The following is a 57,671-nucleotide window of genomic DNA, read 5'->3' on the forward strand; positions in this document are numbered from 1 at the left end:
AACAGGTATGATCAGAGTATTAGAAAAAGGTGTTTTGTCTTTTGGCGAGCCTAACTTCTGCGTATTCAACAACTGCGTTTTCAAAGTAAGATAAGGGAATGCGGCATAGAGGCGCTAAAAGAAATAGCTGTTGGCATTTTGTAGGAAGTGCCAACAGCTAAATTTCAATTAAGCTTTTTGCTAGATTATTAACTAAGGAGAGGAAAGATATGGTAGTATCAAAGTATAATAAAATATTTAATGTTGATGGCAGGAGCTTTGTTTATAACATGTCATCCAAAGCACTGATGGAAATAGATCAGGAAATGGAATCTTTTCTGAAAGGAGAAACAAAAGAAATTAAAGAAGATTTCTTAGAAGTGTTATATAATAACGGTATAGTTACTGAATCGCATAACTTTGAGCTAGGCAGAATGATTAATAACATGAACAATGTTAGATACGATTCCAAAAGGCTCAGTATTTTTCTTTCATTAACACCATCCTGTAACTTAAATTGTGTATACTGTTATCAGGATGCAAGAAAGGAGTTAAATGAATGTAATCAGTTCCTGATGCCAGATAAGTGGTCAGAGATTTTCCGTTATCTACAAAAAGTTGTAAAAGATAAGCAGCTTGATTCTTTAACAATATTTTTGTTTGGCGGAGAACCTATGTTAAAGAGTTCTGTATTAGAGAAATATATAAAAGAGTTAAGGACTTTAGACACAAGGGTTATTTTGGTGCTAATTACCAACGGAACCTTATTTAATAAGGAGAATGTTGATTTCTATTGCAAAAATATAGATTCCATTCAGGTAACAATGGACGGAATGAGAGAAACACACGACAAAATGAAACCGTATAAAAATGGGCGGGGTAGTTTTGATGTTATTTTGGAAAATATCAAATTACTTAGTCAGCATAATGTACAGGAACTGACATTGAGGATCAACTTGGATCAGAAAACCTTAGAGTCCGTGTATCAATTTGTGGACTTTTTATGTGATAATGGAATAAATAAATACATTGCAGCAACAAAATTTGCACCAATTTTCTCCACACAGAATGAAGTCTTAGGTTGTAGCCATTCAAACGAAGAAAGCCTGTCATTGGAAGCATTAGGAGAACTATATGTGTACGCTGCAAGAAAAGGGTTAAAGACTTATAAGGATTTTGATAGTGGGTTATGCGTTGGAAAGATTCAGAACGGCTTTACAATAGATGAAAAGCTGAATGTTTATGCATGTCCAGGTGTTCTATACCAGGAATCTTCTGCAATCTTGGCAAATGATGATATTGTTATCAGGGATGAAAAATGGTATCAGTTTTTAAATGATGACCCAGCTTGCATTAAATCTTGTGAATATGCTCCGATTTGCTTTGGTGGATGTAAGTGGTCTAAGGAGTGCAATAGAAAACTTTTCGAGACTGCTTTTGAAAAGATATTGCAGGCGTATGTAATTTCTTTTTACATGTAATAATTTGTAAAAATATAGGGAGTTTATATGATGGAAAAGGCAAAAGAAATCGTAATCAACACAAAAAAATTGTGTAAAAGCTATTCAAATGGGGAACTGCAGCAACATATTATCAAAAATATGGATATTCAAATTTACAGCATGGATTTTACTGTTTTTATGGGACCATCTGGATCGGGCAAATCTACACTTCTTCATCTTCTTTCAGGTATGGATAAGGTTAGTATGGGAGAGATATATTTTAAAGGCACAAATTTCACAAAATATTCTGAAAAGCAGCTGGCGCATTTTCGGAAAATTAATTGTGGTTATATTTTTCAACAGATCCATCTTATTGATAGCATGAATCTAATGGATAATGTATTGATAAGTGGTTTGCTTGCAGAAAAAAACAAGAAAAAAATAATTGAAAGAGGGAAAAAATTATTTGAAGAAGTTGGTCTAACTGATAAGGAATGGAAAAAATATCCCTCTCAAATATCAGGCGGGCAGATGGGGCGAGCCGGAATTGTAAGAGCGTTGATTAATAATCCTGAAGTAGTGTTTGCTGATGAACCTACAGGGGCACTTGATTCAACATCCGGAAAAGCAGTCTTAGATCTTTTGACAAAATTTAATAGCAAGGGACAGACAATCATCATGGTAACTCATGATTTAAAGTCGGCACTTAGAGGAAATCGTATTCTTTATCTTAAAGATGGAAGAATTAGCGGAGAATGCATGTTAGGAACTTATATGGGCGAATCAGAAGAAAGAAAGGATAGACTTATTCATTTTCTTGAAGAAATGGGATGGTAAGAATATGGTGAAAAATATAGTACTGTTAATGAAATCAAATATTAAAAAGAGTATGAAAACATCTTTTGCGTTTTTCCTGTTAAGTACGATTACAATATTATTGACACATACGGGATGCCAAATGACAGAAGGGTTCAAGCGGCTGTATCAGGAAAAGATAATAGAAACGAACAGTGCTGATTTTGCAGCAGTTCTCCCGTTTGACTTTTGCGAAAAATACCAGTCTGAAATAAACGCATTCCAGCAGGAATACGAAGATATTTCAAGTATAGAGATATCAGATGCAATACTGTTAAGAAATACCGATATCAGGAATGGCGATAAACAGGCAATTAATGGTAGTTGGGCTTTCCGTAATGCAGATAGAGAAGAAACGCTTTCTTCATTGAGAATAATCAGCCAGATGAATCAAATGCCGGAAAACGGTATCTATGTTCCTTATGTTTGTAAGACTTTTTTTGACTTTCAACTTGGGGATACTCTTTTAGTATCATCAGGAGAATTTAAGGAGTTCTTTATTATTGCAGGATTTACAGAAGATGTGCTTTTTGGTAGTAGGTCTAACATTGTTTTTGATTTGCCTCAAGAGCAGTTTTATGACATGGCAGCTAAAGCAGGTCCAACTTCTGAGGCTGCAATTGTTTTGATGCAAACAAATGGTAGCGTGGGAGAATTAACAAACAGGTTTGCTGAGTTTGTCGCATCAAAAGCAAATGAAGTGGCATTTTATAGTAGTTCAGATATTGAATATGCTGCGAGTAGTCGGAGCAATAATATAAATATTTATGTTATTATCATAAACATAGCTTCATTATTAGGAGTTGCGGTGTGTTTCGTGGTGATTGGCTTCCATATGCGTAGTACATTAGATCACGATATAAAGGAACTTGGAACATTAAAGGCAATTGGTTATGGTGGAAAGATGATAGTAATGACATACGCATTACAATTCTTGCTGCTGGGATTGCTCGGATCCATTACTGGCGTAGTAATTTCACAATTTATAATGCCAGCACTCATAAGTAATATAGTAACGGATATTGGATTTATATGGAGTAACGTATATTTAGGACTGACTTCAGCAAAAAATATTTTGATTATTCTACTGTTGATAAGTATTGTAACACTATTTCTGTCAAAGGGAATCTTATGTCTGAGACCAGTAGAAGCGTTTCAGGAAAGAACTCATATGTCAGGTTATAAAAAAAGTCGGACTACAATAGAAAAAATGCCTTTTCCGATTAATTTATCAATTACCCTAAAGATGATGGATCATGAAAGAGTAAAAAGCATCATGATAAGTGTTATTGTAGCTGTCATTATGAGTGTTGCAGGATTTGCTATCATTTTATTTGCAAGGCTGGTAAATGACAAAAATGGGCTATTGCAAATTACGGGAGCTGAAGTCTATTCTGTAAATATACAGGTAAGCCAACCAGAAGAAATAGAAGAAATAGCAGAAGAATTGAGAAAAGCAGATGCTGATAACATTATGCTTGCGATTGAACCGGGAAGTTCAAAGCTTTTATGCGGAGAAGATATGTATGCATCATTATGTGTATATAGTGATTATGAGCTTTTGGAAAACCCTTCTTTGTATGAGGGGCGTTATCCTATACATGAGAATGAAGTTGCAATCTCTGCAAATCTAGCAAGGGCACTGGAAAAAGAAATCGGTGATACCATAGAAGTATCTCAGGTATTTCAGGAGAATTCAAAAGAAGGTGTTTTTTTGATTGTTGGTTTGACGCAAGGAACCTATACTGGTGGTATGGATATATACCTTACAATGCAGGGTTTGCTTCAAATAGATCCTGTGGCAGAGTGGCAGTCAATACATGTTTATCTAAATGAAGGTGTTAATGCAGAAAATTACTGTGCTGAGATAATGAATACTTATTCGGAACGTTTGTCTTATGTGGGAGAATTTGATAATATTTTTTATTCGCAGCTTTCGCCCATTATAAGCAGTGTGGTCAGTGTAGTGTTTTTCATTATTATCATTATAATTCTTTTGATAATAATAATGGGATTTTTCGTGACAAACTCTATTTTATTGACACAAAAGACGGATTTTGGGATAATGAAAGCACTTGGATATTCCACGAAACAAATCATATCGCAAGCTGTAATGACGTTTATGCTTTATATTGCAGGCGGAAGTGTATTGGGAAGTATTTTCCTGTATTTTTGCTCAAATGCAGTAATAGGAGGGTTATTCCGTGGAATGGGAGTTTATAAAGTTGAATTTTCTTTCCCAATAGTTTGGATTATTTTGCTTTTCATATGTATAGAAGTAATTGGGAGTCTGACAGCATTTCTTTCAGCATGGAAAGTTAGAAAAATAGTTCCTTGTAATCTAATCAAAGTGGGATAATGTGATTCATCTGCTTACAGAAAGGAGCTGATATCTTGGTATATGATTGTTTAATCATTGAGGACGAAGTGCCACTGGCGGAAAATACCTGTAAATATTTCAACCTTTCAGGTATCAATACAGCAGTGGTATTCAGTATAAAGGAGTATTATGAATTTTTGAATGAGAATACGGCGCATTTGATCTTGTTAGATGTTAATTTGGGAGATGGGTGCGGGTATAATCTATGTAAGCAGATGCGCGAAGAATCACAGGTACCGATTATATTTATTAGTTGTCAAACAGAAGAAGAAAGTATCTTACTTGGACTAAATGTGGGCGGCGATGATTTTATATGCAAGCCATATTCTCTTCCGATACTTTTGGCGAAAGTAAAAGCGGTATTGAGGAGATATTCATCTGAAGATGATACAAAAAACATCTTCTTCGGAGAATGTCAGGTAAACACAGAAGAAGAAACGATTATGAAAAAAGGGCAGCCGGTTTTGTTGAAAAGAATGGAAAAGAAGTTATTATTTTATCTAATAAATAATAAAAATCGTCTGGTTGAAAAGGAAGAACTTTTTAAAGAGGTATGGCAGGAAGCATTTGTAGGCGAGGGAACTCTGAATGTTCATATCCGGAAAATCAGGGAAAAAATAGAAGAGAATCCTTCAAATCCTGTTTATATTATTACAGAGTATGGAAAGGGCTATATGTTTAAGCTGAAGAATACTTCTGATACAAATTAGTATAAAGAAGCGATAAGCTATTTGGTTTATTAGAGGAGAGATAAGTGAAGCGTTTTATAATTATTACTGTCAGTTTATATCTGATTGCTTGTGTATCACTGATATCTATTTTTTCTACTGATACATCAAATAAAATAAAAAATACGGAAGCCAATGATGTTATATTTACAATAAAGAATTATTGGCCGGACATAAATAATGCAATAAGTAATTTGCAGGAATATGAAATTGAATATATTGTACTTGACGCTGAGGGAAAGGAAATAGGGGCTTTTGGGCAAAATTTAAAAACAGATTATACATATAATTATATTCATAAAGATTATAGCGTGGATATTATAAAAGAAGGTGAAATTTGCGGAAAAATAATATTTATCAACCATGAGGATAATGAGTTAAGAAATAGAATTGGAGTATGGGCCTTATTATTCCTGGCTATATTTTTGTTGAAAGACTTGTTGGTAGTTTTCTATTTAAAGAAGCATGTATTTTTGCCGGTTCAAAAAATGAATACGTTTGCTCAACAGATTGCAAATGGAAATTTAGATATTCCTGTTAATAGAATAGCTAGCAGCTATTTTGGGGCTTTTTCGGAAAGTTTTGATATTATGAGGGAAGAATTGATTTATGCAAAAAAAAGGGAACAAGAAGCTGATAAATTGAGAAGAGAAATGATAGCTTCGATTAGTCATGATATCAAAAATCCGGTGGCTTCGATTCAGGCTGTAGCTGAGTATCAATGCCTGACAACTGACTCGGATGAACTACGGCAGGAGTTCCAGATAATCGTGGAGAAAACAAATCAGATTAGCGGAATGATTGCAAATCTGCATACCAGTATGCTAAATGATTTAGACAGATTGGAGGTTAATTCTGTAGCAACGGAAAGTTATGTAATAGAAAAAGCTCTCCATCACGCAGATTTCAAAAGAAAGATAAAAGATTTTACCATTTTAGAATGTCTTGTCATGATTGACAAAGTACGGATTCATCAAATTATGGATAACATTATTTCCAACAGTTATAAGTATGCTGATACAGAAATTGAAGTCATGTCACACTTTGAGGGTGAATATTTGTGCATCAGCATCAAGGATTTTGGATCAGGAGTGAAAAAGGAAGAAGAAGTCTTTTTAGCACAAAAATATTTTAGAGGGCAAAATGCAAAGGAAAAGGAAGGATCAGGATTAGGTATATATATATCTGAATATCTGATTAAAAGTATGGATGGAAAGCTTCGTTGTTATTCAGAGGAAGGAAAATGGTTTGAAATTAAATTATGGCTTTTATTGGCGTCTTGATCTTTTGGTTTTTACATAATAAGGAGGAAATATGCTAACATATTTTAAAAAGAAATGGTTATTTAGTAGCTATATTATTTTACTTGGGATAATTGTGGCATTATTATCAATTTTTCAAGGGATAATGCTTCAATTAATAGTTGATACTGCGGTTGGAAATCTTGATGTAGGTTTTACTAGAATTATTTTAATTGTAATCTTTTATGTAGTGCTTAACTATTTATTCGGTTTTTTGTATAAGAAAAACCTTTTCAGAATTTCTACGGATGCAATTGCTCATATTAAAAATTGCTTGATAGAATCTTTTTTGAATGAAAGGAATGTAAGCAATCATGAATTGACAGAGAAGTTAGCTGTAATGGAAAAGGATGTATCTCAGGTTTTTGAAAATTATTACACTAATTTTTTTGTACTTATAAATCAAATCATTCTTTTTTTTGTAGCTGCATTATACTTATTCTATACGAATGCTCTTTTAACTTTTGTGGTATTATTTAGCGGTATAATTAGTATTCTGATACCACAGGTTTTTGTGATGCGTGCGCAGACAGTAAATGCACAATATCTTAACGCAAATAAAGAATATGTGCATAATGTCAAGGAACTGATAAGCGGCTTAACTACTATTAAAATGTTTGAACTGGAAAAGAGTATTAAAAAAAAGGTTCAGGATTCAAACATGAACCTTGAAAAAAAACATCGCAGCCAACTAAGCTACCAATCATTTATAGAATGTCTGAGCAGTTCTATGAGTTTCTTGGTTCTTGCATGCAATGTGGTTTTTGCTGGATATTTATCGTATAAGGGTTATTTTACTATTGGCACTGTATTAGCGGTTATGCAGATTATGAATTTTGTCATGTATCCTCTGATGCAGATTCCTAGTATCATAATAGGAATGAAATCTGTTAAGCCGGCCATCAATAATATTGAAACATATATGAATGGAACAGAAGAAATGGGCGAAAGAAGGTTAGCATTAGATTCATTTAGAAGCATAAAATTTGATCATGTCTGCTTCGAATTAGGTGATACAAAAGAGTCTATTCTTGAAGACATAAATATAGATTTTCAAAATAATAGAAAATATGTGGTTGTTGGGAGCAGTGGAAGTGGCAAGACAACATTAATAAAATTAATTTTGGGATTATATAAAGACATTCAGGGAAGTATAATGATAAACCAGGATAAAAATCTAAAAGATCTCTCTTTTTTTGAATGGCGCAAAATGATAACCGTTGTAGAACAGGATATATTTTTATTCAACGATACAATTAAGTACAATGTATGTTTTGAAAAAAACAATCCAGAAATAGATATATGGAAATTGTTTAACATTGTAGGGTTACAGGATTTTATAGCTGCAAAGGAAAACAATCTTGAATATATGATTGATGAAAATGGAGATAATATATCAGGAGGAGAAAAGAAGCGTTTGGCAATGGCACGTGCTCTATACAAGCAGTCTAAGATAATATTGGCAGATGAGCCTACATCCGGATTGGATGCAGCTAACGCAAAACAAATAGAAGATGTACTTATAAATAGTAACCAAATGGTTATTCATGTTACGCATAATCTTGATAAGGAAATTTTGCAGCGGTATGATGAAATAATTTGTATGCAAAACGGCAAGGTTGTTGGTGTTGGTAATTATGATACGCTGTATTCCCAAAATTCATGCTTCCAAAAATTGTGTGAAGACTATAGATACAAAAAAGAAGTGTAATTTATTTATAATTCTAAAGAGTGTTTACCAGTGTTGTATTCGAGACATTAGAACTTGCTGAAAAAAGTCAAAAGCAATGGTGGGATTTTAGAATTGCCAGAGGAGTATCACGCAAGATTATTTCCTGAATGGGCGCTCACAACACCTACAAGTTGTTACTGTTCATTTCGTGACAGCTTTTTAGTTGCTCCATCTGTTATTTGAATGAGGCGTTCTAATAGGTACCCCAACTATGAAATAAATGTGTATTTGTTTCATAGTTGGGGTGCTAATACTCCTTGCTGTATATTTTAAAAATAAAAGTGAAATAATATATTTAAATCACCTGTAAACAAGCACGAGGATTCCTGGTGCGCATAAATTAAGATATATATGCAAGGAGCTATAAATATGCCAAAAAATAATAATGCTATAAATCTAAAGGACTTGATAATATCGCGCATTGAAGAAGTAAAACAAGTAAAGAAAAATAATCAGCAAAAGGATGAAACCTTTCAAGCGCATGCAAAAGAAACCCGTGATCGAATCAGAAATTTCGCAGATCAGTTTAATGATATATAGCAATTGGTGAGATCATATACACTCTATCTGCAACATCGAATCCTATATCCTTAAGCATTTTTATCGTAAATTCCTGAATTTTGTTTAGTATTTCAATTATAGTGGGCATTGTGTCACTCGCCTGTATACATTTACTAACTTTTCCGACTACAGTGATCTCTCCGCCCAAAACATATCCTAAGTGTTCTTTTGGAATTTTAAGCCAATCTTTATCAATTAAGACGATATATTTATTATTGCATAACAGCGCATCATATGGAATAAGTTCTTTTAAAAGGGCTATTTTGCTTCTTATCTCGCTAAATTTTTCGCTCGAAAATCTATCCGATTCGCTATCGTATTGGGAATAAATGTTTCGATAGGTTTCATCGCATAATTTTTGTATCCTTTCAAAATCTATATAATAAAACATATCGCTCAGAGAAATATATTTTTTTAACGCTGGGTCTGAAGTATCTGTTAATAGTCCCTTTTGCTCTATATATTCATGAAACTTACTATACATATTATCCCTTTGTACTTTTACTATTACATTTTGAGCCGTTTCGGTATTATTTTGGTTGTTTTGACTCCCCTCTATCACATCCGTAACAGTTCCCTCCACACCAAGTAATCCGCCACCAACTTTTCCATTCAAATTAACTTCACTGTTTGCCTTTTCACCAATATTTTCATTTGAATTTTCAAGTATATGCGTTGCCTGCAACTCTTTTGGAAAGCCCTTATATTTTTGAGCTGTAAACGATTCAAGAAAATTTGTATTTAAGTATATAAAATCCATAAACTGAAAATTATTTGCGTTATTCCCCATAACTTAACCTCCTCGTAAGGTATCTCAACTAAAATGCGCGTTCATGCCGTTTGGAATAATATTGTAAAGAACTTAATATATCTTCTAAAATAATGGTCGATGTCCCTATGGAATATAATCATCACTTTTATAGTCAATGGCATTTTCTCTATAAATTCCCATACTTTTAGAAAACTCCATTTTACATATGGGACACATAAAATTTTTTTCAATTCTTAATGGCGGCTCTTTCAAAAGCAAAACCAACGATGATTCTCCCTGATGATTTGCATAATAATTATCTAATGTATTCTGTTCTTCTTCTGATAACATTATATCATAATAGGCATGTTCTTCACCGCAATTTGGGCAAGATGGATTGACTCGATAGATTTTGCATTTTGTACTCGTTATTTCTTTCATAAATTTCACATGACCACGCTTTCTTTGCCTGCCTAAAATATTTAATTGACTTTCATGCCAGGCAAAATTTTCAGGCTAAAACAAGTTATCTTTGCTCTTGCGTCCAATCTTCTATTGTTAAACCAGCCACACGGTTAAATTCTCTCGTATTGTTTGTCACAATAATAAGCCCTCTTGACTTGGCGTGGCTCGCTATCAATGTGTCCATCGGACCAATCGGTGTTCCTTTCTTTTCAAGTTCTGCCTTGATTCTCCCATACTCTTCGGCAGCCCGTTCGTCAAATTGCAAAATTGTGATCGGGGAAAGGAACAGAGACATTGCAATACGGTTTCTCTCTACTGCCATGCTCTTCTCAACACCATGCATCAATTCTGCATAAGTAATTGCTGAAATGCACAGTTCTTCCGGATCATGCGAAAGAAATTTTTTAATCACAGTATCTGGTTTATGCTTAATAGCATAAATGCAGATGTTTGTATCTAACATATACTTCATAGAGCCTCACGCTCCTGCTCCACAGACTTATCGCGCCCATCATTCATGAAATCCTCTGAAAAAAGATTCAAGCTGCTTAAAAATCCAGACCATCTGTTTTCTTTTGGCATTAATATGACAATATCTCCGATTTTGTTTATAGCCACTTCCTCATCATTAAAACGATATTCTTTCGGCAGTCTAACTGCCTGGCTTCTGCCATTTTCAAATACTTTTGCTGTCATCATCTTTAAGCACCTCCTTATATTATAGTATATACCACGATATATATCATGTCAATGCCATCAGAGTCTGTATTTATTTTTTTACAGTAATAATGTATCACAATAACACTCAGATTGTCTTTATTCCACAAGAGTGCCGCTTTTGTTCCAAGACATTTCCAGCAAATAACAGATTCCTGATTAACAGTGGGAACATTTTATAGGATACCCACTTTCATTGCGGACTTATATTCGATATTCTATATCATGAACATTCATATAAATTATATACTTTCTGCTTGCTGCAGAACAGATATTTTCAGGATTCCCATATAAATAAAGGCTATCTGCGTGTGTGTAATATACGATCCATGTCGCGGTCTTTTTCCTTTTTTATGTGCTTATCTGGCTTTATGATCCATTCGCTGCGCTTTTTCATTCTCTTTTTCATGAGCTCCCCCTGTGCGTAAAATTTGTTTTCTCTATTCTTACGCAACAGGAAGGAAACTCTTGTTAATGTATATTTATCAACCTTACAAATATCACAGCTTTTTTACAGCACGCCGCCAGCCTCTTGATGTACATCTCCTGGCAAAACGTTTAGACCTGATACCCGCCAGTCAGTTTTTATGATACATTCCCATTTTTATCCCTAAAACTGAAATACTTTATCTTGTTCCGCTCTTATAAGACGAATGATAACAGGTCTGTTCAAATCAATTTTATTATTCACTTCCTCTTTTTTACCTGGCATTTTCCCGTTGGGTATAAAGTATCCGCTTGTAACCTCGTACGTTGGCAAATTACAATCTTTAGACTGTATATAATGTTTCCATTCTTTATAGGAAAATAATTTGCCCTGCATGTCATTTCTGCTGCATTTCAGCGCTTGTGTGAAGTAATACTGATTGCTGTTTACACCAAAAAATCCAATGCAGATATAACTGTCTTCTTTTTCCTGTTTTCTCAACAGTCTTTTGAGTATTGCCTCCGCTTCTGTTTCTTTTCCTGATAACATTAAAAGGGCAACTCCTGAGCGTGTATTGTGATCCAGCCGTATTAATTTATTATTCCAGTAAAAGTTCCACTGCTCCGGCGCCGTCCTCCATCCATAGTTATACGAAAATTTATCATGCTTTCTTGCCATGATGGAATCCTCCGTTTTCATTAATAAAGGCAAGCAATATCTTCATTTATTGCTTGCCTTACACTTCTTTATAATTACTGCTTATTAAATTTTTTCCTATTAGTCATTCATTTTTAAAATCGCATTATGATGAACCATAACCGTTATCCGCATCACCTATTTTTTCGTACAGCGGATTAAATCCATCCTCGCTGGTCATTACAAACGCACCAGAATCATTCATTATTATATGATACATAATGTCTCCAAATAAATCAGACTCCATTAAAAAGTACGTAACACCACATATATTTTCCTGCTTAATGGATGACCATGTTCCACTGTATCTCATAAAGCGGACACCTTCTGTTTTTATCAAGTATATCCCTCCCTAGCATTTTTTTGCAATCTCAATTTTTCTTTTTCTCAAAATTTTTCTGAACAATCAAATTTTCCATGTGCATGTTGTAACGCGGCGGAATAAAGTACCCATCTACTGCAGCTTTCCTGCAAATTAATTTCCCAAAATGCGTTTTAGTATTGTTGCCCTATGTCTTTACCAGACGATTTTCAAGTGTGTGTAATCAACCGGTGATTCCTTCAGGCTTTCTACCACCCTGTCATAACGGAAGAACCAGCTCATGTTCTTCACATTGATGTGTTCCGCTATCTTCTCGAGCGGTGCGCCGTCTTTAATCATCAGCGCCTGACTCAAGATACGCAGGTCATTATAGGTAAACGGCCTCACGCCGCAGGCTGTGCAGGCTTCATGGAGCCGGTTCTGCAGTGCCCTCGCGCTTATTGCCTTTCCTTTTTTGTTCAGGAAAAAATATGGCTGGCTGTCGGTACGCTGCATGGAATACCGGTTAATCAGTTCCACAATATCTTCCGGTAGTTTTACAAAGCGGTAAGCGTGTTCCGTCATTTTCAGGCGGATTCCGAAATTACCGTCCGCATCCTGCAGGAGCATATCCCGCCTTAAAGAAACCAGCTCATTTGTGGTAAGCGTTGATCGAAGCACCATAGAACAGGATAGAAAACCTGTCATATCGCCCTCGGACTTAAAATAAGCCAGAACTTTGTCAATACTGTCCAGTTCGGGCAGATCCTCCATACGGAACTGCAGATCCGGAAATATTACATCAATTACGGAAAAGAGGTTAAGGTATCCTTCCTGAATTTCCAAAATATCCGCATTTTCGTCCATATAGCGTGCTACGGCACGCAGAACGCTCAGATTGTAGTCCGTAGATTTCATTACACTGCTTTTTCCGTTGAAGTATGCTTTTATTGTTTCCTGCGTAATGTCAAGAAAATCGCACTTCGCATAGTCGCATAAAGCATTAAAAACATAGGTGTACTGCTGTTTCGTCCGTTCTTCCTGTATCTTTTCAGAATAATACTTCTTTAAGATAGTGATAAATTTGGTGCTTAAATAGGGAGAAAACGCAACAGTCTCTGTCTCAGCCATAAAACCCTCCTTTGCCATTCATAGAAAAAATCAGGGAAAGTGTAGTCAACTACGCACTATGGGAATGGAGCATCCCTTTCTCATGCCCCTCCTTTCATTTTTGCGCAGCTTCCTTTCTTTCCCTTTTTTCTTATTTATTCATTAACAAATCTCAATGCCTCAGATTGAGGCTGGAAATAACGAAACAGGCATGGTATCCCGCTCCGTTATTTCCATAGTGCGTAGTTGTCTGCATAGAATGATGTTCCAACTATTCCAGACCTGTCCAGTCGCCATGTAGCTCTGATATACTGCGTTTCTTATATATAACATTCCCGGAATCATAGCATGGCGTCAGCTGCCTTTTTTCCACACGTTCTTTGAACCGGTTCCGGCATAATTGCTCTGTCGTAACGGCCCGCCCAATCTGTGCATATTCCTCCTTTTCCTTATTCCATGCAAACGCGGCGTATTCATATGTACTGCATTTCTCCGCATCCGTATAGCTGGTCAGTGTGATGCCGGACTCAGCTGCCCATCCCATCTCTTCCTCAAAACTGTGTCCTATCCGGGCCAGCTTCTCTTCATCTACATCTAAAACGGCTATAATCCTCATTCCTCTTCCTCCTCATCCTGCATCGGATACCAGTGGTATTCGCAATCTATATTTTCACATTGTCCGTTCCACATGAGGCTTCCGCACTTAGGGCAGTCTGATACCTCATACGGTCCTCCACCCTGCATCTGCTCACATCCTTTCTCCGGCAGGTTCCATTTTTTTCATTTCAAGGAATTCGTTTAACTTCCCTGGAAGCTGCTTTATCATATCTATCCGCTCCTGTATCCGGGATATGGGATTTCCTTTGCTGTCATAGTCATCGTACATAAGGGAAACCATAAAACTAAGGATTAATTCCTTCAGTTCGTTGCTTTGCTCCTTTACCTGTTTTACAATCTCTACTCCTTCTTTCAGCAGTTCTCCCAAAAGGATACAGCAGCTTTCATTATCGGTACCAGACTGCTCCAGCCATTCACGCAGGCTGTGTTCTTCTGCACCTGTCCCGCAGTGGTTTTCTTGTATAAAATACCGGACTTTTTCCCCATCGTATATTCTTCCTAATGGGAAAAGGGCGCACACTGTAGGCTTAGCATCCTGCACAAGACATTTGTTGTGAAACAGGAAAGGACATCTTGCATCCGTCCTTAACCGGACAATAGGAAGTCCGGAATCTTTGCCCACGTACATCTCGCAGTATGTAATGAGCAGCTCCTTAAAAGAAATATCAAGATATTTCTGCAGACGCATAATGTCATAAGCAGTAAGCAGGATATCTCCTCTTTCTTTGCAGCACTGGCCACAGCAGTTGCATCAGAACCGGAATGTTCCCTCTGGTTCAAGGTAATTTAAATTCATGATATCTTTATAAGCCATCCTATAAAATGCTCCTCTCAAATAAAATAATAGTTAGGCGTCCTGGCTCCGTTCAGATCAAGTGCAAATTCCAGTATATCCGGAACCACATCCCTGATATGCCCGTATTTCTTTTCTTCAGCACAGTAATCCATCTGGCCGCCATCAATTTCTTCACAGAACTGGTCAAACAGGGTATAATCAATGGATGCGTCACAGCCTTCCGCAAAAAAGTCCGGCTCCGCCCCTTGTATCGTCATGATCCGCCCATCCTCCAGCACAATCCATATTGCATCAGACATATATGCCCTCCTTTCTTAGAACATAAAAAAGACAGAATAACTCTGCCTTCTCCAATACGGCTGCAAGCCGGGCTAAATAATATCTTAGTGGAATATCTACGCGGGAACCGCTATTGTTACTTCGCGCTTTTCCCGGTCAAAATAATATACATGGTCAGAAAGGTAATCCTCGGGCTCTACAACGTAGTTATTTGCCTTGTTTACCATTTCTGTAAGATAGGAAACATCTGTGTTTGGGTCTGAACGTACGGCGATAATTTCGTGAACGGAACTGGGCAACAGGTATAGATTGCTGTCAAGCTGGTCTGCCAGTTTTTTCAGTACAGGTATATTTAACAGCATCGCTGCGCCAAAAAAAAGCGATTGGTTTGCAAGGACTATCATTTCTTTCTCTATAAGCATGACATCCATCCCGTTCTGCGCTATATATACCGATTCTTCCGGAAAAAAATTCAATATTGGTGTTACAAGTGTATTGTCCTTGCGGTATGTATTTTCCAGTGCAGCCTGATAGATATCATTAATGTCCCTGTGCCACATGAGAATCTGCTTCCTGCTTACATAGAAGCCATTGCAGCCCCATTCTGTACAATCACAATAAAACAGGATTGCAAGGTCCAGGAATTTAATACATGCTTTCCCTTCCATATCCGCCTTGTTCTTTTTGTAATTCAATAAACGCAGGAATATTTTTTCCTTTACGCTCTCCCAATTGATGGAAATATTAATTTCATTCATTATATCTTTATCCTCCTTTTATTAAATTCCGCAAAAGCACTTTTCACAGCGTGAAATCAGCATCCATTTCCTGAATCTCGTCCGGATCAATCCAGTCTGCTTCACAAAAACAGGCAGGCTCTCCGGTTACAGGATCTGGAACTAAGTCACCTGCGTCAAGAACGACCTCTTGCGCTTTGTATGCTTCCTTTACACGTTCGATTGCATTTTCCAGGCCGTCTGTACCGGCTTCTTTTGTGTCAACGACAACAATTCTTCTTAATATCTCTGTGACTGCTATGCATTGTTTCATTACATATACCTCCTGAATTTTCAAAAAACGCTCAGGGATGGTAAAATCCTTGAGCGTTTCTATAAAATTTATCTGATTTGTTTACTGTTATGTCCTATGAACCGGACTGCTCCGTAGCCCTGATTCCTAATTGCAGCCAGTTCACAGTCCGGCTCATCCACGCCGACATTTCCTAAAAAATCCCCGCCGGATGTCTGTATCTGATAATATCCCTCACCCGGATATTGGGGATGCGGATAATACCGGCATACAATCTCACGCATATCTGCTTCATGTTCTGCAATAACCATAGACATAGAAATCCTCCTTTTATTCATACTGCAATCTATCACCTGATAGCTAATGTGGTTCCTGCGAAATCATGCCAAGATAATACATATCCTTTTTTCCGTTCCAGAAATGTGCGGCCAGATCCTCCAGGCGTTTCTTCCCATTTTTTAATGCCGAAAAATCTGCTTTTACATCGTCATTTGCATAACCTGAGTGGTTATTGTGGGAAATCGTAAGGCGGAACCTTTCGCCGCTTTCTACCCATCTGCCTTTTCCGTTGTTCTTTGCAATTGGATATGCACCAATAGTCAGTCCGTACAAATCAGGATATTCGGGCGTATTGCGACTGCTCCAATCCTCTAACTGGATCTCTGTTCCATTTGGCATGACTGCCCTTTCAATGATTTCCATGATTGCCTCCCTTCTACTCTTTATTCAGATTTGGCTTTTTCTGAGGCTGTTACCAGGTAACACATGATGCTGCATTCCGGAAATACTTCAGTATCCATATTTCCTCTGTCCGGTTCCAGTTCGTCAAGATATACCGGATGCCCCTTATAATCTTTCAGCATCGAGTGGCCGACCGTTCTTTCCAGTGCCGCCCTCTGCTGAAAGACTTCCGGAAAGTCTTTCCTTATCCTGTTCCAGTAACCAAAACCTCCTTTCACACACCCCACGCAGTTATTATTTGGATAACCCATTTCATACATCAGGGGTCTGGGAAAAGAAAACAGCTTTTTAAAGAGCCCGTGAACATCTTTCTTTGATAAATTTTTCTCAATCAAAGGAAATTCGTGCTCTGCCTGCGGATTTTCTGTCGCAGTCCGGTCTGCCCTGTTCCTTTCTTTTAAATCAAAGCCCCACACATAAATAAGCTCACATCCATGATGTTCTGCTTCCCACTGCTTCCGGATTCTCTTTTTGAGCCAGTTCGTACATGGCGCAAACCCGTTCCGGGGATTGCGGAAACCGCCAAATGCCCTGACGCAATCTTCCACGCATGCATACTGGCTTGATTTTAATATTTGAATCTCCTTTCCGATTGCTTTTTCGCAGTCATGGATAAATCTCATACTGTCCTCGTGCTGATCGGCAATATCAATATAAATCCACTCGTCAACATTGCCTGCAAGGTATCCTGCCATGAAGGATGATATTCCTGCCGAGATCCAGCATACTTTTAATTTCTGTTTCATAACACCACGAAACAAATTCCGTTCGTGGATAGGGCGTCTGGCCTCCCATGCTACTTCGATACGGCTTTCGCAGAACAGCTCCCACCATACCTCTTTCACGCCGTTGATCCGCCCTTTTCTTCTCTGTGTTTGACACCCTCACAGGTCAACCCGGTTTACCGGGATTCGTTATTACTCCTTTCCTGAAATGATTTTGTTGTTAAATCCAATATCCTGATACCGACCTGTTTTCATGTAATCTCCCGGGATTTTTCGGGACAGCGGCATACTCAGCCGTTTATTACCGATAAGTAAAATCAGCATTTTTCCATACCTCCTAACAAGTTTTTACAGAGCCTGCCGATCATTTGGCAAGTTCCCTGACACATTTTCCCGCGCAATGTAAATCGCGTTCTATGCCAATTAACAGACGGTTTCTGTAAGCTTTCAGTTCGCTCAGCATAACGCTTCCCCATTCCCATTCATATCCTATGGTGGCATATCCGTACAGCTCCCAGTCATCTTCGTAACGTTCACCGCCTACAACAAGCCATGTCCCGGCTCCACAGGGATTGAAATATTTAACGATTACTTCCGCTTCAAACATATCTTCGGTTTCAGGGAATAAACCTATCTGTTCCAGCTTTTCTTCAATTTCTTTTGTCATAAGTTCCATATAAGTACTCCTTTTAATCAATAAAGAATAGTATAAGATCCCTGCTTCGTATCAAGCGCAGATTGTATCATATAAATTGACACACACATAATCCGTATCCAATCTGCGCTCCAGCTCATCATAGCTGCCTGCGGATATCCCGTACTTTGCAAACCATTCCAACATATCGCTCTCCTGGAAAAAATAAATTTCCATATCTGTTTCTTCTCTCAGCATCTTTTCGTAAACCGTGCCGCCTGCATCTGCATCCAGCTTCAGCAAGACACGGTACCTGACATCCAAATACACGCCGTAAACATCAGTATTGATAAAGATGCGCTCTCCTGGTTCTTCTGCACGAAGGACGAAATCCAGTCCATAATGCTCGGCAATCTTTTGGTATGCATCATAAAGAGGACTCCATGCCGTCTCCAACTCTAAGCAAATATAAGTGTCCTCAATGTCCATGCAGACAACATCTCCCCGAAAGCAAATACCGTCCGTAGGAATATTCAGCCGTTCCAACAACAGAACCAGCCGTGTGTCGGCATGAATCCCCATTGAAGGGTAACAGCCTAACAAATCTTCTTTCAAACGGGATACGGCATTCCCTGGAGTATCCTCTTTCGGGAATAAAACTACTGTGTCAGAGCATACATTCGCCATACCGCACTGCCTCCTTCCAATGAAAGATTCCTGTAATCTGAGCTTCATTTCTCATAAAATTCCTCCTTTAAAAAACAAAAAGGCGGTACGGAATGTTAACCGTATCGCCTTTCATATTATAATATTCCTGATTTCCTGCTTACTTTTACAGTCCCTGCAACATAGCCAGAATATGCATATCACCTTTATATAATATAATACGAAGGAATGCTCTCCCTGTTTATACTCAGTGCGAACATAATAATGACAGGAATTGTATCTTCATGGTTATCATAATTCGTTCTTTCCGAATTGTAATCCATCTGCCCGCCATCTTTTTCTTCGTAAATCCCATCATATAAAGTGTAGTCGATTGCACTATCGCAGCCTTCCGTGTAAAAAATCGCATTCCGCAAAGCTGTATTCCGGAACTTCCTACGTTGCCAGGACAAGCCGTACTGCATCTTCCATAACTTATTCACTCTTTTATGTCAGGTGCGTTTTCGCTGTCCCTTACACACCTTTCACAATGACAGTCCTCCTGGTCGCAGTAATGAGATCCTTCTTTTCCGCTTTCGATATACGGATAGCATACCGGTTTTCCAAACTGCATCAGGGCATCCGTTATGCTTTCACGGACTTCTGCTAAAATTCGCATATCCCATGGGAACAGTTTTTCCCTTTCTTCATCCGGAATGCCAAGATAGCTGCAGCATACATCATAAGTCGCATTGTCTATCAGATCCTGTTGACGCACCATAGCATCTGTCATTTCCAGTTCTTTACTGCTGGTTCTTATTTCGTCCATATTTGCCTCCAAATAAAAAACTGCCCATTGACCACAATAGTCACAAGCAGCTTTCCTTCCTTATTATATTATTTAAAACTTAAACTTTGAGATTCCGTAAATCGGAATAGTGATTGTGTTATCAGCTTTTCCGCCGCAGGTATTTCCTTTTGCATACAGCACGTAGTCGGCTTTCTTCTTTTCCAAAGCTTCTGCTGCAGTCTTTCCGCTGTTTTTTCCGGATTTAACTTCAACCGCATATGTCCTTTCCGATGCCAGTTCTTTTACATAAAAGTCAATCTCACCGTTACCCAGGGTTGCAAAAGCGGGGGTTTCCAGTGCGATTTCGCTCGGGTGTGCAATCCGGCGCCTCAAGTCAAGGTAAACAAAATTTTCGTTTATAATACCGGATACCGTGGCTTTTGGGACGCCTGCCTTTATCAGAAAATAGTTTGCAAGTCCGATGTCTAAGAAAAAGCATCTTGCCTTTGCCTTAAAATCCAAAATGTTGCATTCAGGCAGCTTGCCGGCAAACCCTATGATCCCGGAACTATAAAGCCAGTCGATCGCCCTGTTTATCGTTGCCTTGGTTATATTGCTGGAGTAATCCTTCACAACAATGCCCTGCAGTTCCTCGCTGAAGCTGTCCGCGTCAAAGCCTTTCTTCTCTTTGGCCAGAATGCGGGCAACACCAGAGAAGATGTTTTCATAAACAGCAGCGTCCAGTATGTCCTCGAAGTATCTCCTGCTCTCATTGGTAAAAAGGCGGATGATTTTTAGCAGTTCAGCCTGACAGTCCTGCAGGGGCGCATTTTTCAGATATTTCAGGACAACACTCGGATACCCGCCAATCATGCAGTAATCATTATATAATTTCTGCAGCTCCTGATAGATTTCTGCATCACTTTCTCCGCACAGACTCATCTTCTCATACAGATCGATGCTGTTAAGGGCTGTCAGAAATTCTTCAAATCCAAGCGTGCAGATTTCAAGGTAATCCAAGTCACCGGAAGAATACTTAAACTCCTGTTTCAAAATTCTTCCCAAATAACTCCCTGTAATGATGAAATCGCATTTCAGCGTGCGCGTGAATTCCCGGATGCGGTTATAAATGTCTGCCGATTCCTGAATTTCGTCAATGATAACAATTGTGTCCTCTGAATCCTCAAAATCAGGCTGATACCTTTTAATCAGTTCATATATTGGATTCTGGTATCTTTTCCCTGATTTCATTTCCTGCCACAATTCCTGGTACTGCACCAAAAAAAGTTCCCCGGAAAGATCCAGCAGATTTATGTATATCTTTTGGCTATACTGTTCATCTGCAAATCGGTTTACAATATAGGTTTTACCTACCTGCCTTGCACCGGATACTTCCAGCGTGGAATGGTCCGGACGTTTTTTCCAGGCCGTCAGCTCTTCATATGCTTTCCGCTTCAGGTACATCGCAAATCCTCTCCTTTCTGCCTGCACAAAAGTTCATTTACCATATATGATGAATGACCTGTACAGGTCGCCTGCCATATTTATTATTATATCAAAAAAAAAAGCATTTACATAGAGAAAACAAAAGTTTTGTGCAATGCCCTTCAATAAGCAGGAAATACAGCATTCCAACAGGCAATCCTTTGCAGAATGCTGTAGGGCTGAATAACCGCCAGCTCGTAAATCTGCTTGGCTATGGTTTCCGGCTGCATGACAAAATATACGCCGTTGCCCTGCCATGTCCCTTTCGTTCCGTTGATCCCATTGTAAAATTTTATAGGTATGCCGGCCCAGTACCGCAGATTTTCCGTATAATCATCAATCAACACATCTGATGGGCGTATTCCGCCAATCTTTTCCAGCGCGTGCTCCTTTCTGCCCCCACAGGGACAGTATATCTGCCTCTCCTCCGGCAGATGAAGATGCTCTTTTACCCATGCTTTTTTATCCGACTCAGAATGACTGTCCTGAAATACGCAGGATAAAATATACAGCTCAATATCGGGAAGCTGTTCCAATAATCTGAAAGCTGCCACGACGTTTTCCTGTATGGGAATGCTGGAAAAATACCCCTTCTGGGTTAGGTGTTCCTGCGGCACATCCTGCCAGACCGCAAGCACTCCGTCCAGATCAAAAAAAATTCTCTGTTTGTTCATACAAAAACAGGCAGCTTTTACGCTGCCACCTCCTTTTTTCATAGATAAAATTAATATAAGAAAGAGCGTCTTTATTAAGATACGCTTTCCATATTTTCATATTTAGTTTTTTAGCCTGCTTTAAATTTGGGGAATTAGAACCGTCCAAAGTGTGATCCCTAGTTGAACGGAAGTTCCTCATCAATCCCGTCAGGGATATTCATGAAACCATCACCGGAAGCTGCGGATGCCGGACTGCTATTGTCTGCCTGCCGGCTCCTCTCACTTGCGTTCTTGCTTTCCGCAAACTCACATTCTTCTATTATCACATCGGTTGTATATACAGTCTGGCCCTCCTTGTTGGTGTATTTCCCCGTGGTAAGCCTGCCGCTGACTGCGATTTTTGTTCCTTTTTGCAAATACCTTTCCGCAAACTCTGCCCGTTTGTCAAAAGCAACGCAGGATATAAAATCTGCTTCCGCTTCACCCTCGCGATGGAACCTCCGGTCTACCGCAAGCGTATATCTGGCGATAGCCATTGCATTCTCCCCTGTAGAATACCGTACTTCGGGATCCCGTGTGAGGCGTCCCATCAAAATTACTTTGTTCATAGTGTTTTCCTCCATTCTGTTATTTGTTTTCCTGATCTTGTGACAGATTAACATGCGGCAGGCTTTCCTCCATTTTCATCTGCTGGTGTTTACACGCAGTTTACCCACACAAATCCGTCTTTTGTAGCAACAAGCGTTCCCGTTTCAAGCAGCTCATGGAACAGCTCATCGGTTTCCTCGCTATGGATGGTGCTAAATTCCTCGGCACTGTAATAGAAATTGTTTGTGGCATACATATGATCCTTTTCTTCCTGTGCCAGTTCGTCTATGCACTGATTATGCGCTTCACAGATATTTCTCAGTGCTGTTTCATCTCCCACATTTCCAAGTATAAGCCGCGCCATAATATCATTGTCATTCATCCTGCTTTTCCTCCCAGTGCCCGCCATGTAGATGCTGCCTTGGGAAATTCCCCTGCAAATTCCCTGCTTAATATGCGGGACTCTTCATATGTTTCCACGTATCCGTACTGCAGCAGGTCCAGATTTATTTCGCTATGATGGTAATCTTCCTGGAAGTGTTTCCATGACTCTTTGGAATTATCGCATCCATACAGCATGTCATCCGCCCTGATGCATGAGCCGATCATTACATAAAGAGTCTCCGGATTGTCTGTCGCGCCCAGAAATCTCATACTGCTGTACTCTTTCCATTCATTGCAGGAAAACAGCATATAATGCGTCTTTTTTTCATTTATTCTTTTACTTCCCGCCCTGCGATTTGACTTCATGGATAATCTCCTCCTTAGTTCCGAACAGTCTGCGCCCTTCCTGCCCATGCACGGAATGATAGAATTTTCCGGCATCACAGGTATGCAGGCTGTATTCTCCCGTTTTTTCTTCCCGGATCAGACACAAATGCTGTCCGCCGTCAACGGGCAGTGATTCCATCAAATCCTCCAGCTTTCCTTTTTGGACAAAGCTTCCAAGTATGAGCGCATCTAATCGTACATCAGGCATATCATGCAGCCAAAGTGAAAACAGATTATCTTCCTGTCGGCAGACTGCCATGACCGGCACACAGCTGACACAGACGAACTGTTTCAGAAGCCCTGACAACATATCCCGATCATTCGGATCCATGCTGTTGACAAACTTTTTCTCCAACAGATCCGTCAGATACAGTGTCTGTGCCGGATTTAACGACACGTCCACATCCGACTTCCTGTAACGCGATCCGTGTCCGTTCAGCATCAGCGAACATTCTGCAGCAATCCGCGCCATCTTGAGGAAGGCATCCGCACTTTCCTCAAGTGTTTTTCCTGTCACAAAGCGCATATGACGCCTCTGCTTCTGCTCATCATCGTATACCAGTGAAATGTCGAGGTATATTCCCTCGCTTCCACCGAAATTCGGGATGCATATCGCATAATCGTAATCCGGAAGCTCCCAGTCCTCATTCCAGTCGTTCTTGCTTATCAGGAAATACTCGTCTGGCAGCATGTCCTTGCTTAACAGGTGTTCTTTGAGCATTTCAAAGACTTCCCCCATTTTCAGCATTCCAATATGCTTCACCCTGCCTTTTTCGTCCTTTTCGCTCCAACGGTCTACTTCAAAACTCTTAATTGTTGCCATATTTCTTTTTTCTCCTTTTCTAAATTGATGTTACCATGCGGCCTTTGCCAGACAGTCAATGACGTAAGATGAAATTTTGTCCGAATAATCCAGTTCCCTGCCGTCTTCAAAGATCATTATGACGGAAAGGATACGGATCGGAAGATATTCTTCCGTTGACGTGTGCGGAAAATAAACGGCACACTCCGAGATTACCGTATCTGCATGACGTGCTGCAAAGAAACCATACGTTAAATCCTTTTTTTCAGGACCATCAGCGTACAGTTTTGGCGCTTCTGCAACAAACTCCTGCAGGCAAAGCGCGACATGTGCCGGCTTTTTACCTGGTATGATTGTGCCGATGCAGCGCATGGCTTCCATTGATACTTCCTCTGGCATTGACAAGACTATGTTTCCCGTCTCTAATGCATACTGCCCCATGTCTGCTTCCGCATCCGCAGCCTGGACAATCAAGCACATCTCTTTTAATGTGCTTTCGTCCGGTCTGTCTGGTTCTTTGGTTATTGATTGCATAAAACATTCCCTCCTTCTTCAAAATTTTGCATATACACGATTTTTTCGCATAAAAAAAGCACCTGAGCTTATAACCCAAGTGCAATTGCAATCCTGTTATTTAGTTACTATACCTGTTTCCAGGAATTAAAAGAAATCATACCGACTATGCCGGTAACATTGAAAAATTTAATGAACATGAGGATATTATAATATATAACTTCATGCTTGTAAAGATTTTACTTCGTTACCAGCTTTATTTCCTAATTCTGAATTGCCTTATTCCATTCTTTGATTTTTCCAATCAATTCCTCTATGTTGTTCGCTTGCACAGTAGTCTCTTCCCGCTGACTAGACTTTTCAAGCGCGGCGAGAAATGTTATTGTACCATCCTCATTGATAGAAATGCCAATGTTGCCAACTTTAATCTTATTTGTAGCTTCTCCAGCTGACGTAAATCCATATTCCTTGTTGATTTGCTCCGCCATATTGCGTGCATTCTGTACCCTATCCATATATTCTTTTTCGTACTTCTCATCAGATGCCATTTTTTCCAGTTCTTCAACGGTAAGTATGACAGAATAGGCTTTGCCTGATTTAGACATAATATCAACCGCATTATCCCCACCGTTAAAATTCGCTACAAAGAAATCCATATCTCCATAGCCTTCCCTTAACTTTGTCAAAAGTGCCTGCGCTTTTTCCGATAACTGTGTTTCCCCAACTGTGGCCGCATTATTTTTATCATCAACCGTATTTTTCTTTTTTGCATCATATGTTGAAATAGCATTCTCTGCTTTCTTGACCAGCTCTACAAATTTTGAACCTAATTTTTCACCATTACTACTACGATTGATTCCACGAACTAGAATCTGCTGCATCAAATCATCTAACTCGTCACATACGTCAGGGGCTTTTTCCTTTAAGGTATCATGCCAGCTCACATGTGTATTGATCTCATCATTGGCAGAAACCTTCTGATACATTCCTTCAAGCCGTGTAATCATGTCTTCCGGAACGGTTCGCTGTTCTGGGCTTCTTTTCATAACTTTATCAAGATACTCACCGTTATAATTTTTTCTGCTGTCTACCAGCGCTGCCATTCCATCTCCCGAAAACTCCACGATTACATCACTACTATATTGAGAACGAACGTCACTCATTGCCTGCAATGTTTCTTCCCTGGACATTTTATCCATTATTTTGTTTCCATGTTCATCAGTAGTATTAAACTCATACTTTTCCACCTGTGTTTGTCTGCCTGTATCTCCGGCGCCATATGTTTTTGCAGGTGCTGATCCTCTGTAAAATGCACTGTAATCCGTATTCATTTTATATGACCTCCCTTTGAAATGCCAGGAGCAAGGTTGTTATCCTTGCTCCTGATTATATTTAAAACATCATTATCCGTGATAAACACTATACGAGTAGTGGAATATCACTTCATAGGTATTTACGCTTGTATTATCACTTGCCAAGGCATAAATCGCGCATACATCAAAATAATGATAAGATACACCTGTATCGGCACTACAGCTTGAAGTAGGATTTGGAAGCGATACTTTAATAGTATATTTCCCTGTCGAATCTGTTGTGCCGTATGCATACACATAAGCATAATTTGGAGTATTATTTTCCTCCCAGAATGGATTATAATACATTATAGTTACAGGAGTATTTGCTGCATAATATGTGGTATTAGTTTCAGGATCTTTGATTGTTGCATATCCGGAGACTGTTACTGTACCTGTTGAAGTCCTAAAATGATTACCGTATCCTGAATAGGTAACATACTTCGAACCCTCTGTTCCGCTTAAAGAAGTTATGGTAATGTTCGTTGCAGAAAGAACCGGGGTAATCGTGAGCGTATAATTCTGAATATCTAAATCATCATATTCATCCATTGACTTAGCGTTAGATACTCTAACATAATAGGTTCCTGTTGATACGGCAACAGAACCGCCGTTACCCACCTTTTGCATTTTATACCCCTCAGATGCAATGTTCTGATATACTTCGACTGAACAGGTGTTAGATGAAGCGGTAGTTGCGGAAATATTCAGCCTGTTATAAATTCTGCTTTCAGGAATTGTAATCTCAAACCAATCATTATCAATGGGAGAACTCAACGTACAATAGTCAATAGCCGCACCGTTGGAATCAAACGTAAATGATTTTGCCTCTCTTACCGAATCATTAGACTCCAACCTATCATATGCTATGCTTAAAGAGTAGTCCAACGTAAATGGCTGATTAATACTTCCTCCCGTAGATGCCAGCACATAAATATAATATGTAGCCTCATCTCCTTCCGGGAAAAATCCGATACTCTCCTGTAAGGTTCCATCAGTTCCATTTATATATGTATAGTAATCAGAACCTTTCAAAATATTACCGTCTGCATCAAGTAAATACAAATCGTAGTCCAGATTCGCATTTGCAGGAGTTGTTAATTGTGCCTGAAAATAAATGCCTTCTGCTAAATTAATGTTATAGATCAATGCATCTCCTTCAGAGTCCAAATAGTCACTTACGGTACCTGCAATTACTGTGGAATTATCATAAGTCATTGGAATATCTCGGATTTCTGCCGCCTCAACCTGAACAGTTCCCGTAAGTCTGGAAGGCAGCGTATCTTCAACTGCACCAAATTCATTAATCAGAACAGGTTCCTGATACTTAATATCGTCTTCGGATATTACGTCTTGAGGATTTTCCTCAGAAAATATGTCCCTACTTGCAATCTGAGACGCATCATTTTCTGCCGCCTGAACAGTAAACCCATTTGCAGGCGCAAATATCATAGCGAGCGCCATAACCGTTGCAAACACTCTTGACAATAGCCTCTTTTTTACCATTTTTCAGTACCTCCTATTATGTATTTATATATGCATATTTTCGCCTTTTTTTCACAATTTGTTAATAGCATTTTATAAACGTACAACTTTTTATCCTGACGTACAATACAGTAATACTGTTTGATATTAAATACCATATTTACGAACCAACATTCACCATATCCAAATATCGTCCACACTTTTTGATATGTTCATAGCTGCCCTGCTCCACAATCTGACCTTCATCAAGCATCACGATAAAGTCCACCTTGTTTAATATCTCCTGCCTATGCGTAATGACAATTACAGTCTTATCCTTAAGCTTCGTATGCAGCAATGAATTGATTTGCTGTTCAGAGTAACTATCCGTACTGGAAGTTGCTTCATCAAATACCACAATCGGCCTTTCATGCAAGAGCGCCCTCGCAAGTGCAATTTTCTGTTTCTGTCCTCCTGAAAGCATGGTTCCGTTCTGCCCCACTACATAGTCCAGTGTAACCTCAGCAACGAACTCTGCCAAACCACTGTCCCTGCAAACATCTAAAATTAAACTGTCATCTACTTGTTTATAGAGGCATATATTATTGCGGATAGTATCATTAAAAAGATATATTTCCTGGCTAACCACTGAAATTATTCCCCTGTAAACTTCTAATGAGGTACTAAATATATCCTCTCCTGCAAGCAATATCTGCCCTTTCATCGGCGCATACATACGCAATAACAGCTCTACGATTGTACTTTTACCGGAACCATTTTTTCCAATCAGCGCCGTTTTGCTTCCCTTTGGAAATCTAAGATTTATATCCTTCAAAACTGGCTTATTCTTTTCATATGCAAATGATACATGTTGAAATTCTATATCCCCAGTCTGTAACAATACCTTGGCTTCTTTACTCTCATCTTCTTCCTCCAAATACATAAACTCATAATATCTTTTAGTAGAAGGAATGATCCCTGACAGCAAATATCCAATATTAAGAATTGCAGATATTGGACCTGTAACATATGTACTGTATGTGATAAACGCAAAAATACTTCCAACAGATAGTTGCAGATTAAATACCAAATTAGAACCAATAATATATATCAAAGTAGTCAACATGCAAACTAATACCGTATCGGTAATGTTATTCCACTGGCTAAGCATATTCATTTTCTTTTGCTTGCTGATTACTTCATTTTGTTTTTCAACAAATTCTTTATGTTTGTTGGCAAATATTCCAAAAAGTTTTACTTCCTTTACACCCCCGACAGTATCTCCAAACCAGCTTGAATATTTTTGATTGATGAATATAAACTCGTCCATAACTTTCTTCCGCTGCTTAGCGAAATATTTCATAACAACATATTTAATTGGGATAAAAAGCAATACTAAAATTGTCATACGGTAATCCAAGATAAAAAGACCTATCACTCCGCCTACCATGCTGAACGCCTGTGTTACAACAAAGAACACTCCTTCATCTGCAATCGAAGTCATGTTATTTATGTCTACATTTATGTTATTTAATATTTCAGCGTAGTTCTTATTACTAAAATAACTTATTTTCATTCTCATAAGATGCGAAAAAGACTCTTCCGATAAGGAATACTGTATTTTTGATGAGATATCAACCCTCTTTTTCTCCTTTATAATATCAATTGTAGAATTTGCTAAATGTATAACAAAAGAACCTAAAACCATTTTTATCAGTAATTCTTTATTCCCACCAATAAATCCATCATCCATAATTCTCTTACTCAACAAGGGAATGCACAAGCTTAATCCTGTTGACAGCAATAAGCAAAATATAATAATAGCGATTATTTTTTGATAACCTTTTAAAAGCGCAAGCAACTTCTGCACAGCTTCTTTATTACTCACTATTTTCCTCCTTTAATAATGCTAAAATATATTTATATATTGTTTTTATCTCCTCATGTACTATACTTTTAATTATCATTTTTCTTTTTATTATTCCATCATAATAGATTTCCGCTTGCACACCCGCCTCGACATATGTAAAATCAACTAAAACATCCACCATATTGTTTTTTTTTCCAAAATAACTATTTAATTCTAGTGCCCAAATAACAATATCCGACTGCTCGTAATGAGTCTGCCAATACAGAAAGTTATATACTGTTTCAATATTGTTCTCATCACATAATTCTTTAGGTATGTACTCCAAATCATACAATACACTTTCTACTTTATGGCTTGTTGTATAAGCGTTATAACCATCACTAGCAAAATACATTTTCATCATACTTAACAATAGTATTTCATCTTGTGTTTTCTCAAATCTACACACAACACAGGGAATATCAATGTTTTCCACTCTTTTTTCGCATTTTGTAATTTGTTCCTTTCTCTGTTCCCTACTCCAAAAAAATTTATTTGTATCCAAGCACTCTATAGGTTCCTTGCCGAGATAAACAATGTGCTTTCCGACATTTCCATATGTTGCATACTCATCCCGATTAGATAAAACAATTGTATCTGCCTGTGCTATACAGTCCTGATATTGTCCTGTTACTTCCAAAAAATAATACGGTGCATTACTTATCCTACTTTGCGATGGAAGCCACGCTTTCTCTATCCAATCAGGATAGTATGCTGTAAAATGCCTTGTTTTTCGCATAAATAACTCATTTTTTAAATTACATATCCCGTATTTTTGATTTTCCGACATTAAACAACAAACTTTTGCAGTAACATATGGAGCTGCATAACTATTACTGTTCTTAAGAGTAACTGGGTTTTCTCTTACCATTATCTCGTGGTCTGATGGTGCTATTAAATCAACTCCGTTGTGATAAAGCAAATTAGTGTTTATATCAAACTCATCTCCTGAAGCAACACCAATTACGCTAGAAAAAGAAGCAGGGTACGTTTTATAACCGTTATTGGCTGTCGCTGCTATAAAAATCATCCCTTTATTGACATAATGATTAACAACCTGACGAATTGCATTTTTATCTTGAAAGTGTGTTGTTCCGAGGCTTAAATTTATCAATGTGATACCTTTATGGAAACACCATTCAAGTGCTGGTTCCAACTTATCAAGTATCCCCTTTCCATCATTATCAAGTATCTTGATACCCGTCAAATTTGCCTCTGGACAATATTTCTCAATAATCAATGCACAATTTGTTCCATGAAGAAACAGTTGTTCTCCAAAATTATATAAAAAATTTTTACATGATTTATCTTCTGTAATTTCCATGTTATAATTCATTGGTTTCTCTAGCAATTCGCTTCTTATGCCACTATCAATAATCGCAATATTCATATTATCTATCCCATATTCTCTACACCAATTTTTTCACATATACTATCGACAATATTTGAAAAGAAATCGAATCTCTTTTCGATAACATCTTTTTCATCAAATTCTATCCCATATAAAATTTGCATTTCAAAAAATATAACCAACAAATCTCGTGGCACCAATCCTATTTCCGGATCTAACAAACTGTTCGTCATATAATCTAATTTGAGTTGCTCCAATTCTATATTCATCTTTTCTTTTATAATACCTTTTAGTTGCGTTTCAACGTCTTTTCTATTCATAAATTTACCTCGTTATATTGATTCAAATGCCGAATACACTTCCAATGTATGACATATATCAACATACATATCGGAATTTTCAAGTGCTTTACTATCATATACTAAATAATTATTCTTTTCATTTACTGCACCAGATATTTCTACAAAGTTAAGTATATCATCTTTCATCGAATTAGACATTGGAGAATATTTTGAAACAAAGAAACTGTCCAACTCAAAATCATACCTATACTTACACAGCTCTTTCATTTCCTCATAGAATCTATCCGTATACTTTCCCGCATATAATGTCATTATAGAATAATCTGGCTTTATAGCTGAAAAAATTTCATATGCTAACACACCGTAATCAAATGTATGTTTATCATTTAATGGCATAATTCCTCCGGGAATCCCTAAAATAATTACATCCGGTTTGTTTTCATCCTCTAACTCTTTTATCCAATGATTAAACTTACATATTTTTTCTTTCTCACTATATCTCTTTTCTGACATGAATGCTGGAAATGAATACATTCCTAACATCTTACAGTCTCTGTTTGTCCCTACTTGACAAACCTTAAAATCATCACCGAAATGATTTCTCAAATATATTTGTATATCTGATTTTTGTGTCATCTCTCCAACGCCAAATACTGTTATAACAGGAACATTAACCATCACATTATTTTCATATTTACAATCTTCGTAAACTGTATCATCAAGAAAATCCACATGATTACTGTATTTCTGATTTATCTTTTTTATTTCTTCCTTGACCTCATCCTTTAGATTAGCTGTAATAAAAATCTCTAACTTTCTTTCTGCTGCTGTTTCAATAAATTCAAATAATATGTTCGTCGCCAAGTTTGCAGCCAAGCTTGTTATCCAGATCGTATCAATTTTGGCATACTGCTCCTCAGAAAGCTGTTCTTGTACTGTCCACTTTTTGTCTCCTACCCATATTTCTTTCCCTATGATCCCATATCCTTTTAAAGAGATTATATATTGCACAGTCATTACTTGTGTAACCTGAATATACCCCAAGAACGAATACAGTTCGTTGCTATATGGAAAGATTGCTATATTATTTGTTTTCATAAATGTCCCTCTTTTCAAAATTGCATCCGTATTTTTTTAATACAATATAGTCCTTTATATGTTCACTGGATGTCTTTTTCATTTCATCGCATTTTTTCAGACGCATACTCCTAGATATCTCTCCGTTATCCTCTGCCATTGCCACACACTGACCGCAAAGCCTAATATTCCAACACCTTGCACACTCTTGTTCAGTTATATGTGCAACATTTAGCATTCTTTTTGCGCTGACAATATCAAAACCTTTTTCCAAGTTGCCAATACAGTATTCACACGAATTTTCATTTACCCTTTCGCAAGGGAAAAAGTTGCCATCAACACTCACGAAAAATCTTTGTAGACCTGGAAGGCATTGCCCACTCGCAGCAATATTTACCTCATCTTTAGGCATTATCACTGTACGTTCATATAATTCCTTTTTCAAACTATCCATAAGATTATTCATTAACTTTGGCTTGTATGACGAAAAAATTTCGGTACAATAAAATAGATATGTCTTAAAATTTTCATACTTTGACGCAATGTAACACTCTCTATCAAACTTTGCTTTATCTTTCCTCCCATTTGGATTTACAAAGTTTCCGCTCACAAATATATTTTTTATGATATCATACGATAAAAAGAAGTCGTTTATGTCCGAAACATTATTCTGTAAATCAACAACCGCATTAAAACTTACATTATTGTAAAAATCCGGAGCAACTCGATCTATCATTTTTATTTTCTCAATTACTGTATTGAATGAACCTGTTTCGTTGTCTGCAAGTACCCTATTGCTATCTTGTACTTCCTTAGGTCCATCCAAGCTTATTGTTATATTAAAACCATGTTCTTGAAAAAAATAAATCATTTCATCTGACAAAAGAGTTGCATTTGTTGTCATATTAAAGTGTAACTCTTTTCCTACAAAAATCGTTTCTGCATAGGCTACGCATTTTTGAATCAATTCAAACTCCAAGAGAGGTTCTCCACCATAAAACCCTATAGCAATCTTTGGACTTGCAGAAGAATGTTCTAATAAAAAATCTAATGCTCTCTTTGCCGTATCCCAATTCATTCTTTTATTATTATGTGTTCTATTAGTATAACTTCCAGAATATACACAATATTTACATCTAAGGTTACAGTTTTGGGTGAGCTGTAAAATCATACTTTTCAAGTTATTTCTATACATATCTTCTAATATGTCCGTTTCACTATGGCTTATAACAAACTGATTGTCTTTATCGGATATAATCCCCTCTCTTCTTAGATACGTAAGACCCGAACAATCTATCTCTGTTAAACTTTCATCACTAATATTTCCCGCCAAGTATTCATATAACTTTTCTGTAATTTTCACTATTGCATTGGTAAACACGCTATAAATATAACACTCACCATACAACTTAAATAAATATGTATTCATAAAAATCTCCTTTTCAAAAGGGCTGCTATCGCAATAGCAGCCCTCTCTTACAGCATGACATTAAGACCAGCCATTTGAGTTATTGTTTGTTGTTACATAGTTGTAAATGGAAGTCCCTGTAGCTGTGGCAGTCTTGCTATTGCAATTGGTACAAGTTGTGCCACAATAGCAAAGGCATGATGCATTCGTTGCATAAGCAACAAATGTACCAGATGAAACTCTATTTTTCTTTCCGATCTTCTTACTCATCATTTTCACCTCCCTCCAATTCAAGTGTATAACTATATGGAATAATCCACATGGTTACCAGTCTTTTGTCCTTCAAGCTTCTGTTTATTATCTTCTGTTTCACTCTTCTTTTCTTCCTGCTTCTGCTCTTTTACCTTCTCTGCATCTTTCTTCTCTTGTGCCTTTTTCTCTCGCTTTTCTTTTATCCGTTTATCCATGTCGTCAGACTGTTTCTGCAAACCGTCAAACATACTGCCTTTCTTCTTAATAACAGAATATGAACCCATATTACCTTTGTCATCAATGTAATATCCGCAGGAAACTAATTCCGAACCATCCTTAGCGAAAGCATTTTTCAGCCAATTATATGCTGATTCCACTCCACTCAGCATATCGTCTAAATCTTTTGCGGTTTTTCCATCATTCTCCGCTTTAGCAAGATAAGCTGAACTTATCATTACGCCTTGAAATCCTTTATTTTTTGATGAAATTTGACTTTGAGAAAAAGTCCCAACAGTAACCTCAAAATCAGAATATTTATCTTTCATCTGTTCCAAGACACTTGTTTTTTCAATTTTTTCCTCTGTTTTGCTTTCCCCTCTAGTCTTGTCTGATTGATTCATATAACTCGCATATGAGCTGTAGTAATCTGTTACACTTGTAATTGCCATACAATTTCCTCCATTTTTTTAATTCAACAATTTGTGGTGTTTATGGATTCCTTAGTAGCTATGCATCTTCTATGGAGATGTCCATAGAATTCTCTGATACTCGCACTGTAATTCCATCCTTTTATTATTTGATGCCATATCTCTTCGGGTCTGCTGACGCACTTGAATTTTCACCTCCCAAAAAAGATAATAAGTATAACTATAATGTGCTTCGTCAACTTTTTATGATATGTTAATACCATTTTTCAAACGTACAACTTTTTGTCCTGACGTACATATTGGCAAGCTTAGGATTGCTTTATGGATTGCAATTTCCCCAAAATAGTCAAAAGTGTATCCATAGTCACCCCAATTGTATACAATGTAATAAGGTATCCAGCCCTTAATCCGAGTGTTGCGATATAGACCATAGAAAAAAATACTGACCATAACCTAAGCCTATGTCTAAAATATTCTATCTCTTCTGCATCCAAGTTTCTATTGCTATTCTTTACTGGCGACAATATTAGCAATATAATTATGTCAAGAATTGAAATTACTGTGGCACCCTGCCAACTGAAGTTTATCTCTGTTGCCAAAAGAGATAAAAAAATAACGGCGCAGGAAAACAGGTAGCATCCAATCCTCGTTTGGGCATGGTAACCACCTGTATTGCGCCGAAAAACATAAAGAACAGCAAAAATAATTACAAATTCAAAAAATTTCTTCATACATAGAGCTAATACAATATAAGAAACATAATGAAATGCCTTTAGTATGGTAACTTCCAAACCAAACTTATAAGCGTCCACATCAGAGGAAGCTATTAAATTATCCATAACTAAATCATATGTAATTTTATCAATCAAATTTCTATATTTCTCACCCACTATTTTTTCTTTCTATTCTTAAACTTTTTTGCGGAATCAGGTACAACCGGCTGATAGCCAAAAATTGCGCACGCACTATTCATTTCCTTTTGAATATTTTTATTAATAATAGTAGCAATAATTTTAGATACTTTCTTCATTTATTCTTCTCCTTTATTTTTTTGTGTAAAATTTTACCAAAAATATAGCAATAATCAATAGTTTTTTCAAAATGTACAACTTTTTGTTCCGATGTACAACCTAATATATATGAATACAGATAAATACGGACATAAAAATAGGATAGACCTAATTAATCCATCCTATTTCATCTATTCATCAACTCTATTTAAAACAATATCACATACAAGCAACTGATTGGAATATTTATAAATAATACTACCTAAATAATCTTCTATACATCTCTGTATATTTAATAATCCGACACCGTTTCTTTTTGCGCTACTGCTATAAATTTTTCCATTTTTAACTGCTACTGGATCTTCTACGCTATTTTCTATTCTAATGGATATCATCTCATTATATTCTTTAACGTATAAACCGATATATTTTTCTTCATTACATTTTTTAGTTGCTTCTAATGCATTATCAATCAAATTACCAAATAAAGTAGTTATATCTATTGGTTTCATAAAATTTATGTCGACTTCATTTGTTTCTATTTTAAATGAGATTCCATTTCTGTCTGCCACTCTTTTTTTATCTGACAACAAACAATTTAATACCGGGTTGTCTGTATACATAAAGGGAACCAGCGGCTGCAGCATTTTTCGTATCTGATTTGTATAATTTAAAGCCTCTCTTTTAAAATCTTCCTGATATAGCCCCTCGATCATTTTCATATGCTTATCAACGTCATGCAAAATACTCATAGCCTCTTTGTATTTCGCGCTTTGTATCTCGTAGTTGTCATATTGAATTTTCTCCTGTTGTTCCATCATCTCTAACTGCATCTTATAATAATTTCGCTCATCTGAAAACTTTATAAAATACAGCAGATACATATTAGCAAAGATGGTACATCCTACAATAACCATCAATACTAAGGGGTTTTCTCTATTAGAAATAACTGCAATAATTAAAACATTGACAACGCTATATACAAACATTATTAAGTAGAGAATATATTGCGTTTTTGTACGAAGGATACTCTTTTTCCATAATCGGCTAAAAACTACATAGTATAAAAACAATAATACAATCTTTGAAAAAGCAGTTTCTATGCTTTTTTGAATCTCCGTACTTTGTGGAGTTATCTGTATTATTTCCATAATTACGTCAATCAAGAAAACTCCTAGTGCCTCTGCTACACCTATAACCATGAATAATGCTTCCGACTCAAATATTTGTATAAATCTTCTATCTTTTTCTTCGTAATAAAAAAAGTAGCTAGCAAACCCAATCCAGATTACATTTACAAGCATATTAAGTATAGGACTCATAAACATATTTATTGGTGTAACAATAATAATACTTACTATTGGTAACAATATGTACAGTAGTTTACTATTATAAGCTCTCAAATATCTATCATTAAAAAACTGAAACAATAAATTTACAAGAATCACACAAGATATAAATGAGCAAAACAATAAAATAATTCTATCCATACCCTAATGAAATGAATCATGCAGATATTCATTTATCCTTTCCCTAAATTCTTTAACTCTCCTTTGCGACAGCGGAACTTTTCCACCAGTATCCAGTAGAATGTCATACATTTTAATCCGCATAACTCTCTCCAGATTAACCAGTATTCCACGGCAACACATTTCAAAGCCCAAAGGCCGCATTTTTTCTTCAAGTTTGTTCATTGCCTCGGTATATATGTACTCCGTTGATTTTATCACAATTTTTATTTCTTTCTGCATTTTTATATATTCAAAATACACAATCTCTTTGACAGGGATTGATAAGATAGATTTTACCACGTCTTTCCCGTCAAGGCTATACCGAACATTATGGAAATCCATTAAAAGATCCTGCATACCCTCACTGTCCTCGAAAAACTCCTTAATCTGTTCCTCAACAGCTGGAGCCTTTAAGGGTTTTTCCAAAAACGCGAACGCGTGCGTACGGTTCATTGCCTCCTTACAGTAATTCCCAAAGTTTGTTTGGAAAATAATTTTTGTAGAGCGGTTTTTCCGGTGGATATGCTTGCCGATCTCTATTCCACTTTCTCCATTCATTACAATATCCAGAAATATCAGATGGAAAAGCGATGCTGCCTGCATCAAACTCTCGCCTGATTCATATTCCTGAATATCATAGCTCATGGAATATTTATCCATCACCTCTTGAAGTATGGATTTCAAATGCACAATATCCTTTTTTTCGTCATCGCAGATTGCTATGTTTATCATACTTATTCCCCTATCACAAACCAATGGCGTTTTTTACCATTATACATTTTTAATCTACATAATTCTACATCTATTTCAAATTATACTAGCCATGTAATAATAATGCAAAGGGGAACACCACAAAAAAGGCTCCCGGTTCCTGAAAACCGAGAGCCTTTGCTTTATAACCTTTTTCTTAAAGCAACACAGGTAATAGTTCCGATCACACCTACAGCCAGTGCCACTATTGCAATCTTTGTTCTTTTCTTCATTACTCCTCTTCTCCTTCCGTAATAATGGTAACTTCTTTTGCAACCGTACGTCCTTGTTCGTCTTCGTCCTGAACAAAGGAAACGGTCTGCCCTGCTTTGAGCCTCTTGAAACCTTCCATGTTGATGTTTGAGAAATGGACAAAGCAATCTACACCATCTTCATCAGAAATAAACCCATATCCCTTTCTCACATCAAACCACTTCACGGTTCCTTTCATCAAATCTTTTTTTGCCATAAATTTTTTCACTCCTTTTCTACCTTATTATAATGTATATCGTGCATGGCAACACGAAAAGGGCATGGCGGACTCGAACCGCCTGTACCTTTCTGCCCTCCGCCATCATTTCTTTGGCGCAATATGCCAGTCAGACCACAGGTTCCCACTAATCTGTACCGAATCTGTCAGGTTGGCTGACAGCATCCCGTCTGGCGTCCAGCTATCCATAACGTAGGTGTATACAGTATAGCTTCCGTCCGGCATCCAGATTGGAGAGAAATGCGTCCTTCTCCCATAAGTGGAATACTCATTGCTTTTAAACTGATACTCTGCTTCCATTCCGCTGGTTGTTCTCTCAAGCAGCCGCCAATAAGTCCTGTAATAGAACTCCGGGAAATAAGAAACCGCCGTCTGCGACCCGGTGACTGCCGTAGCCTGATTTGTTGTCGTCGTCGTATTGACCGTAATATTGACTCCGTATCCGCTCTTGATCGTAGATCCTGCAACTGTAGGATTTTTATCATCCGGCGACAGTTCCACGGATGCGCTCATTGAAGCACTGTAATGTTCCAAATCGAACTCCCACCAGCCTTCATCTATCCATTCACCTTCGTCCACCCAGCTTCCATGATCTGTCGTGCATTCATCCGAGCAGGCTTCACTATGCGAACCGGAATGCCATTTCCAATCGCTGTGCCATACCCAGTATTCCTGCCACCATGGAACCCATATACTCCAATACGCGCTATCTTTCTCAGGATTATCTGGTATTTCCGCATTGGACGATGAATATGCATTATTCCTGTCGTTGGCAGTGGGATTGGGCGGATCGTTCCCATCAAGGTCAACAATTCTTGCCTTGATACTTCCCTGTCCTGGTGCACCGCTCCCGCTGGCACTGACTGTTATGGTGATTGTCTGTGGAGTAGACGGCGTCCTCCATCTTACCCAGGCAAGCTGCGATGCCCCGTCAGGATAATAGACATTTTCCACCGTATAGCTCCTTCCATCGATTTGAAACGTCACATTAACCGGATGGTCGGGGTCTGACTGCCCGCCGGTGATGGTTACGGCCGTAATTACATCCGTATTAACCCTGTACTCGTAATCTACCGCCTCCAATTCCGGAGGCGTAACCATTTCATTAAAGCGCACTATTCCTATTCCAAGCGAAGAAATGATGCTCTCATTGGAAACGCGCTCCGTCTTTGAACCAGTCCAAGCCGGAAAACCCAGATCCGATGTTTCCAGAAAGATTGCAAGCGGCAGGTTCTTGTGCGACAATGAAGGCATTTTGCTATGCATTAAACCGCCAAGCATCCGATCATACATAGCAGCTTCCGTTGCGGTCATTGCCGTCCTTGTTCCTTGAAAAGTCACATAAGCAAGCGGTTCAATCAGTAGCTTATATTCACCGCTTATTAACGTATCAAAATCAAAGCCGCAATAACCGGCAATACCGCGGATTACCTGTTCATCTGTAAAATACCTCTTTATCTGTGCTATATTGCCGCCTCCGGAAGATGTACTAATAATTCTTGGTAATGACTGACCCGGATTAATATAACCATACGTACCTGTATCTGGTGTCAGTGACGCACCACTCTTATAAGCAATCTTGCATGTTTTTGTGAAATGCTTCACAACATTTCCGGGATTAACGTTCGTCAGGTCAACTGATGCAGATACAACAGCTCCATCCGATGCCCTGACTATCGTAACTCTTACGCCTTCATCTCCATTTACCCATTTATTGGTGCTTGTTCCTGCACCAAATCCACCACCTCCTCCGTCCATATTTCCCTCACCTGTGGCAAACACTGTTTCTGTCTCCCAAAAGGACAAAAACAAAAGCAACATGAGCAAACATGCCGCTTTTCTTCGGATTTTCATATAAAACCTCGCTTTCTACAAAAGAGGACGCCCTGCGGCGCCCCCTGTTTTAGTCCATAATCCCTATTGTGTTTCCGTTCTCGTAGATATCATCTCCTTGTATGCCAGATGTGCCGCCGCCATTGTAATCTACCCATCCAAATCCTTCAAAATAAATTTTTCCATCCTTTATATCACCATCTTTAGGTGTCGTAGGCGCGTCTTCTTTACTGGATTCTGAAGATGGTGTCTCTGAAGGATTCTCTCTATCCGCAGGGATTTTCTTGTTTTCCGGCTTTTCACCGGAACCGTTCTGTTCTGCTTCCGTTGCAGCCTCCGCCGGTGTTTCACTGGGTTTATTTTCCTCTGTCTTCACCGGATCATTCTGAATGGACTGTGTAATGTCATCCGTATCGGCGGTTTTTCTTGAATCAATCGGTTCGGTGGAGACTGTAAGTTCCTCCGTTTCCTGTACTTCCACATCTTCATATTCTGTATCTACAACTACATTAACACTATCCTCATCCGCCTTCTGGGTTTCAGTTGCCACTTCAACCGGCTTGTCTGTTATCAGGCACAAGCGTATTCCGCAGAACGCACCAATCCCTACTGCAATCAATGCTGCCGCTAAAGCAATTTTTTTTGTCTTATCATTCCACTTTTTCATAAAATCCCTCCTGGTTTTGTTTTCTGATTTCATTGTAATATACTCTTTTCAATATGTCTAATTTTCAGCAAATTTTTTTCTAGAATTTTGGCGTATATGCAGCTTTACTCCTGACGGTAATCTTCATGTCCGGAAGTACTTTCTGGAGAAAAGAAACCGGCACTTCAAGCCTCACTGTGGTTTCTGCCTCAAACGAGCTTGTATCGCCAGATGCCAGTCCTGCATTATGGATATACACCTGCAAACCCGTAATTCGGAACTCTGTTGCCCCGTCAGATGATATTTTGTAATGATATTCACCATCTTCCTGAAGACCGAGCAATCCGTCCAGCCTTCCATAGATATCCCCGTAGTTCAGGCTCTCCTCGAAAGAACCGTCTGTCGGCTGATATCCAGCGGCATATCCTTCGCGCACCGCATGGTATACATCTGCATAATTGTCGTTAATGGTAGATATAATTGCCTCCTGCATTGCATCTTTTACGCCTGCAGACACAATCATGAGTCTCGCGAACTGCATGATGACAAGAACAAGCATCAACAATGCAAGCGTTACTGCCACAGCAAGCGGCATTCCATTTCCTTCCTTATCTAAAACGAGCCTTTTACATTTTCCCATCATTTATGGTACACCTCACTTTTCCCACTTGCCCTTGCTTTCAGCTGGACCGGAAATGAACCGAAGCCGCCAAACAGCCCGATATTTCTCTCTAATGTGAGTGTTACCGTTACCTCTTCGTTCAGCTGGATATTCCCCGTCTTAGACCATGATACAGACGGGTATAACCCCGTTTTTTCATTTAAGACCCTTTCCCTGTCGCTTGTCTCTGAGCCTACCCGTCCTGCTATTTCTGCTTCCCTCACCAGCTCGTCCGCAAAATTATCAAGCTGAAGTTTCACAATATATACCGGATACACGCGTACGGCAAGCGCAATCACCAGCATTGCACATAGAACCAGGACAACGGTATCTATATAACCTTCTCCTTTCTTGTTTAAAAGGTGTTTTCTTTCTTTCTTCATACGCGCCTCCTACATCATGCCGCTCATGGACTTTAAAATCTCATACCCTATGATAATAATATATGTAATCATAAAGCACATCAGCATTGCAAATGAGTGTTTTCGTATTTTCGGCGGAATTTTCTGCGCTTTTGTCTTCAGACGCTGTATCTCTATCTGCTTAAAGTCATGCACAAGCATCTGGAAATATACCGCACTGTCGTCTCCCCTTAATACGCCTATCAGACCACGCACAATATCAGACAGCTGCGGCGAATTTAACCTTGCCTCAAAACGTGTCAGTGCAGCCTCATAACTAGAAGATCTCATATCCGCGCATACAATGTCCAGTTCCTGCGTAAACTCCGGTCCGGCATTCTTCTTGTAATTTTCCAAGATGGATAACACGTCCCTGCTATTTTTAAGTTCCTGCTCGATGGTGGACGCAAATCTTGATAGCTCATCTTCTATGGCTTCCCTTTTCTCGCGAAGTTTCTCGTCCGCTTTTCCTATCTCATTGAAATAAACCATGACAGCCGACATAAGCACTATAACAGCTGCCAGCGGGAATATGTACAGGCATGGGACAATTCCTAACAGGACAAACGCCGTCTTTATCATTGCATAGGAAGCGTAGACCTCGGGCGATATATTCATGCCTGCCGCTTTTAATGTTGCTGCCATCCGCGCCTTTTTATGCTGGTTCATTGGCAGATATCTTGATAATACCACAGCGCCGTCCATAATCCACATATCCACTGTTTTCGCGGCTTTCTTTTCTGACCGCCCCGCAGCCGACATTACCTTTACTGTCTGCATGGTCGGAATCCGGAATACCTCCGCAAGGATCAGGAACAGTCCGGCAGCGAAAAAAACGCCAAATAAAATCATTAGTATTACCATCGTTCCCTCCTATCTCCGATATTCAATTGGCTTTGTCAGCTGTACCACTTTTGCCGCCGAAAAGAAAATAACTGCGGCCGTAATGCTCAACATCACCTGCCCGATCACGGTTGTCATCAACGCGTTATACCAGTCCTGATTTAAAAAATAAAGAAGCGGTATGTTTCCTACTACCAGAATTACCATTGTGATGAACTCCCGGCGAGGTTCATAAACCATATACTCCAGATCCGCGTTTACAAGACGCATATCGGACAACTTGGCCACAATCGGCGTCAATATGGTCTTTAAGCTCCTATCAGTCTGGCACTCCTGCAATGCATCGCACCATTCCTCAAAGGTGTCATTGTGTATTTTTGTCTTCAGTTCATTCAGTGCGCTCCCTATATCCGGATTTACAAGGCGGATGCGCGATGCAAACTCCTGAAATACCGTCTGCACAGGCGGGTTTAAGTAAAATACGCTTTCCTCAACCGCTGTCAGGATATCTTCGTTTCTCAGGTAAGATGTGGTGATGATGGAGAGTGCCGTTTCAAGCTCTGCGGCGACATCTTTCTTGAAAGAGTGCGCAGTAAGCTTGATATACCAGAACGGCAGGAATAAACACCCCGTCGCCAATACCGGGACAAGAAAAAAGTTCCCCATCAGTATAGCTGATGATGCTCCCAATGCAAAAAATAAAAGTGCCGCCGTGCAGAGCAGCGGAAACTGCTTCTCTCTACCGGTCACGTTTAAAATTTCCTGCACTTCAAGGATTTCGCGTTTCAGCAGCGGCATCTTTTTTGAATTGGTTTCTTCCAATATGGCATCCTGTATATTTCGGGGCTTGCCAAGTATTCCCCTGAACAAGTCCGCCGTAAAGTCTTCAAGCCGGATATTCCATACAAAAAAGCATCCCATGATCATGCCTATACAGGCGATCAGCTGTAATGTCAGCATTTCTTTCCCTCCTCCCCGGTTATCTTCACCAGTGTTTCCTTTGGCATTCCGTTTTCCAAAAGCCTTCTTTTAAGCCCTTCAGAAATTCCGTTTACCTTTTCATGGTTTCCCTTAATTACAAATTTCGTGCCTTCCATACGGTTTTCCCGGATATGATAGTGAAACAGCGTCCGGAAGTTATAGTTTCCATCGGGCAGGATTTCACATTCCATAATCTCCATGATTTTACGCTTCTTGTTCTCAAGCTGCTTTGTGAACACAATAATGGGAAACGCCTCCGTCACCAGGGACATCAGCGTTTCATCTTTAATGTCATATTTTCTTTTACAAAGCGTACACATTCTGCGGTACGTAGACTCACAGCTATTGCTGTGGATTGTAGTAAGCACAGTATGACCGGTACGGGCGGCTTCCTGCGCCGTATATGCCTCATAGCTTCGCATCTCTCCAACACAGATAATTTCCGGATCAAAACGCAGCGCCATATCCAAAAGCAGGTCCTGATCGATGTTCTGCTTTTCATTTTCCGACGATCTGGTAATTGTATGAATAACGCTGTTGCAGACTGCACCATCGCGCTCCCTGACAAGATCAAGCTCACGGCTTCCGTTTTCTATTGTGAAAATACGCTTACTGTCCGGTATCGTGCCGAGCAGCCATCCGGTTACTGTTGTTTTCCCGGAGCTTGTCGCTCCGGCTACACATACACTGATTCCATAGCGGAGACACTCCGAAAGAAAATCAAGCTCCTCCTCCGTCGCTGTTCCGCCTTTTACAAAGTCATCTTTTGTAAGTGACATCGGGTTTACAATACGTATGGACACCGCCACGCCCACGTCTTCGTCGACCAGTGGTGTCTTTAAAACCGCGATACGGATATTTTTGCTTAAATGCCCCAAAACAGCGGGACTTGCATTGTCCAGCACCATTCCGGAAATATGCAGCATCCTCCTTATCACGTTAATGGCGTGTTCCGGAGATTCAAAATGCTCTTTCAGCTTCTCACAGGTTCCATTAGAGTACTGCACCTCAATGTCACGCCACGAATTGACGTTAATCTCCTCTATTCCGGTACCGAAAATGTATTTTGTGAGGAAAGAAAACTCTGCCATTTCTGTATATATGGCATCGATCAGCTCCTCCTCCGTCATTCCTTTTACCAAAATCCGATAGTCCATGACATATTTGCTGATATATCGCTTTATCTGCTGCTTTACCTCATCGTTGCCCCCATCCAGTATCAGCGTGGAATATTTGCTTGATATGTATTCCTGAACATCCTTTAATACTGACTGGAAATCTTTTGTGTCCTCCGGTGAGAAAAACAGTTCGTGTGTTCCTGAAACACTCTGATTCATAGGCCAAGCACCCCTTTCCCGATTGCATCAATTCCTGCTTTAAAATCCCGGCTTTCCTTTTGGGTAAGGTCGCAGAACAAACGTCCTTCCAGCGCCTGTGTTTCCACTTCTGCGCTGTGTGGTATGGTATATGCCACTTTCCCGAAAACCTGCTCCATGTAGTTTGCTGCTTCATTCGGTCTTACATCAGAAACAATTCGTATCTGCTTGTCCGCATCCCACTTCTTGTCCTTTAAAAGCGGCAGCTGTGAAGACAGGTAGCTGATGGACTTTAAATTGCATGTTACTAAACGCAGCACATAATCTGCCTCAATCAGCGATACAGCTGATAAAATGTCATACGCAATATAGCTTCCACAGTCAATGATGACATAATCCGCCATCATCTTCAGGTTCCTTACTAATTCCTCTGCCTGTACCTGCGTATAGGGCGCATAAGTGAACACGTTTTCCCCTTTCTTCATCCCGATCATCGTCAGATATTTATACTTTTTATGAAAAACGCAGTTTTCCTTTATAATTCCCTGTGTCACATGTGTTGCTGCAAGGATATTCCCCAGCGAGTGTTCCTCCACCAGTTCAGACGGATTGCAAAGACACGGCAGTGGCGGGGAAACCATATCGCACAACAGGAGAATCACATTTTTCTTCCTGCTCGCAAGATAATGGGCAAGTTTTACGCTGACAGTTGTTTTTCCGGATGAAGGACTTCCCCATACGGCTATTACATTTCCATCCGGCAGTGTTGCTTCCTCTTCCTGGCGAAAGATGGAAGCCGGATTTATATTTAACATTCCTTATTCCTCCTCACTCATTTCTTCAGGATCACTGTTTTCCTGTTCTGCTTCTTCCTCATCCTCCATACTGCCCTCTTCGCTTTCTGCCTCTTCCGCAGCTTTTATCTCATCAAGTATGGTATCCTGGGCAGCAATAAACTTGGCGGCGTTTTCTGTTGTCCCCCTATATACGAGTGACAGATGGATGTCTCCCTCCGCCTCCAGCTGCGCCAGAATCTTTGCCTGCTCCGGCCGCACCAAAAGCGTTACCGTTGAGGGAAGCTCCTTTTCTTCCGTATCCTCCCCGTTTTCCAGATTGGCATCATATCCGGATTTTGCTGTTACTGCGATCACCTCAACATACTGCAGTTCCTGCGGAATGACCGTTTCGCGGCTTCCCAAATAATCCGGCGCTATTACGGAAACCACGTCACCGCTTTTCAGCTTTCCGGACAGTCCCCTTGCAAACTTGTCAATTGTAATGGATATCGCCTGTTTCTCACCGTTAAGATGGTAAAGGTATGTATTTTCTTTTCCTGCGTCTTCCGACAGTTTTGCAGGGAACAGATAATCCCCCATAACCATATCCGCAGTCGCATACATTCCGTTCACTTCATCAATGGAGTGGTACACATTTGCAGGCAGGTTATAATTCCCGACTTCCACTTCGGTCAGCATATTCTTTGTCAGCTGCTCACCGGCTTTTATTTCACGGTTTACCCGGACCACTGTTGTTTTCTTCGACAGTCCTACATTGATAAGCGGCGTAATCGCAAAGCAAATAATAAGTGATATGACAATGCAGGTAATGCCCAATATCATTCGATTCTTAAATAATTTCATTGTTTCCTCCAATCTTGTCGTGTAAAAACACTTTACTTTCTATAATTTCAAGGCATCTGCAGCAAATACATGCTGATGATACCTACCGATAAAAACGGAATTAGTGGATATGACTGTTTCCACTGCATCTTCCCCAGAAGCAGACTTCTTCCGAGGTGAAACGCTATCATACCCAAAAGCCCGATTATCATTGCGGATATTCCCGGGATAAGACCAATCACCATACCTGCAGCACCCATGATTTTAATGTCTGCGCCGCCAATCCCTCCCACGCTTATTGCCGCAATGAGAAAAGGAAGGCAACAAAAAACGCCCCACAGATTCTCGTAATGTGGAACGCATATTGCCAGCAAAGCTAACATCATACTATAAATATCCGGTATCTGCCGGGTTTTTATATCGTGATAAGATGTTATAATGAGCAGTACAAACAGGACGCTGCCCTTTACTGCCCAGATGATCATAGGTGTCATCAGCCTGCGTAATTGAACATCTCTGTGATACGCTGCTCCAGTGTCGGCATAACGACATCTCCAAAAAGAGCATACAGTCCGGCAAGCAAAAGAGCACCGATAACGACTGCAATTAGGATTTTCACACCAACGTCCACATAATTCTCGCCTGTCTGATCCTGTATCACGTTCTGAATCTTGTTCCTTGCGGACTGACCTTTGTTTTCAATCTTCTTTAAAATCTTTTTCATGGTTATTCCTCCTTAAAATAAATATTTTATACATAAAAAACCGGCAAGCTCATTTGCCTGCCGGTTTTCATGGACTGCAGATATAGTATTTTTTAATAATGCGGGTATAATACTCCCCGCAAACTACCTGTCCCCAGGAATTTTTCTCTCATGGACAGCTCGCATTGGCTATCCCCTCGCAATAATAACAGAGGTAATTATACGAAATATTTTGGGGATTTGCAACTGCTTGATTTAGATATCCAATCCTCTTTCATCATAAACGGTATGTATACATTTTTTTTAATACAACATTTCCTTTATGAATACTTTTGTCCATTAAATCTATTGATTTTATGTACAAGTTCTTCTGTTATTACTTAGTTCTCGCAGGCCATATTCCGCTCACTTCATTCTTCTCAGAACTTAATACGCCAAAATCGGTGATGCTATAAGGCTTTACGTCTATATTCGCTTTGACATCAGATCCTTCTGTCAGTAAATTGTAAATCCTTTTTGCATTTTTCAACTCGTCCTCCAGCTGGCTTTCATTGAATTTGCATCTTATAAGCTGCGCCTGATAAGATGCAAGAAATGCATTAAAATCAATCTTTGTAACATCAACACTTGACTTAACCGCTGTACATACAACACTTTTTTCGGCATATTTGGTAATACTTGCTGCTGTGATATGCCTGCTCCAATATATCAAATCAAGCCTGACAATTGCCAAACCCTCTGTTGCTATATAATATGTATGCTCTTCCCGTTCCTCACCTTCACCTGCACCCAATACTACTTTTAATCCCGTATTAATCAAAGAGGTAAGACCATCTATGATTCCATCCTTGCTACCCGCCAGTACGCTTTTTAATGCTTCGCTGATACCTTTCGTAATATCTCCATCAGGTGTATTAGCAGTAGTTACCCTAATCTCTTGATGACTCCCCAGCTTTACAGTTATTGGAACTGTAGGGTTTTCAGTTGTGCCTGCATTGCGCAAATCTTTTGCGATTTTTTCCTCAAACAAGTCAGCTTTTTGCTTTGATAACTCGTACAACAGATTCAAAGTTTCCTTAATTTCTGCAGTTATACCCGGAGTCTGATCTGCCTTTTTAATTACATCTTTAATTACTCCCATGATAAAGTCTCCTTTCATATGTTATTTTTCTTGGGATAAATATATTATAGTATCTGAATGGCAAGCCATTCAGATACTTCATAGTATCTGGTTGATCAAATGTCAATAATTTTTTATAATATACAGCGATATAAATTCCGAAGATTTCGCAAAAAAGCACATATGCGAAATCTCTTTCTTATATGTGCCTAGCTTTACAAAACTTATTCGTCTATTTGTTTTAAATATGTACCCATAGCCATCAATAGGTCTGTTGCATTTCCTTCATCTGAATATGGTAAATCCGGAGTTTCTTCCATACAATATGTCCGATACCTGTCCATAACCTCCAGCATATCTTCACCCTTATCATCCTGGCTATCGCAAGCATTTTTCGTTTGCTGAACTTCTTTCTCATTTTGAATAGAAATGGCGGCTTGCCTTTCTTTCACAATCGCCAAAGGAATGCTCCCAACCTCCTCAGACGAATCCAGCTTTAAATCTTCCGTGTCCTGTTTCTCCTTTCTTCCAATCCAAAGTATTCCTCTCTTCTTTTTCTTACTCCCGATATAATATTGATACAGCTCATTCCCCTGCAGCATACGGGTTACAGATCCTGGCAGACTTGCCGCCAACGCCCTGTTTTCTTTTGCGCTTAGCCGGGAAACCGCAAAACGATACTTCTGATCCACGTCCTCTGCAAGCATTCCGGTTTCCACAAACTCCAAATATGAGTTTAAGCATTCCGTGTTTACCACATTATTCGCTTTCTCCATGTCGCGGGCAGTTTCAATTCCATAGTACTTTCTGGCATCTGCGTTTGTCCTATTCTTTTTCAGCAGCACCATAATTTTTCTGGTATCTACCTCATCCAAGAACAAAGCATCATATATTCCGCAGGCATACAGCATTTTGATATAGTCATCCCCATAATGCGTCCTATCCAAAAGAAAAATAATCCTGTTTCCCCCTATATCCGTAAGGTGCATCAGCTCCTCTTTCTCATACGGATTGCCACCCTGAAGATTTTCCTCCAAAATCAGCAATAAGTCATCCGCCTGTTCTTTCGCATACTGATACACACCTTCCTTGCGGTACCGGCATACAGTCTGCAGATCTTTACCCTTCTGACCCAGTTCCCGTTCTAAAGGCTCCCTCAGCTTCTCGCTGGTTTCCAGAGATAGTCCATATAAAATTTTAATTTCTGAATCCATTCCCATAACACATCCCTTCCCTATTCAATGTAATCATCGGGATACAGACTGTCGGGCGGCGTGTGGACATTGACCGGCAGAATAACTTTTCTGTTTTCTGTAATATAAGGCTGCATAATATCAATTCCTTTTCCCTTGGCTACAATGGACTCGGTATATTCCGCAACTGCCTTGACATCCTCCTCATCCATGTCAGACAGCATTTGCACTAAAACTGTTGCGCTTTTCTTTTTCAGTTTCATACTTTTAGCTATGTCCGATATACTCCTTAGCCATCTTTCCTTTTGAGAAAACAGCTCTCCACCGTCAACATTTTCAACAAGCACCGCTTTGGCGGCATCCCTCAAAATCTGGCACTCCCGATATTGTATTTCAATCCTGTTATCAATATATCTCATGGTATTTTTCCTTTCCCTGTTTTTCTTCATTTTAGCGTGCATATACGGAAAGTGTCAAAATTCTACGCGATTTTTTTATTTTACCTTGTTTTCTTTTTCCCTGCAATCTGCGGCATGAGAACGCTTTATACAAAAAGTCTTGTTTTTGAATGCTATTTCCCCCAAAATGCAGAATTGAAAATATTTCCTCTGAAAAGCTACGATTCAGCTTTATTGCGACTTTCTCGTTATTTGTGGTTGTTGCGGCGGTCCGGTATTTCAATTACGCTAGACCTATATGCTAATCATAAAGGAGGACTTATATGCATAAAAAAGAATACCTTCCTGCCTGTTACCGATATATCAAGGAAGATAACCGCAGTCATATATTATACACACTCGCAACTAAAAATACAAAAAATAATACTGTATCTGCTGCAGAATTTCATTCCCTCCTGTGTGCCGCAGAATTGTCATCCATAGAGGAACCACTTCCGGAGCTGATGGAGGAAGTATCCTGTTTTACTATTGTATCAAATTACAAGTGCGGCTTTATTTGCGGCTTATGCCCCTATTCTTCCCGGTATAAGAACAGATTTGCGTCTGAGGAAGAAATACTTTTGGCATACAGCCTGAAAAACTACCACAGCTTCCAGACCTTAAAGAAGCAAGGCTTGAACCCTAATATCTTCCAGTCACTTTTTCTTTTAAACGAATTTCCTTCCGGAAAGATTGTCGCAACCCTGCCATTACTAAAACTCGCATACAATTATATAGAGCATACCGCGAAACCAAACACGGATTTCGGAAAATACCCGACTGCCATTGCCGAGGCGTTGGACCAGAACAACCATGAAAAGCTTTTACCGCAGAATATACAGGCCATACGAGAATTTCTTTCCAGGCTACAGCATGAATTCAAGAATACCAAAGAGAATGATATACAACGGATTTTAGATATGTGTCTTAATCCATCTTCTGTTGCGAAGCCTTCTTCTCCTCCACCTGCAAAAAAGGAAGATACCGCACCTCGGAAATCGACTGTACCTGACAATAAACCATCTGTAGAGTGCCTGTCAGGACTGCTTCAGAATACGGAACAAAAAAAAGGCACGGAAAAGGCACTAAATGATAAACCAGTAATCTCAGAAACCAACATATTACAGCTTCATACATCCATAGTCGCAAAGCCAGCTAAAAGCGACGAGAAATCTCATTCAAAGGAAATAATAGAAGATTCAAACCTGTATCTCCCTCTCTCCTTTTCCGCAAAAGATACGGAGAATACAGGATATCCTTTTAGTATTTTGGACGGATGCCCAGGCGAACTTCATCAGTTTGAAGCATTTTTGTTGTACAATCCTATTGTGGGGGTAGAATTGGTTACGGATGGCGAAACCAGCGAAGATATGTTTTTGTTCTGCGCATCAAATTCATTTTACTATGTTCCCGTAAGAAATCCGCTCATTTTGCCGCTACTCCGCACTTATTTTTCCAAAAGCAGAGTCAGGCGCCAGGTCTGTCTGGAGCCATACAGACTGTATTATTGCTTCAGACAACAGGATCTTCCTTATGAAAATGTCTATTCTTTGAGAACTTCCTATAAGGTATTAGCCGAAAGCCAGGGGAAATGTGGGACAAAACCGCTCGCTGGTATGGTAAAGGAGCTTGTATCAAGGGAAAACCGTTACCACCTTCCTCCACATATTTTTTCTATGCTTCATTATACTAAAATGTATGAGGTGCTGGAAAATAATCCTTTGATGCATGATGCAAAAATAAGAAATGAATTTGAGATACTTTCCGGGATTGATACGCTGATGGGCATTGGATACGAATTAAAAGATGTTGCAGATTCCCCTGCCTCTCTATTTACCAGAAATCAAAAAGGGGAAACCTGTTTTTCCTACCAACCGGATATGATTATGAAAAATGGGATATGCTCTGTTACTTTCACGCTATCCGCATCCGGACCACTAAACAGTCTTGTGTCTAACCTGCTTTACCGTTTTGCAAAACAGCATTTGACAGAAAATTTCGGATACCGGATGCTGCGCTTTACTTCCGACTCGTTTACGATCGCCACTACAGAGGATAATTATGCTCAGTTGTGCGAGATTGTGGCAAATTTATCTACGTATCTTGCAGAAAAACAAGGACTTTTGCCTTTAACGATCAAAGAAGAACGGCATACATAATATATTAAAATCTATACAAAATAACAGGTATTCTATGCTCAAAATTCATAAAAAGCCTATCCCACTCTATAGGGTTCTTTCTGCACTTTAAGTATTTCGTTCCTGCCAAACATAAGAAAGAACCCTCTTTAGATTTTCTGAAATATACATGTGTTCTAAAACAGGTACATCAAAATGTGGATACAACTAAGATTGGTCAGTATCTCTATTCAAAATTCAAGTCAATATAACCTATCTCCAACACCTACACATAAAGAAATAATACAAGTTCAGTTTTATTTTTAATGAAAGTATCATAACCTTTAATTATTATTTTCATATATACTGTTTGTAGATTCAAAGCTATCATCTAAACAATATTTAAAATACGGACTCCGCAGCAAATAACAATTTTCGCATATATTTGGCGCATTTTTATCAAACTGTCGATTATGCCAATATTCGTGATATTCCAAAAATTCTCTTTTCTTTACTATATCCTCCAAATTTTCAGTAATTAGATTACCAAATATCTTTTTATCTCTAGTGTGTAAACCGCAAGGAGCAAAATTACCTTCATGACTAATAAAAAATAAATTAGTTCCACAATACTTATAATTTACCATATATGGATAATTGGCAAAATCTTTTAAGTTTATATGTACATTTTGAGAAATCATTTCATTTTCAAGTAAATTTCTCTTAATTAGCCAGTTCTCATCTTCTATATTACCCTCACAAACTAATGGAGCAAATGTAATCTTGTTTACTCCCTTTTCTTGATAAAAATAGCGAATATAATGGATTAAATCATCAGTTGTATTTTCTGGAAAAACTATTTTATGAGTAACAATATACAATGAATGTTCCTTCTCATTTCTTAATTTTATTATATAATCCAAATTAGTCATTAATCGATTAAAATCTGCGTATTTTCTTTTGCTATTATATACTTCCGCCCTATAATCATCAATTGAAATCGCAAACCAATTGATGCCGCTGCCTACAAGCGATCTTGTACGCTCCGGCGTTAAAGCCATTCCATTTGTTACAATTGCAATCTGCTCAGTATACTTTTTAGCAATCCGAACCAAGTCTTCCAAATATGGACTTAAAGTTGGTTCACAGTCCCCTTGAAACACAACATTACTAATATAACCCTTTAGTTTAGACAATATCATTTCAAAATCATTTGGCATCAAATATTCTGCTTCATGTAATCCTGCTTCAACTGTACATCTTGCTTCGCACATCACACATTTTAAGTTACAAATATTTGTGGGTTCTACTAAAACAGTTGAGTTAAATAAATACATAGTTACCTCCTCTTTCCGCTTACATTAGTATTTTTGCATATAAGTCATCTTCTATATGACAATTTCTTATTGCTTCTTCATTTTCATTTATAAATTTTTGTAATCCTTTTTCAAAATTCACTAAATACTTATAACCACTAATTTCCTTATTGATTTTTCCTACTGACTGATGCCAGTTATATTTTGTGTATGTATTTAAGAAATCCAAATTCTGCCTATCAATATCAATTATCTCTTCTGCGACCTTATACACTATTCTACTATTGCTACTTAAAAATTGCTTTTCAACTTCATACAATTCATTCCACGTGAAAACTTCTTCACCTGCAATATTGTATGTTCCTCCATATGTCGCTTCATTTCCACAACTTCTAGCAAATGCTAAACCAATATTATCGGCATGACATGCTTGAAATTCTCGTTCGCCACCTTCAGTCAATATAATATCCTGATTATGCAACATCCTATTCAGAACATACATCCCTCCAAAACTTAAATTACTTACCAGAAAATCTTTTCCAAAAACATGCCCTGGTCTAAAAACTGTAACATTAAAAAATTTCTCTTCCATTGCTCTAAAAAAACATTCCTCACCAGATAGTTTTCCCATTCCATAACTTGTTATAGGCTTGGTTTCACTTTTTTCATACAATACGCTTTTTTTAAGTACAGGTTTGTATACGCAAGACGTGGAGCAATATATATATTGTGAAATTTTTCCTTTGAATATTTCAATTGAAAGCCTTGCATCTTCTTCATTAAAACATAACATATCAATAATCACATCAGGTTTAACAGATAAAATCTTAGCTAATTCATTCTTTTCATATCGATTTCCATATATTGTTTCCACATCATACTTTAATTTTGTTTTACCACGGTTAAAATGTATAACATTATACCCCTCTTCTAAACATTTTTCAGTTATTGCTGATGACAATAAACCTGTACCGCCCAAGATTACCACTTTCATTTTTCATTCTCTCCTACATTTTTAATAAATTATTTTTATAATAACTCTCCACATCATTTAAATGTAATATCACTTTTTTAGTTAATTCTTCCGGATTATCTCTAATAAGGACATTGGGCTCCAATAAATCAGCTAAAACATGGTACATGTGTGTAACTTCCTTTTTAGGAGGCATAATAAACGCCCGCTTATATACTTCATAACTTTTCAAAAGTTTTTCATCAAAATTGTTTTTGTCGATACTAAAATTGCGAGCCGCCGGCATCCTATACAGATTTCTTATTATAGATGCCTGAATATCTTGTCCTAAAAATAATTTGCAGAATTCTCTAATATTTTTATGTAGCTCCTCTTTAATATACTTTGATACAAAAAGATAACTTGCATTAGCAGTTGACCTACACTCTCTTTCTAATTTAGGAATTTTACATATCCCTAAATTAGAATCAGTCGCCATATCAAATTCCTTAATATTCCAATCACCACCAATGCAATACGCTGCATTTCCCTTAGTAAAACATTCAATGCTTTCAGCCTGTTCCCATTTAATAGGTGCAACCTTTCTTTCATATATTAATTCTCGCAAAAAGCATATTGTTTTATACAAAGAATCCTCTGATATTGGGATCTGACTATTTGACCACAAATTAGCTCCGTAACCATATAGGAACGGTAATATAAAATAACATGCTCCTGTAGGAAAAACAAATCCATAATCAAGCTTTTTTTTCTTTTTTACTGATTCCGCAATAGCAATTAAGTCTTGCATGGTTTCTGGCACCTGATTTACAAGCTTTTTATTATAAAATAAAAGTTGATGATTCCCACCAAATAACGGTATTCCAGTTCTTTTTCCATTTACAATAGAACCTTTAACCAGTTCCTCATTAGCTAAAGAAAAAATTCCATTTAACCCTGAATCCTCAATTACCAAGAATTCCTCACTTGTCCATTTATTAAAATAGTCATTTGCTCCGATTGTACAAATTTTCTTTTTAAGCTCTCCTTCTTTCCATGCATTTGGAAAATCGTATAAATACAATGATTTCATTACGTTGCTATAATTAAAATTTGCAAATTGATTTAATCCCCAATACTCGGGAACTACGCCCATAGTTTCTTCCAACAAAAAAATTTCTAATTTTTCCATATTTTTTCCTCCCTAGTAATATTTCATATTAACTTCTATCAACATCAGTCCTTTATTGCTAAAAGTAAGCTCTATTTTCTTAGAAGTATTGCAAAAATTTAATATACATAAATGCTCAATAGATGTTCTATTAAAATGATCCGATTCAGATATTTCATAGCAAATAATACTTTTAAGAATGGGAATGCCCCTGTCCTTGAACGCAAAAATATTATCTAGCGTAATAGTCTCTATTTCCTTATTATTTCCAACAATAGGCACTGGCACAACCCCGATCCATCCCTTCAATAAACTAGGATGACACACTAAGAAACTTGCCACGTTATTCGTCACAGTAAACTGAACTAACTTACTTTCATTTAGATCCTCTCTCATTAAAAGATACTGAGTTTCAATTTCATGATATATTTCCAATACTTCTTGATTACTTTTCCAAGATAAACTTTCAGGTCTATTATTAGCTCTATGGATTCCAAACGACAAATCTTGGTTTCCAATAACCTCGTATTTCGGCTGTCGCTCTCGTCCTATATTGGCAAATCTACTAAGAAAGAACCTTACAACAATACCCATTTTCCCTTCCCGTAATGCCAATTCTTTACCCAGAAAAAGAGGATGTGCCATATCATGAGTATCTATTGCCCATAACATTCGGCAACTTTTACATTCTTGTTTCGCATTAATTAAATTTCCAAAAATTTTTCTCAAGTTAACAGAATTATATTCCAAAGAAACATCGGAATTTGTTATTAAGTTGAAACCTGCTTTCGCATACATTGTTACATCTTTTCCTAAATGATCCGCTTGCATTCCCAGACCCGGCCAAGTGTCTCTCAAATAATTTATTATTTCAAGAATCTCATTAGGAGTAAGCATTTCGGTTAACGGTATTTCTTTTTCACCTTCATTTAAAATATTGTCAAAAATGTGATCGACATAATCAATTCTTATATAATCAAACAAATAGTTTGCTATAATATCTCTCAAATACTTTTTAAAAAAGTCGAAAAAATTTTCATTCTTAATAGAATTATTTTCTATACATGGTATTTTATTAGCCTTCATTTCCAAATGTATGTAATAATTAGCATGTAACCATATAGCATGCTCCCCCTGGTTTTGTCCATACTTGTCTCGATATTCCCATATAGGCATCTGAGAATTACAGGCAAACTTTTTGAATCCTGGCACAGCAAAACCATTCCATGTATGTGGTGGTACAGTATAAAAACCCTCCTCCAATATACATCTATTTATTTCATCAATTGTCGCATCTACCTCACCATACAATAATTCTTCTGCATCTAAATTATCAATACTTTTATCCTTTTTGTGCTTTTCTACGATAGCATGGATTTCATTTTGACATTTTTTCTGAAAATCATTAGTGTATTGATCATCTATATTCATATCACTATACAAATTTTCTTTATTTTTTGATAATTTTACCCACCTAAATAAGCTGGGATTTTCTAATCTTAGAGCAGAGTCATAACTTGTATGTGGTGTAATATCAAACCCCACTGCCATATCTAATAAATGGCAACAATCAATAAAAAATTTCATCTGTTCAACAGGCATCACCCCATTATCAAGATATAGTTTATTAACAATCTCATGATTAATTCGATGAAATGATTTTTGGCAATATATAATACCTTCACTACATTCAAAAAAAGGAGCTAAATGAATACCTGTAACTCTTAAAATTGGTAAAATTTTGATTGCATTGATAATATTCCCTGTTTCAGCAACCTCATTACCTAACGCACGAAGATTAATAAAGCAGTAATCCCTCTCCATCATCCAATTCGAATCTGTTGCTTTTTCAATTACTTGACTTGGTCTTTTGCTTTCATACCCTAGCTTAAAATATAAATTAATATAAAATTCAATAAATACCATATCGTGCATATTTAGCAGTTCATTAAACGAATAGTCCGAAATACAATGCTTTACCATATATTGATTATATAAATATGCTGACATATATTTTTCTTTTTCAGTCATCATTATCTTGCTTGCACATTTATGTATTTTTTTCCAATATTTCGGCAATTCTTTTAAAGTATCATCTTTTGCTACGTTCACTCCGTACCCTCCACATAAATTTCCTTTACTACTTTTTCCAGCTTTGGTTCTTCAACTGTAAAATCTTTAACATCATATCTTCCCACAATATTATGTATAAAATGAGGAAAATCTATTTCCTCTCGCTGAATTTCAACATTAATCCTTCCATTTTCTCCAGATTCAACACGAAGAACTCCTGATCCTAAAATATCTTTATCCAAGATAATA

Annotated in this window: 67 protein-coding genes and 1 pseudogene (1 of these 68 running past the window's edge); 8 read left to right on the forward strand and 60 right to left on the reverse strand. The window is 38.1% G+C overall.

Features of this window, described 5'->3' with window-relative positions; translation table 11 throughout:
• Positions 1-209: 209 nt before the first annotated feature.
• From VSQ61_RS17180 to VSQ61_RS17210, 7 genes are all read left to right on the forward strand, one after another.
• Entirely contained in the window at positions 210-1,460 is a 1,251-nt protein-coding gene (locus VSQ61_RS17180; RefSeq protein WP_334345622.1) for a radical SAM protein, read from the forward strand.
• Between the two features lie 27 nt (positions 1,461-1,487).
• Positions 1,488-2,258: an ABC transporter ATP-binding protein gene (locus tag VSQ61_RS17185; protein ID WP_334345623.1), complete on the forward strand. Its 771-nt coding sequence runs from the start codon at positions 1,488-1,490 to the stop codon at positions 2,256-2,258.
• A gap of 4 nt (positions 2,259-2,262) precedes the next feature.
• Positions 2,263-4,635, forward strand: a complete 2,373-nt coding sequence (locus tag VSQ61_RS17190; protein ID WP_334345624.1) for an ABC transporter permease — start codon at positions 2,263-2,265, stop codon at positions 4,633-4,635.
• A gap of 35 nt (positions 4,636-4,670) precedes the next feature.
• Positions 4,671-5,366, forward strand: coding sequence for a response regulator transcription factor (locus VSQ61_RS17195; RefSeq protein WP_334345625.1), 696 nt, complete (start codon positions 4,671-4,673; stop codon positions 5,364-5,366).
• Positions 5,367-5,410: 44 nt separating this feature from the next.
• Positions 5,411-6,667, forward strand: coding sequence for a HAMP domain-containing sensor histidine kinase (locus tag VSQ61_RS17200; protein ID WP_334345626.1), 1,257 nt, complete (start codon positions 5,411-5,413; stop codon positions 6,665-6,667).
• A gap of 31 nt (positions 6,668-6,698) precedes the next feature.
• On the forward strand, positions 6,699-8,396 hold the full coding sequence (locus VSQ61_RS17205; RefSeq protein ID WP_285946426.1) for an ABC transporter ATP-binding protein: 1,698 nt from the start codon (positions 6,699-6,701) through the stop codon (positions 8,394-8,396).
• 390 nt (positions 8,397-8,786) lie between these two features.
• A complete protein-coding gene (locus VSQ61_RS17210) occupies positions 8,787-8,957 on the forward strand; it encodes a hypothetical protein (protein ID WP_334345627.1) in 171 nt (56 codons plus the stop codon).
• Here VSQ61_RS17210 and VSQ61_RS17215 read toward each other — a convergent pair.
• The 55 genes and pseudogenes from VSQ61_RS17215 to VSQ61_RS17480 all read right to left on the reverse strand — a co-directional run bounded on the left by VSQ61_RS17215 (position 8,944) and on the right by VSQ61_RS17480 (position 49,775).
• Positions 8,944-9,768, reverse strand: coding sequence for a DUF6414 family protein (locus VSQ61_RS17215; protein ID WP_334345628.1), 825 nt, complete (start codon positions 9,766-9,768; stop codon positions 8,944-8,946). The genes VSQ61_RS17210 and VSQ61_RS17215 overlap by 14 nt on opposite strands.
• 105 nt (positions 9,769-9,873) lie before the next feature.
• Positions 9,874-10,170, reverse strand: a complete 297-nt coding sequence (locus VSQ61_RS17220) for a hypothetical protein (protein ID WP_334345629.1) — start codon at positions 10,168-10,170, stop codon at positions 9,874-9,876.
• 85 nt (positions 10,171-10,255) lie between these two features.
• The gene (gene vapC / locus VSQ61_RS17225) at positions 10,256-10,666 is read right to left on the reverse strand and encodes a type II toxin-antitoxin system tRNA(fMet)-specific endonuclease VapC (protein WP_334345630.1); all 411 of its coding nucleotides are present in this window, start codon (positions 10,664-10,666) and stop codon (positions 10,256-10,258) included.
• Positions 10,663-10,893: a type II toxin-antitoxin system antitoxin VapB gene (gene vapB / locus VSQ61_RS17230; protein WP_334345631.1), complete on the reverse strand. Its 231-nt coding sequence runs from the start codon at positions 10,891-10,893 to the stop codon at positions 10,663-10,665. The genes vapC and vapB overlap by 4 nt, the downstream gene beginning before the upstream one ends.
• A gap of 628 nt (positions 10,894-11,521) precedes the next feature.
• Positions 11,522-11,887, reverse strand: coding sequence for a hypothetical protein (locus VSQ61_RS17235; protein ID WP_334345632.1), 366 nt, complete (start codon positions 11,885-11,887; stop codon positions 11,522-11,524).
• Between the two features lie 253 nt (positions 11,888-12,140).
• A complete protein-coding gene (locus tag VSQ61_RS17240) occupies positions 12,141-12,374 on the reverse strand; it encodes a hypothetical protein (RefSeq protein ID WP_334345633.1) in 234 nt (77 codons plus the stop codon).
• Between the two features lie 177 nt (positions 12,375-12,551).
• Positions 12,552-13,466, reverse strand: a complete 915-nt coding sequence (locus VSQ61_RS17245) for a tyrosine-type recombinase/integrase (RefSeq protein WP_334345634.1) — start codon at positions 13,464-13,466, stop codon at positions 12,552-12,554.
• A gap of 250 nt (positions 13,467-13,716) precedes the next feature.
• The gene (locus VSQ61_RS17250; RefSeq protein WP_334345635.1) at positions 13,717-14,061 is read right to left on the reverse strand and encodes a hypothetical protein; all 345 of its coding nucleotides are present in this window, start codon (positions 14,059-14,061) and stop codon (positions 13,717-13,719) included.
• Positions 14,058-14,189, reverse strand: coding sequence for a hypothetical protein (locus VSQ61_RS17255; protein ID WP_334345636.1), 132 nt, complete (start codon positions 14,187-14,189; stop codon positions 14,058-14,060). Before VSQ61_RS17255 ends, VSQ61_RS17250 begins: the two co-directional genes overlap by 4 nt.
• Before the next feature lie 4 nt (positions 14,190-14,193).
• Positions 14,194-14,802 (reverse strand): annotated as a pseudogene (locus VSQ61_RS17260) (YkgJ family cysteine cluster protein); the annotation flags it as partial.
• 92 nt (positions 14,803-14,894) lie between these two features.
• Positions 14,895-15,158 carry a hypothetical protein gene (locus VSQ61_RS17265; RefSeq protein ID WP_334345637.1) on the reverse strand — a complete coding sequence of 88 codons (264 nt, stop codon included), beginning with the start codon at positions 15,156-15,158 and terminating at the stop codon, positions 14,895-14,897.
• A 96-nt stretch (positions 15,159-15,254) separates the two neighbouring features.
• Complete coding sequence (locus VSQ61_RS17270; protein ID WP_334345638.1) at positions 15,255-15,896, reverse strand: DUF5688 family protein; 642 nt, start codon at positions 15,894-15,896, stop codon at positions 15,255-15,257.
• Positions 15,897-15,939: 43 nt separating this feature from the next.
• Entirely contained in the window at positions 15,940-16,188 is a 249-nt protein-coding gene (locus tag VSQ61_RS17275; protein WP_334345639.1) for a DpnD/PcfM family protein, read from the reverse strand.
• A gap of 68 nt (positions 16,189-16,256) precedes the next feature.
• Positions 16,257-16,484 (reverse strand): hypothetical protein, encoded by a 228-nt coding sequence (locus VSQ61_RS17280; protein ID WP_334345640.1) that lies wholly within the window; start codon positions 16,482-16,484, stop codon positions 16,257-16,259.
• 43 nt (positions 16,485-16,527) lie between these two features.
• Positions 16,528-16,869 (reverse strand): hypothetical protein, encoded by a 342-nt coding sequence (locus tag VSQ61_RS17285; protein WP_303661777.1) that lies wholly within the window; start codon positions 16,867-16,869, stop codon positions 16,528-16,530.
• A gap of 20 nt (positions 16,870-16,889) precedes the next feature.
• Positions 16,890-17,753: a phosphoadenosine phosphosulfate reductase gene (locus VSQ61_RS17290; RefSeq protein ID WP_334345641.1), complete on the reverse strand. Its 864-nt coding sequence runs from the start codon at positions 17,751-17,753 to the stop codon at positions 16,890-16,892.
• Positions 17,754-17,825: 72 nt separating this feature from the next.
• On the reverse strand, positions 17,826-17,957 hold the full coding sequence (locus VSQ61_RS17295; protein ID WP_334345642.1) for a hypothetical protein: 132 nt from the start codon (positions 17,955-17,957) through the stop codon (positions 17,826-17,828).
• A gap of 40 nt (positions 17,958-17,997) precedes the next feature.
• Complete coding sequence (locus VSQ61_RS17300; RefSeq protein WP_303661775.1) at positions 17,998-18,309, reverse strand: DUF2958 domain-containing protein; 312 nt, start codon at positions 18,307-18,309, stop codon at positions 17,998-18,000.
• A gap of 51 nt (positions 18,310-18,360) precedes the next feature.
• Positions 18,361-18,954, reverse strand: coding sequence for a DUF1281 family ferredoxin-like fold protein (locus VSQ61_RS17305; protein ID WP_334345643.1), 594 nt, complete (start codon positions 18,952-18,954; stop codon positions 18,361-18,363).
• Between the two features lie 457 nt (positions 18,955-19,411).
• Entirely contained in the window at positions 19,412-19,741 is a 330-nt protein-coding gene (locus tag VSQ61_RS17310; RefSeq protein WP_303661772.1) for a hypothetical protein, read from the reverse strand.
• A 72-nt stretch (positions 19,742-19,813) separates the two neighbouring features.
• Positions 19,814-21,166, reverse strand: coding sequence for an ATP-binding protein (locus tag VSQ61_RS17315; RefSeq protein WP_334345644.1), 1,353 nt, complete (start codon positions 21,164-21,166; stop codon positions 19,814-19,816).
• 143 nt (positions 21,167-21,309) lie between these two features.
• Positions 21,310-21,861, reverse strand: a complete 552-nt coding sequence (locus VSQ61_RS17320) for a 5' nucleotidase, NT5C type (RefSeq protein ID WP_160274315.1) — start codon at positions 21,859-21,861, stop codon at positions 21,310-21,312.
• Between the two features lie 158 nt (positions 21,862-22,019).
• Positions 22,020-22,451, reverse strand: a complete 432-nt coding sequence (locus VSQ61_RS17325; RefSeq protein WP_334345645.1) for a single-stranded DNA-binding protein — start codon at positions 22,449-22,451, stop codon at positions 22,020-22,022.
• A gap of 89 nt (positions 22,452-22,540) precedes the next feature.
• Entirely contained in the window at positions 22,541-22,813 is a 273-nt protein-coding gene (locus tag VSQ61_RS17330) for a hypothetical protein (protein WP_334345646.1), read from the reverse strand.
• Positions 22,810-23,181 carry a hypothetical protein gene (locus tag VSQ61_RS17335; RefSeq protein WP_334345647.1) on the reverse strand — a complete coding sequence of 124 codons (372 nt, stop codon included), beginning with the start codon at positions 23,179-23,181 and terminating at the stop codon, positions 22,810-22,812. Before VSQ61_RS17335 ends, VSQ61_RS17330 begins: the two co-directional genes overlap by 4 nt.
• On the reverse strand, positions 23,153-24,025 hold the full coding sequence (locus VSQ61_RS17340; protein WP_334345648.1) for a hypothetical protein: 873 nt from the start codon (positions 24,023-24,025) through the stop codon (positions 23,153-23,155). The genes VSQ61_RS17335 and VSQ61_RS17340 overlap by 29 nt, the downstream gene beginning before the upstream one ends.
• Before the next feature lie 30 nt (positions 24,026-24,055).
• Entirely contained in the window at positions 24,056-24,538 is a 483-nt protein-coding gene (locus VSQ61_RS17345; RefSeq protein ID WP_334345649.1) for a hypothetical protein, read from the reverse strand.
• Positions 24,539-24,780: 242 nt separating this feature from the next.
• Positions 24,781-25,848: a DUF6033 family protein gene (locus tag VSQ61_RS17350; RefSeq protein WP_334345650.1), complete on the reverse strand. Its 1,068-nt coding sequence runs from the start codon at positions 25,846-25,848 to the stop codon at positions 24,781-24,783.
• Positions 25,849-25,920: 72 nt separating this feature from the next.
• The gene (locus VSQ61_RS17355) at positions 25,921-27,375 is read right to left on the reverse strand and encodes a hypothetical protein (protein ID WP_334345651.1); all 1,455 of its coding nucleotides are present in this window, start codon (positions 27,373-27,375) and stop codon (positions 25,921-25,923) included.
• Positions 27,376-27,514: 139 nt separating this feature from the next.
• Complete coding sequence (locus tag VSQ61_RS17360) at positions 27,515-29,221, reverse strand: ABC transporter ATP-binding protein (RefSeq protein ID WP_334345652.1); 1,707 nt, start codon at positions 29,219-29,221, stop codon at positions 27,515-27,517.
• The gene (locus tag VSQ61_RS17365) at positions 29,214-30,632 is read right to left on the reverse strand and encodes a S8 family serine peptidase (protein ID WP_334345653.1); all 1,419 of its coding nucleotides are present in this window, start codon (positions 30,630-30,632) and stop codon (positions 29,214-29,216) included. The genes VSQ61_RS17360 and VSQ61_RS17365 overlap by 8 nt, the downstream gene beginning before the upstream one ends.
• A gap of 5 nt (positions 30,633-30,637) precedes the next feature.
• Positions 30,638-30,913 (reverse strand): hypothetical protein, encoded by a 276-nt coding sequence (locus VSQ61_RS17370; protein WP_334345654.1) that lies wholly within the window; start codon positions 30,911-30,913, stop codon positions 30,638-30,640.
• Between the two features lie 12 nt (positions 30,914-30,925).
• Positions 30,926-31,993: a TIGR04066 family peptide maturation system protein gene (locus VSQ61_RS17375; protein WP_334345655.1), complete on the reverse strand. Its 1,068-nt coding sequence runs from the start codon at positions 31,991-31,993 to the stop codon at positions 30,926-30,928.
• A complete protein-coding gene (locus tag VSQ61_RS17380) occupies positions 31,980-33,401 on the reverse strand; it encodes a radical SAM/SPASM domain-containing protein (RefSeq protein WP_334345656.1) in 1,422 nt (473 codons plus the stop codon). The genes VSQ61_RS17375 and VSQ61_RS17380 overlap by 14 nt, the downstream gene beginning before the upstream one ends.
• A gap of 60 nt (positions 33,402-33,461) precedes the next feature.
• Positions 33,462-33,653, reverse strand: coding sequence for a hypothetical protein (locus tag VSQ61_RS22975; protein ID WP_502877054.1), 192 nt, complete (start codon positions 33,651-33,653; stop codon positions 33,462-33,464).
• Between the two features lie 29 nt (positions 33,654-33,682).
• On the reverse strand, positions 33,683-34,300 hold the full coding sequence (locus VSQ61_RS17385) for a DUF6033 family protein (RefSeq protein ID WP_334345657.1): 618 nt from the start codon (positions 34,298-34,300) through the stop codon (positions 33,683-33,685).
• A gap of 287 nt (positions 34,301-34,587) precedes the next feature.
• On the reverse strand, positions 34,588-35,169 hold the full coding sequence (locus tag VSQ61_RS17390; protein WP_334345658.1) for an accessory gene regulator B family protein: 582 nt from the start codon (positions 35,167-35,169) through the stop codon (positions 34,588-34,590).
• Positions 35,169-35,309 carry a cyclic lactone autoinducer peptide gene (locus tag VSQ61_RS17395; protein WP_334345659.1) on the reverse strand — a complete coding sequence of 47 codons (141 nt, stop codon included), beginning with the start codon at positions 35,307-35,309 and terminating at the stop codon, positions 35,169-35,171. Before VSQ61_RS17395 ends, VSQ61_RS17390 begins: the two co-directional genes overlap by 1 nt.
• Before the next feature lie 171 nt (positions 35,310-35,480).
• Positions 35,481-36,593, reverse strand: a complete 1,113-nt coding sequence (locus VSQ61_RS17400) for an ATP-binding protein (protein WP_334345660.1) — start codon at positions 36,591-36,593, stop codon at positions 35,481-35,483.
• A 189-nt stretch (positions 36,594-36,782) separates the two neighbouring features.
• Positions 36,783-37,532, reverse strand: coding sequence for a LytR/AlgR family response regulator transcription factor (locus tag VSQ61_RS17405; protein WP_334345661.1), 750 nt, complete (start codon positions 37,530-37,532; stop codon positions 36,783-36,785).
• Between the two features lie 250 nt (positions 37,533-37,782).
• The gene (locus tag VSQ61_RS17410; protein WP_334345662.1) at positions 37,783-38,019 is read right to left on the reverse strand and encodes a cold shock domain-containing protein; all 237 of its coding nucleotides are present in this window, start codon (positions 38,017-38,019) and stop codon (positions 37,783-37,785) included.
• 105 nt (positions 38,020-38,124) lie between these two features.
• Complete coding sequence (locus VSQ61_RS17415) at positions 38,125-39,894, reverse strand: DUF8193 domain-containing protein (protein WP_334345663.1); 1,770 nt, start codon at positions 39,892-39,894, stop codon at positions 38,125-38,127.
• Between the two features lie 49 nt (positions 39,895-39,943).
• Positions 39,944-40,540, reverse strand: a complete 597-nt coding sequence (locus VSQ61_RS17420) for a DUF6550 family protein (protein WP_334345664.1) — start codon at positions 40,538-40,540, stop codon at positions 39,944-39,946.
• A gap of 79 nt (positions 40,541-40,619) precedes the next feature.
• On the reverse strand, positions 40,620-41,162 hold the full coding sequence (locus tag VSQ61_RS17425) for a hypothetical protein (protein WP_334345665.1): 543 nt from the start codon (positions 41,160-41,162) through the stop codon (positions 40,620-40,622).
• Complete coding sequence (locus VSQ61_RS17430; RefSeq protein ID WP_303661720.1) at positions 41,159-41,563, reverse strand: DUF4320 family protein; 405 nt, start codon at positions 41,561-41,563, stop codon at positions 41,159-41,161. Before VSQ61_RS17430 ends, VSQ61_RS17425 begins: the two co-directional genes overlap by 4 nt.
• A 9-nt stretch (positions 41,564-41,572) precedes the next feature.
• Entirely contained in the window at positions 41,573-42,445 is an 873-nt protein-coding gene (locus tag VSQ61_RS17435; protein ID WP_334345666.1) for a type II secretion system F family protein, read from the reverse strand.
• A 9-nt stretch (positions 42,446-42,454) separates the two neighbouring features.
• Positions 42,455-43,384: a type II secretion system F family protein gene (locus VSQ61_RS17440; RefSeq protein ID WP_334345667.1), complete on the reverse strand. Its 930-nt coding sequence runs from the start codon at positions 43,382-43,384 to the stop codon at positions 42,455-42,457.
• Complete coding sequence (locus tag VSQ61_RS17445; protein ID WP_160274294.1) at positions 43,378-44,742, reverse strand: CpaF/VirB11 family protein; 1,365 nt, start codon at positions 44,740-44,742, stop codon at positions 43,378-43,380. Before VSQ61_RS17445 ends, VSQ61_RS17440 begins: the two co-directional genes overlap by 7 nt.
• On the reverse strand, positions 44,739-45,536 hold the full coding sequence (locus tag VSQ61_RS17450) for an AAA family ATPase (protein WP_160274293.1): 798 nt from the start codon (positions 45,534-45,536) through the stop codon (positions 44,739-44,741). The genes VSQ61_RS17445 and VSQ61_RS17450 overlap by 4 nt, the downstream gene beginning before the upstream one ends.
• Positions 45,537-45,539: 3 nt before the next feature.
• Positions 45,540-46,361, reverse strand: a complete 822-nt coding sequence (gene cpaB / locus VSQ61_RS17455) for a Flp pilus assembly protein CpaB (RefSeq protein WP_160274292.1) — start codon at positions 46,359-46,361, stop codon at positions 45,540-45,542.
• A gap of 47 nt (positions 46,362-46,408) precedes the next feature.
• Entirely contained in the window at positions 46,409-46,825 is a 417-nt protein-coding gene (locus VSQ61_RS17460; RefSeq protein WP_334345668.1) for a prepilin peptidase, read from the reverse strand.
• A gap of 8 nt (positions 46,826-46,833) precedes the next feature.
• Positions 46,834-47,064, reverse strand: coding sequence for a DUF6133 family protein (locus tag VSQ61_RS17465; RefSeq protein ID WP_160274290.1), 231 nt, complete (start codon positions 47,062-47,064; stop codon positions 46,834-46,836).
• Between the two features lie 355 nt (positions 47,065-47,419).
• Positions 47,420-48,184: a hypothetical protein gene (locus VSQ61_RS17470; RefSeq protein WP_334345669.1), complete on the reverse strand. Its 765-nt coding sequence runs from the start codon at positions 48,182-48,184 to the stop codon at positions 47,420-47,422.
• Positions 48,185-48,387: 203 nt separating this feature from the next.
• Positions 48,388-49,383 (reverse strand): hypothetical protein, encoded by a 996-nt coding sequence (locus VSQ61_RS17475; protein ID WP_334345670.1) that lies wholly within the window; start codon positions 49,381-49,383, stop codon positions 48,388-48,390.
• A 14-nt stretch (positions 49,384-49,397) separates the two neighbouring features.
• Entirely contained in the window at positions 49,398-49,775 is a 378-nt protein-coding gene (locus VSQ61_RS17480; protein WP_334345671.1) for a hypothetical protein, read from the reverse strand.
• A gap of 302 nt (positions 49,776-50,077) precedes the next feature.
• Between VSQ61_RS17480 and VSQ61_RS17485 the strand changes: the two genes are divergently transcribed.
• A complete protein-coding gene (locus VSQ61_RS17485) occupies positions 50,078-51,952 on the forward strand; it encodes a hypothetical protein (protein ID WP_334345672.1) in 1,875 nt (624 codons plus the stop codon).
• A 302-nt stretch (positions 51,953-52,254) separates the two neighbouring features.
• Here the strand turns inward: VSQ61_RS17485 and VSQ61_RS17490 are convergent, their stop codons facing one another.
• The 5 genes in view from VSQ61_RS17490 to VSQ61_RS17510 are tightly spaced (at most 19 nt apart) and all read right to left on the reverse strand, a layout consistent with a single transcriptional unit that may run on beyond the window.
• The gene (locus VSQ61_RS17490; protein ID WP_334345673.1) at positions 52,255-53,247 is read right to left on the reverse strand and encodes a radical SAM protein; all 993 of its coding nucleotides are present in this window, start codon (positions 53,245-53,247) and stop codon (positions 52,255-52,257) included.
• Between the two features lie 19 nt (positions 53,248-53,266).
• Positions 53,267-54,220, reverse strand: a complete 954-nt coding sequence (locus VSQ61_RS17495) for an NAD-dependent epimerase/dehydratase family protein (RefSeq protein ID WP_334345674.1) — start codon at positions 54,218-54,220, stop codon at positions 53,267-53,269.
• Positions 54,221-54,233: 13 nt separating this feature from the next.
• On the reverse strand, positions 54,234-55,370 hold the full coding sequence (locus VSQ61_RS17500) for an extracellular solute-binding protein (RefSeq protein WP_334345675.1): 1,137 nt from the start codon (positions 55,368-55,370) through the stop codon (positions 54,234-54,236).
• A gap of 12 nt (positions 55,371-55,382) precedes the next feature.
• Complete coding sequence (locus VSQ61_RS17505) at positions 55,383-57,461, reverse strand: hypothetical protein (RefSeq protein ID WP_334345676.1); 2,079 nt, start codon at positions 57,459-57,461, stop codon at positions 55,383-55,385.
• Positions 57,458-57,671, reverse strand: partial view of an ABC transporter ATP-binding protein gene (locus VSQ61_RS17510; RefSeq protein WP_289499995.1) — the final stretch only. Its footprint extends 779 nt past the window's final position; 214 of the gene's 993 nt are visible here — the last part of the coding sequence; the start codon falls outside the window, past its right edge; it ends in the stop codon at positions 57,458-57,460. Before VSQ61_RS17510 ends, VSQ61_RS17505 begins: the two co-directional genes overlap by 4 nt.

Source organism: Candidatus Merdisoma sp. JLR.KK006 (genome assembly GCF_036941035.1).
GTDB lineage: Bacteria > Bacillota > Clostridia > Lachnospirales > Lachnospiraceae > Laedolimicola.

Excerpts from the sequence above, each read along its gene's own strand:
- VSQ61_RS17180 (WP_334345622.1), top strand. The coding sequence starts at position 210 with ATGGTAGTATCAAAGTATAATAAAATATTTAATGTTGATGGCAGGAGC.
- VSQ61_RS17185 (WP_334345623.1), top strand. The coding sequence starts at position 1,488 with ATGATGGAAAAGGCAAAAGAAATCGTAATCAACACAAAAAAATTGTGT.
- VSQ61_RS17190 (WP_334345624.1), top strand. The coding sequence starts at position 2,263 with ATGGTGAAAAATATAGTACTGTTAATGAAATCAAATATTAAAAAGAGT.
- VSQ61_RS17205 (WP_285946426.1), top strand. The coding sequence starts at position 6,699 with ATGCTAACATATTTTAAAAAGAAATGGTTATTTAGTAGCTATATTATT.
- VSQ61_RS17210 (WP_334345627.1), top strand. The coding sequence starts at position 8,787 with ATGCCAAAAAATAATAATGCTATAAATCTAAAGGACTTGATAATATCG.
- VSQ61_RS17215 (WP_334345628.1), bottom strand. The coding sequence starts at position 9,768 with ATGGGGAATAACGCAAATAATTTTCAGTTTATGGATTTTATATACTTA.
- VSQ61_RS17220 (WP_334345629.1), bottom strand. The coding sequence starts at position 10,170 with ATGAAAGAAATAACGAGTACAAAATGCAAAATCTATCGAGTCAATCCA.
- vapC (WP_334345630.1), bottom strand. The coding sequence starts at position 10,666 with ATGAAGTATATGTTAGATACAAACATCTGCATTTATGCTATTAAGCAT.
- vapB (WP_334345631.1), bottom strand. The coding sequence starts at position 10,893 with ATGATGACAGCAAAAGTATTTGAAAATGGCAGAAGCCAGGCAGTTAGA.
- VSQ61_RS17235 (WP_334345632.1), bottom strand. The coding sequence starts at position 11,887 with ATGTTATCAGGAAAAGAAACAGAAGCGGAGGCAATACTCAAAAGACTG.
- VSQ61_RS17245 (WP_334345634.1), bottom strand. The coding sequence starts at position 13,466 with ATGGCTGAGACAGAGACTGTTGCGTTTTCTCCCTATTTAAGCACCAAA.
- VSQ61_RS17250 (WP_334345635.1), bottom strand. The coding sequence starts at position 14,061 with ATGAGGATTATAGCCGTTTTAGATGTAGATGAAGAGAAGCTGGCCCGG.
- VSQ61_RS17255 (WP_334345636.1), bottom strand. The coding sequence starts at position 14,189 with ATGCAGGGTGGAGGACCGTATGAGGTATCAGACTGCCCTAAGTGCGGA.
- VSQ61_RS17265 (WP_334345637.1), bottom strand. The coding sequence starts at position 15,158 with ATGTCTGATGCAATATGGATTGTGCTGGAGGATGGGCGGATCATGACG.
- VSQ61_RS17270 (WP_334345638.1), bottom strand. The coding sequence starts at position 15,896 with ATGAATGAAATTAATATTTCCATCAATTGGGAGAGCGTAAAGGAAAAA.
- VSQ61_RS17275 (WP_334345639.1), bottom strand. The coding sequence starts at position 16,188 with ATGAAACAATGCATAGCAGTCACAGAGATATTAAGAAGAATTGTTGTC.
- VSQ61_RS17280 (WP_334345640.1), bottom strand. The coding sequence starts at position 16,484 with ATGTCTATGGTTATTGCAGAACATGAAGCAGATATGCGTGAGATTGTA.
- VSQ61_RS17285 (WP_303661777.1), bottom strand. The coding sequence starts at position 16,869 with ATGGAAATCATTGAAAGGGCAGTCATGCCAAATGGAACAGAGATCCAG.
- VSQ61_RS17295 (WP_334345642.1), bottom strand. The coding sequence starts at position 17,957 with ATGCTGATTTTACTTATCGGTAATAAACGGCTGAGTATGCCGCTGTCC.
- VSQ61_RS17300 (WP_303661775.1), bottom strand. The coding sequence starts at position 18,309 with ATGGAACTTATGACAAAAGAAATTGAAGAAAAGCTGGAACAGATAGGT.
- VSQ61_RS17305 (WP_334345643.1), bottom strand. The coding sequence starts at position 18,954 with ATGGCGAATGTATGCTCTGACACAGTAGTTTTATTCCCGAAAGAGGAT.
- VSQ61_RS17310 (WP_303661772.1), bottom strand. The coding sequence starts at position 19,741 with ATGGACGAAATAAGAACCAGCAGTAAAGAACTGGAAATGACAGATGCT.
- VSQ61_RS17315 (WP_334345644.1), bottom strand. The coding sequence starts at position 21,166 with ATGTACCTGAAGCGGAAAGCATATGAAGAGCTGACGGCCTGGAAAAAA.
- VSQ61_RS17320 (WP_160274315.1), bottom strand. The coding sequence starts at position 21,861 with ATGAACAAACAGAGAATTTTTTTTGATCTGGACGGAGTGCTTGCGGTC.
- VSQ61_RS17325 (WP_334345645.1), bottom strand. The coding sequence starts at position 22,451 with ATGAACAAAGTAATTTTGATGGGACGCCTCACACGGGATCCCGAAGTA.
- VSQ61_RS17330 (WP_334345646.1), bottom strand. The coding sequence starts at position 22,813 with ATGAATGACAATGATATTATGGCGCGGCTTATACTTGGAAATGTGGGA.
- VSQ61_RS17335 (WP_334345647.1), bottom strand. The coding sequence starts at position 23,181 with ATGAAGTCAAATCGCAGGGCGGGAAGTAAAAGAATAAATGAAAAAAAG.
- VSQ61_RS17340 (WP_334345648.1), bottom strand. The coding sequence starts at position 24,025 with ATGGCAACAATTAAGAGTTTTGAAGTAGACCGTTGGAGCGAAAAGGAC.
- VSQ61_RS17345 (WP_334345649.1), bottom strand. The coding sequence starts at position 24,538 with ATGCAATCAATAACCAAAGAACCAGACAGACCGGACGAAAGCACATTA.
- VSQ61_RS17350 (WP_334345650.1), bottom strand. The coding sequence starts at position 25,848 with ATGAATACGGATTACAGTGCATTTTACAGAGGATCAGCACCTGCAAAA.
- VSQ61_RS17355 (WP_334345651.1), bottom strand. The coding sequence starts at position 27,375 with ATGGTAAAAAAGAGGCTATTGTCAAGAGTGTTTGCAACGGTTATGGCG.
- VSQ61_RS17365 (WP_334345653.1), bottom strand. The coding sequence starts at position 30,632 with ATGAATATTGCGATTATTGATAGTGGCATAAGAAGCGAATTGCTAGAG.
- VSQ61_RS17370 (WP_334345654.1), bottom strand. The coding sequence starts at position 30,913 with ATGAATAGAAAAGACGTTGAAACGCAACTAAAAGGTATTATAAAAGAA.
- VSQ61_RS17375 (WP_334345655.1), bottom strand. The coding sequence starts at position 31,993 with ATGAAAACAAATAATATAGCAATCTTTCCATATAGCAACGAACTGTAT.
- VSQ61_RS17380 (WP_334345656.1), bottom strand. The coding sequence starts at position 33,401 with ATGAATACATATTTATTTAAGTTGTATGGTGAGTGTTATATTTATAGC.
- VSQ61_RS22975 (WP_502877054.1), bottom strand. The coding sequence starts at position 33,653 with ATGATGAGTAAGAAGATCGGAAAGAAAAATAGAGTTTCATCTGGTACA.
- VSQ61_RS17385 (WP_334345657.1), bottom strand. The coding sequence starts at position 34,300 with ATGGCAATTACAAGTGTAACAGATTACTACAGCTCATATGCGAGTTAT.
- VSQ61_RS17395 (WP_334345659.1), bottom strand. The coding sequence starts at position 35,309 with ATGAAGAAAGTATCTAAAATTATTGCTACTATTATTAATAAAAATATT.
- VSQ61_RS17400 (WP_334345660.1), bottom strand. The coding sequence starts at position 36,593 with ATGCTTGTAAATGTAATCTGGATTGGGTTTGCTAGCTACTTTTTTTAT.
- VSQ61_RS17405 (WP_334345661.1), bottom strand. The coding sequence starts at position 37,532 with ATGATAAACATAGCAATCTGCGATGACGAAAAAAAGGATATTGTGCAT.
- VSQ61_RS17410 (WP_334345662.1), bottom strand. The coding sequence starts at position 38,019 with ATGGCAAAAAAAGATTTGATGAAAGGAACCGTGAAGTGGTTTGATGTG.
- VSQ61_RS17415 (WP_334345663.1), bottom strand. The coding sequence starts at position 39,894 with ATGAAAATCCGAAGAAAAGCGGCATGTTTGCTCATGTTGCTTTTGTTT.
- VSQ61_RS17420 (WP_334345664.1), bottom strand. The coding sequence starts at position 40,540 with ATGAAAAAGTGGAATGATAAGACAAAAAAAATTGCTTTAGCGGCAGCA.
- VSQ61_RS17425 (WP_334345665.1), bottom strand. The coding sequence starts at position 41,162 with ATGATGGGAAAATGTAAAAGGCTCGTTTTAGATAAGGAAGGAAATGGA.
- VSQ61_RS17430 (WP_303661720.1), bottom strand. The coding sequence starts at position 41,563 with ATGAAGAAAGAAAGAAAACACCTTTTAAACAAGAAAGGAGAAGGTTAT.
- VSQ61_RS17435 (WP_334345666.1), bottom strand. The coding sequence starts at position 42,445 with ATGGTAATACTAATGATTTTATTTGGCGTTTTTTTCGCTGCCGGACTG.
- VSQ61_RS17440 (WP_334345667.1), bottom strand. The coding sequence starts at position 43,384 with ATGCTGACATTACAGCTGATCGCCTGTATAGGCATGATCATGGGATGC.
- VSQ61_RS17445 (WP_160274294.1), bottom strand. The coding sequence starts at position 44,742 with ATGAATCAGAGTGTTTCAGGAACACACGAACTGTTTTTCTCACCGGAG.
- VSQ61_RS17450 (WP_160274293.1), bottom strand. The coding sequence starts at position 45,536 with ATGTTAAATATAAATCCGGCTTCCATCTTTCGCCAGGAAGAGGAAGCA.
- cpaB (WP_160274292.1), bottom strand. The coding sequence starts at position 46,361 with ATGAAATTATTTAAGAATCGAATGATATTGGGCATTACCTGCATTGTC.
- VSQ61_RS17460 (WP_334345668.1), bottom strand. The coding sequence starts at position 46,825 with ATGATCATCTGGGCAGTAAAGGGCAGCGTCCTGTTTGTACTGCTCATT.
- VSQ61_RS17465 (WP_160274290.1), bottom strand. The coding sequence starts at position 47,064 with ATGAAAAAGATTTTAAAGAAGATTGAAAACAAAGGTCAGTCCGCAAGG.
- VSQ61_RS17470 (WP_334345669.1), bottom strand. The coding sequence starts at position 48,184 with ATGGGAGTAATTAAAGATGTAATTAAAAAGGCAGATCAGACTCCGGGT.
- VSQ61_RS17475 (WP_334345670.1), bottom strand. The coding sequence starts at position 49,383 with ATGGGAATGGATTCAGAAATTAAAATTTTATATGGACTATCTCTGGAA.
- VSQ61_RS17480 (WP_334345671.1), bottom strand. The coding sequence starts at position 49,775 with ATGAGATATATTGATAACAGGATTGAAATACAATATCGGGAGTGCCAG.
- VSQ61_RS17485 (WP_334345672.1), top strand. The coding sequence starts at position 50,078 with ATGCATAAAAAAGAATACCTTCCTGCCTGTTACCGATATATCAAGGAA.
- VSQ61_RS17490 (WP_334345673.1), bottom strand. The coding sequence starts at position 53,247 with ATGTATTTATTTAACTCAACTGTTTTAGTAGAACCCACAAATATTTGT.
- VSQ61_RS17495 (WP_334345674.1), bottom strand. The coding sequence starts at position 54,220 with ATGAAAGTGGTAATCTTGGGCGGTACAGGTTTATTGTCATCAGCAATA.
- VSQ61_RS17500 (WP_334345675.1), bottom strand. The coding sequence starts at position 55,370 with ATGGAAAAATTAGAAATTTTTTTGTTGGAAGAAACTATGGGCGTAGTT.